Below are 57,671 nucleotides of genomic sequence, written 5' to 3'. Positions count from 1 at the left end.
CGTCATGTACATAGGAGGTGTCGCAGGTTTCATAACGACATTTTTCATGACCTATCACGAGTCTTTGAAAATCGATGAACCACTCGAACAATTTTGGTATGACGAACACTCTCCAAATGTATTGTTGATGGCTGTTGCTCTTTTCTTGCTGTTTAAGTCAACAAAAATCGGCACACTCAAGCTGCCTTGGATCGGAACGGTCATTAGTCATGCGAGCTTCGGAATCTATCTCATTCATATACTTGTCATGCAAACACTTTACGAAAAATTCGACTTTGTCTGGTTCGATGTACATCCATTAATCGGAATTCCATACAAAGTAGTGTTAGTGGTTACAATTAGCACCATGATTGTGTATGGCATAAAAAAAGTACCCGTTTTGTGCAAGATAATTCCGTAAAAAATGAGAGGTACAGTGAAAAAGAGGTACCTGTGTGCGAAACAAACACGTTTGTTTCGCACACACCGTACCTTTCAATCTAGTTACTCTGTCAGGCGCATGAATTCATTCACATCATCCACACATAATTGAATCGCTTTTTCCCAGAATTACGGCTTAGTTAGATCGGCACCCGGATGTTTCTGAGCAAGGTCTTCCACGGTCATACGGCCGGTATCCTGCAGAAGGGCGATATATTCATCTTCGAAGCCAGTTCCCTGTTCCAGTGCATGTGCATAGATGCCAAGGCTGAACAAATAACTGAACGTGTAGGGGAAGTTGTAGAAAGGAGTCCCTGTTTTGTGAAAGTACAGTTTCGATGCCCGAAACATATGGTCGTATTCGTCAAGCGTGTCACAGTACGCTTCTTTTTAAAAAAAGTTGCCTGTGCACCATACAATTCAGACACTAATTAGACAATTCGAATGTATTCTATCTAGTCAATTGCTTAGAAAGCTTATTTTTCTTTTACGGATACTTGTAATGATTCCTGTTAGTCAAGGTTTGCGAAGTTCCATATTTGAAAGTCCGTTGTCTTCAAATTCCTTTTCATATTCTCCTTCAACTTCAAAGAATTTCATCAAAGCTTCAAAAGCCTTGCCTGTGCACCGTGCAGTTAAAACGCCATTCAGAATTGTTTTAGAGTTGTAGTCGTGCACAGGCAAAGTTTTTCCTTATCTCACGTCACCACTATTTCTGCATTCTACAATTCAAAAAGTACCTGTGCATGAAATTTTTATGAATGTTTGTGTTTGCACATTCACGTATCTTTCGTACACAGGTACTGATAATCAAAGATGAAATTAATCAAATTCTTCGTATTCGTTCGGGTGCTGCCCCTCTACTCTTCCCGCTTCGCCTTTATCCAAGGAATCAATTGTTTGGATATCTTCTTCACTTAATTCAAAGTCAAAGACATCAAGGTTTGCTTTTTGATGTTCGTATGACAATGATTTTACGATCGGTAAGACACCGTTTTGCAAGTTCCAGCGAATAATAATTTGCGCTGGCTCTCTGTTATATTTCTCAGCAATCGCTACAATGGTATCATTTGTTAACACATCATTTATTTCGCGCCCTAAAGGACTCCAGGCTTCTGTTAGGATACCCCGGCTTTTATTGTACTCAACCAGTTCGTTATTGTTGAAATACGGATGGCGCTCAATTTGATTCGTTGCCGGCGTAACACCTGTTTTCTCAATGATTCGTTCTAGGTGTTCCGGTAAGAAATTCGATACGCCAATCGTCTTGATCAGTCCGAATTTCTGCGCATCGACTAAAGCCTGCCACGCATCTTCATATTTACCTTGCTTCGGAAGTGGCCAATGAATCAAATACTTATCAAAGTAGTCAAGTCCGATACGGTACAGTGATTCTTGGATCATGAGAATTGCTTTGTCGTAATCATGTGAATGTCCAGGGAGTTTTGAGCTGATCATCAGTTCTTCTCTCGGGTCAGATGACCGCCGAACTGCTTCTCCTACCATTCCTTCGTTGTTATAATTCGTCGAGGTGTCAATGAGTCTATATCCAGCTTCGATGGCTGATAAAACGGACGTTACTCCTTGTGCACCATTGATGTTCACCGTTCCGAAGCCAATTGATGGAAGGCTCGTACCGTCGTTTAATCGATGTGATTGTATAGTATTCATCTTTATCATACTCCTTTTTACAATGAATTTATCTGATGTCTAGCACTCATTTTCCCTTTAAGAGAGCTGCTAAACTTAAAAAGCCATGCCTGTGCACCACACAACTAGAACACTATTCAGAATTGTTCTGGAGTTGTGTCGTGCACAGGAAACCTATTCAATTGCCGACTCGGAAGGAACAGATACGATTTCAGATCAGGCGATGCAAGAAGCGGTTCATTGGAAACGGTTAGCTTCGCTGCATCGGGAGGAACAGCGCAGCCACAACTAAGCAGGAAGGAGGGGAGTGCATATCGCCCGAGCAATCCGCAGACGGGATTGGCGTCCGAATGTCTACTTTCATGTCATCATGCGAGGCAACAACCGTGCGAATGTCTACAACGATGAGCAGGACAAGTATCATCTGATGCGCTTTATCGGCGAAGCCCACCAGCGTTTTAAATTTACGATGGTAGCGTTCTGCATCATGTCCAACCATTTTCACCTGCTGATTCGGTCAGAAGAGGAATTGAGTAAAATCATGGCAGTATCAACCGCCGCTATAGTGATTATTATTCCAAACGGTATCGGCATGTGGGCCGTATTTATCAACGAAGGTATTACGCCAAAGCGATAGAGGATCCGCACGTGCTGCTCATTGTCAGCCGGTACATCCACCGTAATCCGATTGAGACCGTAGTGCCGATGGTCACCGATTTATTCCAATTTCCCTACAGCTCCTATCCGAATTACCAGCAGTCGACCCGTGCCCTGCTTCCATATCTCGATACATCTGTCCTACCGCAACTACTAGCTGCGCCGTTTGCAAAAGACGCCGAAGGGTATTGTCGGTATTGCTTAACGCCCATAGCAATGGATGAAAACATTGTTGATGAGTAGTTACCTGGCAGTGGGTTGGATTGATAATCTGGCTCGTTGGGATTAGGGTTACAGAAAAAACTCTTCAGGTTACTAGGTAGTGGCCCTCCATTCAACGCCCCTCCCTTATGTGCTACAATGTTGTAAATTGTGGGAATAGGGGGATTCGCATGAAACCAAAAATCTTCGTTACAAGAAAAATGGATGATCGCGTGGTGGTACCGCTTCAGGATAAGTTTGATGTCCGGATGTGGGAATCGGAAAGTGAGCCGGTTCCTCGTGCTGTTCTATTGAGAGAAGTGTCGGAAGTGGATGCATTATGGACGGTCGTCTCCGATCGGGTCGACCGGGAGCTGATTGAAACAGGAAAGAAGCTGAGGATCGTTGCAAATATGGCGGTCGGTTATAATAATATTGACCTTGAAGCGGCGAAAGAACACGGAGTTCTGGTGACGAATACACCGAATGTATTGACTGAGACGACGGCGGATCTCACGTTCGCACTGCTTCTTGCGACAGCACGTAAATTGATTTTAGCTGAAAGTGAATTGAGGAAAGGCAGTTGGAAGTCATGGTCCCCGATGCAATTCACCGGAATGGATGTCGGCGGTGCGACGCTCGGTATTGTCGGTATGGGAAGAATCGGCGAAGCGGTTGCGCGCAGGGCAAAGGGGTTCAATATGCACGTCCTGTACCATAATCGAAACCGGAAACACGATGCCGAAGCAGAGCATGGTTTTGAATACCGGGAGTTGGATCGATTATTGGGAGAGGCGGACTTTGTGGTTGTCCTTACACCCTATACGCCAGAAACGGTACGCCTCATCAGTGAAAGGGAATTGGGACTTATGAAACGTACAGCGGTTCTGATCAACGTATCACGAGGCGGAATCGTCGACGAAGCGGCATTGTACAATGCATTGACGGACAATAGTATTTGGGCGGCAGGGCTGGATGTATTCGAAACAGAACCAGTTCCGGTCGACCATCCTCTTCTCTCACTGCCGAATGTCACAGTCCTTCCTCATATCGGCAGTGCAAGTGTTCAAACACGTCTTGCGATGATGGCTATGAATTCCCAGGCAATTACGGACGTTCTGGAGGGGCGCGAACCGGAGAATATTGTTTAAATGACTGTTTATCGTGAGCATCACACAAATCCAACACTAATCAGATAGTCGTAAATTAATACTTATGCACTGAAAAGTTCAGAGAATCCACTACAGCGGCCTCCCATTACCGGGAAAGCCGCTTTTTTGAAGTCTGTTGTTCGATTGTAATCGGCATCTGCTTTGTCGCTTTAAAACTATACCTGTGCACCTAACTATTATTTAATAGAGTGTTAATATATGAAGAGTAGTAGCGATCATAATAACAAACATAATAGGCACTGCCTGTGCATGGTACAAATCGGACACTATTCAGAATTGGACTGGAATTGTGTTGTACACAGGCAGCTCAACTAAGACTGCACAGCGCATTGTCTTATACGGCATTTATGAATTGGTTTGAGATGCCTTCTAACCTCACTATGCTAGAGGATTCCTAATGTATTATCATACAGCGGCCCGCGTTTTCAGTAATCATTTAAGACTACCGCCTGACAAAGTTGAATAATGTGGAATAAGATAGAAGTTATACCATTTAAGAGTATCGTCTGTTACGATTAAAAAATAGAGAATATGACATAAGAAATCAGATGATAACGACAAGTGATTTGAAGATATATGTCTGGTTGGGAAAGAAGAGAGGATAACTAATGGACAAGATTATCGATTTGCATATATCTTTTATGGAACGCCTCGTTGAAGATGGAGATGTGCTGCGGGAGTTGGAACGAGAGAGTATTTCTATATTGCCTGGGTTTACAGACCAGGCGGAGCTTGTCCGCTCTTATTACAAAAAGTACTACTCCAAGCCAGGTCATCGTATCGTCTTTTGTGGAGTTAACCCCGGGCAATATGGTGCGGGGAAAACAGGGGTGCCATTCATCGACTTCCACGGTATTAGTCGGTTGCTGCCCGGACATGACCGACAGGATAAGGAGAGAACTGCCCAATACATGCTGTCCATCATTGAGGAATATGCACCTGGCGAGTTTCAGGATGCTGTGTATTTGACCAATCTTTCCTGGTATGGTTTCCAACGTAACGGCAAAAATTTTAATTACTATATTCTGCCTCGTAACGTTCGTCATCATTTTACCGCGTCTTTTGTTGAAGAGATGAAAATTGTACAGCCTTCTTTAATTGTCCCTCTCAGTGAAGAAGTAGGACGAACTCTCCGTCAAATGGCAAAAGACGGGCAACTGGACTATCCGATTGCAGAGCGTCTTCCTCATCCACTTCATTGCTCGTTTCCAACGAATTTGAAAAAATCTCGGATGAGATATCACAAGTGCATCGAACAGCATACAGGACTGCAACGAAAAGGAATTAGCCATAGTGAATGATGAATTATTACTTTCTCGGAATTTTTCTGTGCAACGCACAATTCAGATGCTAGTCTGACAATTAATCGGTCGGACCTAGATAGAAGTCTCCCAGCAATATAAAACGCTGGGAGGTATTTTTGTTTATTTATAAAGGTAACTGTGCATGAAACTTTAGTGCGTGTTTAAACAATCATGTTTGTTTAAACACACATTTCACTATATTAAATTAACCTATACATTTCGTATGGTAAATGAGCAAGTTTTTGCGTCCAGCGTAATCCAGAAACTTCAGGTAGTAAATCTCTATGATTCCCCCAATTAAGAAGATGCATATCTTGCATTTTTGAATCGGGAAGTGAAGTGATACTTCTAGCATTATAAGCTGGCTTATGGACATAAATTAATAAGCGCTCCGCTAAATCAATCTCAACTGACCATTCTTCTTCACTTTGATTTTCCGGACCATGTAATCTTCCAACATAAATTTTAGTATTATTTGAGTCATTTGTATCGAGCCAATTCTCCTGTGATATTCTTTTTCCTAGCGTTTGAAAATCTGCTTTACCGATATACAATAAAACGTCGCTTCCGTAAACAGGGTGTTTTCCATAAATTTGATAAATTCCATAATCCCATTCTTCATGATTCAAGGAGGGGATGTCTGTTAATTTATACGGCCCCTCCCATTGAAGTTGAACTAAACGGGCTTTAGCCACTTTCATCAAAATCGACATCCTTTATAAGTGTTTTTTATCTAGTAGGTCTAAATAAACTATATAATACTACATAAAAATAGGTAACCATGCACAAAAATTTCACGCTTGTTTATACGTATCTCCACCTTTTGCACACTAGCATCTTCCACCACTCAAGAATAATTTGCTACAGCAAATGAAACAATATAAAAAAACGGTAAAGCACTGATGACTAATCCAATCTTCACCGTCGGTTTCATGAATGAAAGAATGGCTCCAATAACCCAGATTGCAATCGGAATGAGTCAAAGTGGATCCGGGAACGGGTTATCGGTGTAGTTTTCACCAATTGCTCCCGATGCGTAAAAAGTGGAAATCAGAATGACAATGATACCAGTCACTAAGATGTGACAAACTCGATAGATCTGAAAGACCATTTATAGTTCCTCCATTCAAGTGGATGCTGCTTGTAGTGAATCTACACCGTTTTTTCATGCATTAATACTTTTTAAGTCTCCCTGGATATACTGGATAATCGCTTTGCCAATTTGGGCGAGGGTCTGCTGGCCATCGTGGTTATATTCCCAATTTGTCGTCAGTACGGCGATATCGACGTGTTTTTCGCCGTTCTCAAAGTAGGCAATGTCGTGTTCGACACCTGGGAGCGTGCCAGTTTTGTTTCCTATAATGAGAGTTTCCTCGAAAATCGGCTGGAAGGCAGGGAGTTTGTCGATCAGTTGCTGGTCACGCATGATGGTTTTCAATTGTTGTTTGCTTGTCAGTGATAGGATTTCGCTTGAGGGATCCAGACACGCAAGGAAACGGACCATGTCTCTTGCGGTTGCGACATTTTCAAGACCTTGGGCAAGCGCGTCATGGTCCATAAATTTCCGAGTCAGCTGCGAGTGAGTGGCACCAACGTGTTTGAAGAAATTCTGGATGCGCTCAATCCCTACATGTTCAATGACGAGGTTCGCTGCCGTATTATCTGAGACAATGACGGACAAGGTCAGGGCATTCCGCAGTGTCATTTGTTCCATACCGCTTAAGTACGCTAAAACTCCAGATCCTCCGACAGGTTCCTCTATTTTTAACAGGGTATCCAAGTCAATCTCTCCTCGGTCCGCTGCCGCAAGACATGCCATGGCGACCGGTACTTTCAAAATGCTTGCAGATCGCTTCACTTCATCCTCCCGTATAGCAATCACCCCTTCAGGCGTGGTTGCGTATATCGATACGTCTCCCACTGCGTTATTAGCGATTCTGTCTAGTTCTTCTTTTAATTGTATATAATTCATATCATTCACCTGCCCATTAGAGTGTGAAACAGCAAAATTCGAACTCATTTAATTATTGAATTCTGAATTGCGCTTTATCTGTTACGTTAATCGTAGCATCCGGAAGATGAAAAAGCTCTACCTTTTTGGGAAACTATGAGTGTGCAACATGACTACTTACAATTCGTATCTGTGATCATTTATAAATCGTGAGGCATTGTTGTTTTACAGCGCAACAAGGAAGGTATTATAACGGTTTTGATTGAAAATCTCTGAACGTTAATATAATTCACTTATAGCAATATCAGGACTTCACGAGAAGGATGTCACACTGCCTCCATGCTGAATAATATGCTAAACTGAAGATATATTTCTCGGGTGATATAGGAATGAGATAGGTCAGAGAACTGTAACTTTTACAGTGTCTTTTTTTATGTCTGCTCTATACATATGGGTAAGCAGTACTTCGGCATGAGTACCAGAACAGTGTGGATATAACGGTAAAATACATAGTACGCAGACTGATTGAATTTAACTAGAGAAAGGAGGAAAGCCACATGGCGATTATTAGCGTTTCTAAGCTTGTTGTTTCAAGCTATCAAACAATCAATTCGGCAATTCAGACAGCTCTGCCAGGGGATACAGTGGAAATTGATGACGGGATCTACCATGAATATGTGAACGTCGATAAGCCGCTTATTCTTCGTAGTTCAAGCGGGGATGCTCGTTCAGTTTGTATAACAGGCGGTGTTCATGTCGCTGCAACCGAAGAAGTACGATTTGAATCGATCACTGTCGGATGCGGCACTGCGACGATTGAGTGTGGACTTTATATTGAATCGGGGCAGTTAACTCTCCACAGCTGTCTCTTCTCTGAGAATCAAGGAATGGCTATGCGAGTTGCTGCGTCTGCAAAAGTATCAGCAGAGCATACAATTTTCAAGAAGAATATTCAGGGCATCGAAGTGTCAGGGCGTTTGACTCTGTTCGATTGTATAGTAGAAGAAACCATCGAGAACGCACAGATTTCTGTGCGTGATTCAGGAGAACTATCCCTAACAGATTGCGGGATTTTAAGCGGTCAGGAAGAAGGAATTAGCCTGACAGACGGCAGTCGATGCACGATTACGAAGAGTTCCTTCATAGAAAATAGCGGCCCGCAAATTTATTTGGAAAAGGACAGCTTTTTAGACTTGGAACAAACGAATTTCTATTTTGGGAAATCAGACGGGATTTCTTGTGATCAATCAAAAGGTGTAATGAAAAACTGTACCTTTTATATGCAAAATCTAGCTCATGTAGATCTTGCGAATGAATCGCATTTTGAAATAAAATCCAGTAAGTTTGAAAACGGAGAATCCGTAGGGATGACAATCAATGGCTCATCTGTTGAAATCTCAGATTCGCTGTTTAAAGGACAAAAAGCTGACCAGCTGAACTGTATTGAACAAAGCAATGTTTCGATTAAACGAACTCAGTTTCTTTCAGGGGAAGAACGAGGAATCGTTTGTGCGAACTCTTCGTGTACAATCATCGAATCCGCGGTGAAGTACAATCAGATGACGCAGCTGTCTGCATCTGAAAAAAGTAAATTAATAATCCTAGGTTGCGAAATTGAAAATGGGAAAAGCATAGGAATTTATTCAGCAGGCAGCCAAGTGAAGATCTCTGATTCGCAAGTCAGCCATCACGGTGACATACAGATTTTTGCTGCCGAACAATCAGAATTAATCCTTTCGGCAACTGAAGTGAAGAGTGGAAAAAGTGCGGGCGTGTCAGCTAAGCAATCGACAATTGAAGTCGCTAACTGTGTTCTCATGGGGCATAAAGGGTCGAACATCTTACTGAGTTCCGATGCGAAGGCGGAAATTACAGATTGCAGGATTTCAAGTGGAGAAAAGAATGGAGTGCTTGCTGGACCGGGGACAACCATTTCACTGGAACGGACGGTATTGTTTAATCATAAAAGAGCACAAGTGAGCGCAACGAAATCTGCTGAAGTTTTGCTGACGGAGTGTGAACTATATGATGGCAGCTCGTCTGGATTGTCGTTGAGTAAGGTGGTACATGTTGAAATAACGGATACTAGAGTCCGTGGTCATCGCGCGGACCAAATCATTTTGCAAGATTGCTCTACTTCACTCTTCAAATCGATGCAAGTGATGAACGGAATGAAGGCGGGATTACAGCTGGAGAAATCGACTCCTGTACTTGAAGACTGCCACTTCGACAACAATCGTGCGGGAGATTTGAAACGGCTGGATAACAGCGAACCAGTATTGAAAAATACGGAATTGTCAATCCCTCAGGTGGCTGACGGACCTAGTGTAAGAGTACTAAAGGGACAGAGTGAAGCAAACGTAGCCTTTAGTAATCCAGAGATGCTTAACCTCTTAATGAGTGAACTGGATGAATTCATTGGTCTTGAAGACGTGAAAGACAAACTACGCGATATGATGAATCTAGTGGAGATCAACCACTTCAAATCGGAACGCGGGTTGAAAACTATTGAGCTGGCAGCACCTCATATGATCTTTCAAGGGAATCCAGGCACTGGGAAAACAACCATTGCACGACTTATGGGAGGTTTTTTTAAGTGGCTTGGCCTCTTGCCGAAAGGGCATCTTGTTGAAGTGAAACGGGAGGATCTGGTTGGAACTCACGTAGGGAGTTCTGAGGAATTAACAAAGTTGAAAATCAAAGAAGCGATGGGTGGGGTTCTCTTTATTGACGAGGCCTATTCTCTTACAACAGGAAAGAACTCAAACAACGATTACGGAAAAAAGGTCATCGACACATTACTTCCCGCAATGGAAAACCATCGTGGTGAATTGGTTGTCATTGCAGCGGGCTATACGGAGGACATGGATCAGTTCTTAACCTCGAATCCAGGATTGAAAGACCGATTTACTGAAAAGATTCACTTCCAAGACTATACACCTGATGAGCTAATGCAAATCTTCTTATCTAAATGTGAAGGAAGCTATTCGGTAACAGACGCTGCCAAACAGGCCATACAGGATGAGTTCATTGAAAGATATCGCAAGCGAGACCAGACGTGTAGTAATGCCCGAATGGTACGCACGCTTTACGATCAAATCGGATTAGCCCAGTCCCTAAGAATTGCGAAGTTCCCGCGAAATCAATGGACTGAAGAGTTATTGACGACTTTTGAACAAGAAGACGTTCTTCAAGTAGTGAAAGAGCGTGATGTAAAGAGTTACGAAGTTCCGATTGACGAGGAACTACTGGAAAAGAAAAGAGCGGAACTCCATCGATTTATCGGTCTTGAGACAGTGAAAGCTGAAATCGATGAAATGATTGAACTGATGAGGTATTACAAAAGAGAAAACCATTCAGCCGATAAGTTGATGAACCATACACTGCTGATTGGAAAACCTGGGACAGGCAAAACCGAGATTGCTCGGGTGCTGGCGGGCATTTACCAAGCGCTTGGATTACTTGAAAGAGGCGAACTGATTGAAGTGGATCGCAGCGATTTAGTCGGTTCGCATATTGGTGAAACGGAAAAGCGTACAGCAGACCAGATTGAGCGGTCAATGGGAAGTGCGCTGTTCATCGACGAAGCGTACACATTAGCGAGCGGCGGAGAGAATGACTACGGAAAAAAAGCAGTGGAAGTACTGCTGAAACAGATGTCCGATCGACAAGGAGAATTCTTGCTGATTGCGGCTGGCTATGAAAAAGAAATGAACAGCTTCCTGGACAGTAACGCAGGACTGCGCCGCCGTTTCGGACTCACCTTACATTTTGAAGACTATACTCCAGAAGAACTGATGAAGATTACGGAGCTCTATATTCAAGGATATGGCATAACGGTCGAAGCGAAGGATGCGCTAGTTCGACATTACCAGGACATCTATGAAAGAAGGGACGAAACCTTTGGGAATGCAGGTCTCGCTAAGAAGATAGCGAAAGAGATGACCCGAAAAGTCGACTACCGCCTGGCAGTAGCGAGTAGCAACCAGTTGAGTAACGTGTTGGAAAAGGAAATTACAAGAGACGATTTGGTTTTGTTGGAGAGCTGATTTGCCTAGGTGGAAAAATCACACCTGTGTATGAAACTTGCGTGTTTGTTTTAACATTCACGTTTGTTTCTCTCACAGCGTACTTTTCAAGTATTGTAATTATCAAGTTGAATTCAACAGTGTTGATAACTAACACTCAAAGTTTTCATTAATAAAATTTAACTGCCTACTCTGTAAGTAGGGCTTGCCTCTCATTCATCCTAATTCTGTCTTACTCATCATTACAGGTGTTAATTTTAAAAAAGCGGGTCTTGTCAAATGGATGCTCGAATCAGAACGTTTTTTAGATGTTTAGTGGAGATTATCTACAAGAATTTTTTCGGAAGACAGAATAATTAGGAGATGAACTAGTTGGTAAAGAAGAAACGTAGTAAATTAAAGTGGTTATGGATCTCGCTTCTCATCGTATTTGTATTGGTTGCTAGTATCGGAATTTACTTATTTACGGTTTATAGCTCGATCAAATCTACAGTTAATGACACGAGTCATGAACCTGTAGAAGCGATTGATACCGAAGTAACAAAGAAGAAACTGGAGAATCGGGAATCGTTGAATGTATTGTTGCTTGGAGTTGACGAACGCGAAGGCGACCGTGGACGATCTGATACGATGATTGTCATGACATTGGATCCTACGCATTCCAGAATGCAATTGGTTAGTATTCCGAGAGACAGTCGTACTGAAATTATCGGTAAAGGCAAAGAGGATAAAATTAACCATGCTTATGCTTTTGGAGGTAGTGAGATGTCTGTCGCTACGGTAGAAAACTTTTTAGATGTTGACTTGGATTACTACGTAAGAGTGAATATGGAAGGCTTGGAACAGTTAGTCGATGCAGTTGGTGGGATCACAGTGAATAACGCATTAGAGTTTAGTCAGGACGGACATACATTCACTAAAGGTACGAATACGCTAGATGGAAAACAAGCGCTCTCCTATGTTCGGATGCGTAAAGAGGACCCGGAAGGTGATGTGGGGCGTAATGAAAGACAACGCCAAGTCATTCAAGGTGTGCTTGAGAGTGGCGCAAGTTTGACGTCAGTGACGAAAATCCATAAATTGATAGATATTCTTGGGGAAAACATGGTCACTAATATGCAGTTTGCCGATATGCAGAATTTAATGACGAACTATAGAAATGTGAGCGCTAACTCGACATCTTACCAAATGACAGGTCAGGGGAAATTCATTAATGATATTTGGTATTTGATGGTACCCGATGATGAGTTATCAAAAACGAAAGATATGATTACCGAATATGGTGGATAAAATATGCATTAAGAACATTTTGCGACGTATCATTCAGGAACTAAACTGACAACTTGTAATTCGTGAAAAAAGTAGCCTTCTAGTCAATCAACTGACTAGAAGGCTATATTTATTCCTTTTATTTTATAATTTTGATTGATTTTGCTAAAAAGTACTCAAAGTGTTTACTAGTCATCAAGCTTTTCATCGCCTGCTTTTTTTAATAAGTAGGTGAGAGTGGGGGCTTTCAAATTCATAACCTGGACAAATGACGTGGCACTAGAGAGTTCCAATCGCATTTTGGCTAATAGCGTCCTGTCCACGTCTGGAAATGAAATTTCAAAGGTACGCTCCTGATCCAACGAAAACAAATCTGAAGTGATCGTTGTATGCATTTTAGGGGATTTTTTCTCATTCGTAGTGGCATGAGTTAAAAATGAATCTAGATTTCTTAATACTTGTAATTTGGGTGCTTATTTTTTAATTGGTAATCTTTCCGTGTTTACCCAAGAACCAATTGGGCATACTTTAGGATACAAATTGTATATGCGAGGGGTAGCATTATGAACTTTTTTGAAAAATGGGCATCAAATGCGCTGAAAGAGTCTGTTGAAAAAGACTCGAACCCACAGCAAGCTGAATCCGAGATAACCCTACATACATGTCTTCAAGAAAATATTAAACAAATTAAAGAGACGCTTGGAAATAGTACGGACATTTTAATTAGGGAAGTGGGTATTGGGAGATCGGGTGATTTGTTAATCGGAATTATTTATACCGATGGCTTGTCAGATCAAAAGACCATCATGGACTTCGTCACGGAGTCGTTGATGGTCGATATGAAAGGAAACCATTTAGATAAAGAGATTCAGTCATCTTCGGACGTTGTTCAGGTTATTAAAGACTATGCCTTAACGATTGCGGGTGTTAGTGATGTTAAAGACTATAAAACATTGTACCACTCCGTCTTATCTGGTGATACGGTTATTCTAGTAGACGGACATGCTGAAGGGATTGCGGCAAGTACCAAAGGCTGGAAGGATCGCGGGGTTACCGAAGCCTCAGCAGAAACAGTCGTTCGTGGTCCGCGTGAAGCATTCTCAGAAAGTTTACGTACGAACACCGCACTCATTCGGCGCAAAATAAAGGATTCGAATCTCTGGCTCGAAACAATGCAAATTGGACGGATCACCCAAACGGACGTTGCAATTATGTATATCAATGGAATCGTCAGTGAAGAAATTGTCAATGAAGTTCGCACTAGGCTAAGGCAGATTGATATCGATGGCATTCTGGAAAGCGGATATATAGAAGAGCTAATCCAAGAGGATACGTTTACCCCCTTCCCTACGGTGTACAATACAGAACGCCCGGATGTCATCGCCGCGGAACTCTTAGAAGGAAAGGTGGCTATCCTTATAGATGGAACACCCTTTGTTCTTATCGTCCCAGCTCTGTTCATCTCGTTCATTCATTCGGCTGAGGATTACTACCAGCGGTCAGATATTAGCAGCCTTGTGCGGATTATTCGTTATATTGGGATCTTTTTTTCTTTGCTTGGACCATCCTTATATGTCGCCATTACAACGTTCCATGCCCATATGCTACCCACATCGATGTTTATAAGTATTGCTGCACAACGGGAAGGTGTTCCGTTCCCTGCCTTTGCGGAAGCGTTACTAATGGAATTGGCATTTGAGATTTTGCGGGAAGCAGGGCTTCGCATGCCAAGAACGATTGGAACTGCGTTATCCGTCGTTGGAACACTGGTTATTGGACAGGCGGCAGTTGAGGCAGGATTCGTTTCTGCTGTAATGGTTATAGTTGTTTCCTTAACAGCGATTAGCAGTTTTGTTTTCCCAGCTTATGGTATGTCTAGTGCATTTCGTATTCTTCGATTCCCTATGATTGTACTAGCCGCCACATTCGGTTTATTCGGAATTATGATTGGACTATTCGCACTAATTCTACACTTATGCAGCCTTAGAACGTTCGGAGTTCCGTATATGAGTCCTTTTGGGCCTTTTATTCCTGCGGATCAGAAGGATGCAATTCTCAGATTTCCTAGATGGGCTTTACTATCACGTCCACATCTCATCAATAAGAAAAACACGATTCGGATAAAAGATGAGCATACTCAGAAACTGAAGTCAGAGGAATAAGAAATGAACGAACATTTGAAAGGAGGTAGTAAATGTGAAACGGGTGATGCTCTATTCAAGTGTACTCATTGTCATAACTCTTTTAATGACCGGTTGCTGGAGCAAGAATGAACTTAATGAATTTGCAATTGTCGTCGCTGTCGGAATCGATAAAGTCGATGATGAATACGAAGTCACGGTCCAAATCGTGGATCCAAGCGAAATAGCTTCTAGTAGATCGAATGGAGGGCGTACACCAGTTGTTCTTTATCATGCAAAAGGTGGGACCGTGTTTGAAGCAATCCGAAAGTTGTCAACAGTAACTCCAAGAAAGCCTTACTTTGCTCATCTTGGGATGATGATTCTAGGCGAGGAATTAGCAAAGGAAGGAATTGTGCAAGCATTAGACGTATTCAATAGAGACCAAGAAATAAGGGGAAACTTTCTCGTCGTTGTGTCTGATCAAGCACCGGCAAAAGACATACTCAGTATCTTATCGCCTCTTGAGAAAATCCCGGCAAATAAAATGTACAACTCCCTTAAAAATTCATCAGAAGTATTTGCAACCTCTTCACCAACCCGATTTGATGAATTACTCAAAGATCTTGGGGGAAAAGGAAAGAATACCGTGTTAACAACGATTCGTATTAGAGGAAACCTCGAAGAAGGTTCAAGCAATGACAATGTGGAAAAGACTCATCCTGTAGCTAATGTGCACTACACAGGTATGGTGGTATTCAAAAACGGAAAAATGGTTGGCTTATTGAACGAAGAGGAAAGTAAGGGCTATAGCTACATTAAAGACATGGTTAAAAGCACGGTAAACATTATTGTATGTCCTGAAGAAGGAACTATAACTACAGAAGTGACGGATTCTAAAACGAAAGTGAACGGGAAAATGGTGAAAGGAGAGCCTCGTATTGAGCTAGAAGTCCGTTCAAGTCAAAATGTAGAAGAAATGGATTGCCCAATTAATTTAGGGGAGGAAAAAACAATTGCCGAGTTAGATAAAATATCAAGCGAAACACTTAAAGAAATTGTTACAAATACGCTTGATACCATTCAAAACCGATATGAAGCCGATGTGTTTGGGTTCGGTGAAGCAATCCATCGTGCAGATCCAAAAGCTTGGAAGAAATTAGAGAAGGATTGGGAGCAGCTTTTTCCGGATCTTGAAGTGCATGTAAAAGTAGATGTGAGAACAAAAGGGGTGGGTACCATTATTAACACCATACCAAAAAAGCAGAAGGAGTAAACACTATGTGGATAACATTAGGGATAGTCGTCGCAGTCGCAGGAATCTTCATAATCGAAGCTCCTGCGTTATTAAAGAAGGAAAGTATGAAGGATTTTCGGGTGTTTTCGATTCTCCTCTTTTGCGGGACGGGCCTTAGTATTGCACTGAGTTTTAAAGTAGCTGTTCCAAATCCAATTCAGTGGATTGAATTCGTTTATAAACCCATTACAGTCTGGTTACAAACAACTTTAAAATAAAATAATATTTCACAAAGTACAGTAGCCTAAAAGGGGGGGAGACAATGGAAACCATAAAAATAAGTGTTCGCCAATTCACAATTCTAGTCATATTATTCTTAACAGGCTCTTCTATTTTACTTGTACCAGGAATTATAGCTCAAGTATCAAAACAAGATGCTTGGATTACCGCTATACTTGGTGTAGGTATCAGCCTATTGCTGGTAGTATTATACAATGCTGTAGGAAGTATTGAACCGTCAATGACTCTTGTCGGAATGATTGAGAAAGTATTTGGTAAATGGGTTGGGAAAATTGTTACAACTGTTTTTCTTTTCTTTACATTAATCATTTCCTCAGAACTGCTCTATTTTGTTGGATCTTTCATGCAAGTACAAATTATGCCAGAGACACCCCTTATAGCTTTCAATCTGCTATTTGTCAGTGTCGTCATTATTGGTGTCCGTTACGGGTTGGAAACGATTGCTCGTTTTGCGGAAATCATTTTCCCCTTTTTTATTTTACTATTCATTTTAACTGTCCTTCTCCTTTCTCCGAATATCGAGGTTCAAAATGTTCAACCCATTTTAGAAACAAAGCCGAAACAGATGATATACAGTATCCTCCTGTTTGTAAGTATTTTTTCATTTTCTCCAATTGTACTATTAATGTTTTTCCCCAATACTGTGAATAACCCACAACTTGCAAAGAAAGCTTTTTTAAAAGGAACGTTGATAGCTGGAATCATTTTAATTATCGTTACTTTACTAACTATCTTGGTTTTAGGTGAGAAGGAAACTTCACAGTCAATTTATCCTACCTTTTCTTTAGCAAAAAGAATCGAAATCGGAAACTTTATACAAAGACTAGAAATGATTGTGGCATTCATATGGATCGTCACACTATACTTCAAGATAGCTCTCTATTTCTATGCAACTGTAGTAGGATGTGCCCAACTAGTGAATATAAAAGATTATCGATCGCTTACGCTACCATTAGGACTGATTGTGGTTGCACTTTCTGTAATTGTACATCCAAACATTGTTCGCGCAATGGAATTTAATAAAGGTACTTGGATCCTTTTTGGTGCTACTTTAGGTGTTTTACTTCCTCTGTTACTGTTGGGAGTAGCAAAATTCAAAAAGAATTAATAATAATTTGGGTGCCCACTAGCTTTGCATAGAATCTATAACAACTAATATATTTCCACCCATTACAAAGTTGAAAATAATAAAAGGAATAGAGTCTTTATAAACTACCCTATTGGACTAGCCTAAATTAGTGAGACAATATAAAACACCATCGAAGTCCCACACTTGTAAAAAGGGCTAGATGGCTTTTTTCTTTTTGTTCCTTGAATGAGTCAGTATTCAAAATAAGGTACTTCAATGATAACTTTAATCATGATTTCAAAGAGGGAGTTTTTATCGAAAATATGACATTTGATAACACTTTATGGTACATAAAACAACTCATTTTGTGATATCATATGTTGATTAATAAATTTGCAGATAAGGTGAAAGCCTTTTTGAATTAATGTAGGTTTGGATAATTTGATGATATTAACACGATACATATAAGTGGGGATTATGGATAATAGAGATTGAAAAAGGTGAGTGTAATGCTAGTACTGTTCACGCAAATAAAGGACCTGAATCGGCTCTTTAACTTATCCAGAAGTATCTAGCTATACATCCCCTGCGAAATTTGTCATATTATATTTTTACTTACAAATCTACTAATAATAGGAGGGGAGAATATGAATAAGCGATTAAACAATAAAGGGAAAGCTCTGTCGGTTATTCTAATGGTCGCGGTAGTTTTTTTATTAACAGGATTAGTTATCGATAATAAGAAAGATGAGGTTAAATCTACCCTACATACTACTTCGTTGGAGACACTGTCAGTTTCTTTTGATCCAATGGAGGATTTTGCCGAATCTACATTAAGGCAATCAATTATTTTAAAAGAGAGACAAGAAAAAGAGGTTACCAGAAAGCAAGCAGTTGCCAAGCAAAATGAAATTGATCAACGAGAGAAAGCAATTTATTTAACATTTGACGACGGTCCATCTGCTGTTACGGATCAGTTGCTAGACATCTTGGATGACTTTCAAATGAAAGCCACGTTCTTTATGATCGGACCAAATATAAAGGTGCACTCCAAGTCAGTAGTCCGCATGAAGAAGGAAGGCTTTGGCCTTGGCTTACATGGGATTACTCATGAAGCAGGAAAAATCTACAGCAGTCCATCTGCTCCAGTAGATGAAATGTCCGAGGATCGGGACATCCTCGAGAAAGTGACTGGAGTCCGATCCAATCTTATTAGACTTCCTTACGGGAGCATCCCGTATTTAACCGAAGATATGCGGTATTTATTGGACAAAAGCGATTTCAATGTGTGGGATTGGAATGTGGATAGTCGTGACTGGGAACTAAAAGATAGAAGGTATGTACAACATACAAAGCAGGAAATCAATCGGTATATGCAAGCGGGTGTTACACCTGTCGTGCTGCTGCATGATAAACCCCATACTATTGAATACTTGCCCGAGCTACTATCTTACATTAAGAATAAAGGGTATCAAACGAAAGTACTGACCAATGAACAGCCACCCGTAACATTTCAATGTGAAGATCGCTGTTATTCAATCAGCTAATGCACTGATTGAATCGAGGAGGGATTTAAGTTGAAACGAGTAGTTTTTCTTGTCATGATCTTAGGTTTATTTACTTTTCTGTCTGGTTGTCAATCTGATCATAAGCAAGCATCAGAAATACATGGAAAAATGGAGGAGTCGGCATCCTTCGAAGAGAAATTCGTGGAGAACCAAAAGGACTTAGATGTAAATAGAAAAAGGGTACAAGAGATTTACCATGATGTACTAAGCCTTGATAGCAAAGACACTGACGCTATCAAACAAAGGGTGGGGGATCATGAAATATCCATGGAAAAACAGCAGTTGAACGAGGCTGAAGAAAACTTCCAAACCGCTTATAGTAAACTGATGTCCATTGATGAAAACATTGAGCTGATTAAAGATGGTGACCAAAAGAAGCAAGCAACGAAGCTCATGACACTCATGAACAATCGGAAAAAGTTGATGGAGAACTTTTTTGATACCTATCGAGATCAATTGAACTCACAAACTACATTCTTTGGAAATCTTGAACAAGGCAAATTTGAGCTGAATACACTTGAAGATGAGATCGATGCTATAAACGAAGATAGTATACATATGTCTGAGGTTGTTGAACAATTTAACCAGGTTACCGAGCAGTATAATAAGGTAATGAATGATTATTTTAAGATGGCTGATATAAGTTAGGCTGATTATCAAATAACCTGATGTCGATCACTGAATTCGCTCGCTAATTTAATAACAAAAATCACTTGCGTCGCAGTAATATAAACCCATAGTAACAAAACACTCAAAAATAAAATCAAGACAAAAAGCCCTTTATAATGGTAGGTACAGATAGTTCATATTCAAAATCAAAGCAAAGGACCTTATAAAGGATAAGATCACACGAAAAACTTTGTTTGAAGAAGAGGTGAACATTCATCCTCTAAAATACTATACAAAGATACTGAACATGGCTCCATTTGACAATCGCTAGTCTTCTGATAATATATTACATGCTGTAAAAAAATGCCCATAGCTATATTGTTAACCTGATATTATTACTGAAGGAGTAGATCTGATATGACATGGGCTTTGGCTAGTTCGATATTGATTGGATTTGTTTTCAAAATGTTAATGAGTCCTCCCAGTGCGGTTGTGGCATGGGGGCTAAGCAAATTCGCACTACATCCACATCTTGATACAAAAGATGTTAAGATAACTTTTAACGGAAAGCATTTAGAAGAAGAAGAAAAAAATAGGTTTACGGACTATTTTAATAAATCTAACTTCTTGAAAAAACACGATATATTTCCAGGCAATGAAAAGTTATTTCTCCATCCAGTGACTAATGTTACTCCATTTGTCATCAACGTAAAAAATAGAAAAAAAGAGATTAATTTCTTTGTTTATAGTTCCGATAATCACGTTGATGTAGTCAAGCAGTACAAGGAGAAAGTTTTTTCTTATAGTCTTAGTTCTGATTATCTACAAAAATTCACTATGTAAACTAAGGGTTCCAATTAGCATAAATTCAATAAAAGAAAAAGCATGATATACAATTATCTATTGAAGGATCCTTTGTTTTGGAGTTGGATAGGTTACTACCGCCAACCGATAATAAAGGATTTTTTGTGTAAACTAATAGTTATAGAAATTTTAGTTTTTGGAAATTAAACGTCTTATTTTATTCGACGCTAGCGACTAAAAATGTATAAAAGAGTACCACTGTCTGATAATAATCCTTCAGGCAGTGGTACTCTTTTATTTTCCAATTATATGCTGAATGAGCGACTAGTCGTAACTTATTAGTGATTAACGCTCATAACGGTTTGCAGGAATCCGACTGTGTAAACAGGTTTCCAAAAAAAATTCAGTCCTAGAAGAGAGAAAGAAAACCAAAATCGAACAACTATATCCTTTGTCTACAAGCCACCAACTGCTTGTCTAAAAACGATCAGTGCCCAGGTAATTTGAAATGAGCTTGCAAAGTTCCGTATCTCACAATGGTAAACCAGTGAAGTTATAGGAACTAATACCAAGGGTACTTGCGGCAAACCTAAAAAGTAATGACCAAGTGGGGTGATTACACGACAATAGTTCAGATGGTTTAAACAACAAAGACTTTGCAAGAGTGTAACAAGTCACTTGATATCAACCATTCTAAAGAATCCATTGACTATTCTAATATATTTCAATTATACTGAATTTAAGTGCCACTTCAATAATATGCTGATTTTAAGAGGGAGATGGAAAAATGATTATTAACAAGATGATTTCAACGGTGGATATGCATGTGTCTGGTGAGCCTTTACGAATTATTACGGATGGTTTTCCGGAGATTAAAGGAAACACGCAGTTAGAACGTAGAGAGTATTGTATGGAGCATTTAGATGAGTTTAGAAAAGTGCTAATGTATGAACCAAGAGGCCATCATGGAATGTATGGATGTATTATTACGCCACCTGCAAAAGAAGATTCGGACTTTGGAGTACTGTTTATGCATAACGAGGGTTGGAGTACGATGTGTGGTCATGGAATTATCGCAGTTGTCACGATGGGAATCGAAACCGGACGATTTGAGGTTACTGAAGAGCGACCTAGATTTGTAATTGATAGTCCAGCTGGTGAAGTAATCGCGTATGCCAATGTGGAAGGGAATCGAGTGAAATCTGTTTCGTTTGAAAACGTACCTTCATTCGTTTTAGAAAAGTCAATTGAAATGACAATTGAGGGCAAGGATTTAGTCGCAGATATTGGATTTGGTGGCGCATTTTACGTGGTACTGGATTCAAATCAATTGGGCTTCAAAGTGTCTAAGAAAGACCTTCCACAATTACAAAAGTGGGGTACGAAAATCAAGCATTATGTCGAGGCGAACTATAATGTTGTTCACCCAGATGAGCCAGGTCTAAAAGGAATCTATGGAGTGATCTATTCTGACTCACCTGTAAAAGAAGATTCTGATTTACGTAACGTAACAATCTTTGCCGATGAACAAATTGATCGTTCGCCTTGTGGAACAGGTACATCTGCTAGGCTCGCAACTTTATATACTCATGGAAAAATGAAGAATGGGGATTCCTTTATTCACGAGTGTATTACAGATGGTCAATTTAAAGGGGAAATTATTGGAGAAGAGACGATTGCGGGCATACCAGGTGTTGTACCACAAGTTGAAGGAACAGCGTATATTACTGGTTTCCATCAGTTCATAACAGATCCTCTTGATGAATTACCTACTGGTTTTTTATTAGAAGATAAGTAGGGAACAAAGGGGGGGAAGAAATGGGATGGTGGAGGAAACAACATCTATTCGTTCAGGTTGCAATTGGGGCAGTTTTAGGAATTGTGCTAGGGCTGATTTTGAAAGAGAATGTAGTTTATATTGCGCCAATAGGTGATATTTTCATTAGTTTGCTTCAATGGCTAATCGTTCCTTTAACATTTCTGGTGCTAATAGATGGGATAACGAACTTACCTAGTGTTAAGTCGTTACGATCTATAGGTGGGGTAACGATTATGTATTATATGGCTACCACTGTTATAGCTGCATCTATTGGAATAGCAGTTGCCTTAATTATGAACCCGGGAAAAAACTCTGTAGGAATGCTAACAGATGGCGAAACGATTTCACCGGAAGAATTCAACTTTATAGATAATCTGGTTTCTTGGACGCCTAATAATCTATTTGGTAGTTTCGTTGAAATGAATATGTTGCAGATTATTATTGGGGCCATCATTATCGGAGTTGCCCTTTTGAGTATGGGAGATAAGGCTAAAACCGTACGATTGCTCTTTCAAGAAGGTGCAGCTTTAATGCTGAAAATCACGGACATGATTATGTATCTTGCACCTCTTGGAGTAATGGCGCTCATTGCAAAACTAGTGGGCACGACAGATATGTCTATTATATCTTCTGCGTTGCACTACGTGCTTAGCGCACTTATAGGTTTGGCGATATTGTTGTTTGTTGTTTATCCGACGCTTATCGCTTTATTTACAAAGTATAAACCATTCACATTTTTACGTGCCATAAGTCCGGCTTTGATGTTGGCAGCAGCAACGTCTTCTAGTAACGCTACTCTGCCAGCTTCCATGAATGTCTCTAAGAAATTAGGTGTGTCCGATAAGATTTACGGTTTCACATTGCCCTTAGGCGCAACGATAAATATGGACGGTTTAGCGGTAACATTTGGAGTCACTTCAATTTTTGCAGCGAATTTATATGACATCCCAATAACGTTTGGGTTGTTAGCTCAGTTTGTTTTTCTCGGACTGGCTCTTTCGATGGGGACAGCTGGGGCTAGAGGGGCGGACATAGTGATGATGGCTATATTAATGACATCCCTAGGATTACCTATGGACATTGTGGCTATTTATGCAGCTGTTTCACCATTAGTGGACGCAGGGAACACGACGAATAATATTGCAGGTGATTTAACAGGAACTGCTATTGTGCACTCTAGGTTTGGAGATAAAGTAGAAGAATTATAAAGAAATAGCCGATGAGATCACTTGGTCTCTTCGGCTATTATTGAAAATCATAAGAAACGCACAGGAAGACGACTTCTTCGTCTGTATAGTTATACCAGTAATGTGTTTGGTTAGAATCGAACATGATCGATTCATGTTCTTTTAGTTCGATTTTTTCATTATTAAGTAAGACGGTAAGTAGACCTTTTAATACAAAGAGGAATTCTTGGCCGTTGTGTGTAAAGGCATTCCCTTCATTTTGCCCGGGCTTCAAGTTAACAAGTAGGGGTTGGAAAGCATAGTCTTTCAATGGATGATGCAAACTTTTATACATGATATTATGATGGCTCAATTTTTCTGTTTCTGATGATGTGTCGTAATTACTTGTATTGTTTCCTTCATCGAAGAATATGGCGGGACTTACATTTAAAGCTAAAGAGAGCTTTTTTAAAGACTCTAACGTGGCATTACTTTTACCTCTTTCCAATTGCGAAAGAAAGCTGATTGAAAAACCTGTTCTCTCTGCCACTTCTTTCAAGGTCATTTTGTTTTCTTTACGTATGTCACGAATTCTTTCACCAATGGGTTGATCCATCACAAACACACTCCTTTGAAATTCTTTAACTATATAAGGTATATCACATAATCAAATACGATAAAAGAAAGGGTTGAACGTTTTGATCGTACTCGATGAAAAAACAATTCAAAGCATGTATAAAATGGATAAAGCAGTTCAAGATTTAAAACATCTCTTAAAAGCGAAAGTGGAGGAGCAAGTGGAAAATCCGCTTAGGACAGTTATAGAATTTAAAAAACATGAGGCAAGTGTTTTATATATGCCGAGTGCAGACTTGGATAAGGAATTGATGGCGATGAAGGCAGTCACGATTTTTCCACACAACAGGGAATCAGGAGGCAAAACTACTCAAGGCGTTACACTCGTGTCTGATGCGAAAACTGGGGAGCATGTCTCACTCGTTAACGCATCCTATTTAACACGTTTAAGGACAGGTGCATTAAGTGCGATTGCAACTGATCTATATGCGTTGGAAAGCGCAGAGGTTTTAACCTGTATTGGAACTGGCGGAATGGCTTTTGAACAAGTGCTCGGCGTATTGGAAGTACGAGATATAAAGACCATCAATCTAGTGAATCGAACAAAATCGAATGCCGAGAAGTTTAAAGAGAAATTACTTGAATTCGGCATCGCTACTTCGATAAACATCGAAGTAATACCAGAAGAACAAAAATCCGAAGTCGTTCGAAAATCACATATCATCAATTGCTGTACAAGATCGGAGACACCTGTATTTGATGGTGATGATATTCAACCAGGAACCCATGTAAACGGTGTAGGCTCGTACTTGCCCCATATGAGAGAAGTGGATCATACGTTCATATGTCGTGCAGACAAAGTCATTGTGGATGATTTCCACGGTGCCACTGAAGAAGCGGGAGAGCTAATTCACGCAAACGCTCAAAGCGACTGGTCATATGACGAAATTCATGGGGAATTGAAAGATGCTTATGTTGGTACACTAGCAGCCCGCGAAAACGAACACGAAATCACATTCTTCAAATGCGTCGGCGCCGCTTACTTTGACTTAGCGGTAGCAATTGGCGTGTATGAAACTGCAAGAGAGCAAAAATTAGGGCAGTACGTAACGATTTAAAAGATACGATGATGGTTTTTTTAGAGAGGTTATGTAGGAACTTGTACCCGTTAACGTGTGCTTAAAATTATCCAAGGGAATTTGAGCTATCCCATTATTAAATATGATGCTACTCCTAGTAGTCACGTTGATTGAAGTGGAAGATGACGACTCCGGAGGGATCAGCGAAGTCCGAAGACCCCGCAGCAAGCCCCTCGGAAAGCGTTCATCTGAAACGTAAATCAACACTTTTAATATTACTATTCAAAGAAGGGGCTATCCCGAGAAGTCATTTACACGACTCTTCGAGACAGCCCCTTCTGTTATGAAAACGTTAACTAGTAGCGCCAACCTTTACTTCCTGCCCATACTCTGCCCAATACCGTTGAAGTTTCTCCTTACCTTCTTTCACAGCGGGATGAAATTGAATAAATGCATTATCTCGAGTATGTTCAATTCTCTTAATCGCTTCTTTGATTTTAATTTCCTGCTCACCGCCACTGAGATTATTCGCAATTGCAAGCCCAGCAGTAACCCCTTGGCTTATTGCAACTTTAGCCCCTTCAACACCCGTAATGTTTCCAGCAACATAAAGTCCATCCAATACTGTCTCCATTCTCTCATTATGAAGAGGGACATACCCACCCAATTCTTCAATGTAATAGAACGGACAGCCAGCAACTGCCGCCAACTCCGCCAAAGGATACAACCCGCCAGCGATACAAACAAAATCTGCACTAATATTTTCTTCAGTTCCTTCAATCACTTCTCCCGATGCATTAATTGTAGCAATCGTCACACCTTCTACAGCATTCTCACCATAAATATTAATGACCGCTTTTCGAAGCATAATGGGAATATCCCACATTTTCACACCTTTTTTCGGGAAGAACGTAATTCCCATCTTTTTCATGAATTCATTTTTCATAAATTTACTTCCGAATTTAACGAACGCAGAAGGAGCCATATGCGAAACGTGTAGTAGTGAATTTATAACATCCATTGGATTACCCGATTCTTTCGTCACCTGATTCATCTTTGGTAACGTGATGCAGGCAACATCGATATCAGCAAGTTTCAATTCCATGGCGATGGCGGATGACAGCACATTCACACCGATAATAACTCCACGATTTCCGGGTTTGACTCTATGTACATTCGTCATCACTTGGGCGGCACCTACGGACATTACACCCGGTAGCGTCCAGCCAGGTATCGGTAGTGGTACTTCAGCTGCACCGGTTGCAAGCAAGAGGTGCTGTGTATAGTGCGTTTCTTCATCCGTATAAATCACCCAGGATCCATCCAGCTTTTCAATGTTGGAAACAGGCGTGCCTAACCGAATTTCAATGCCGAGCGCAACGGCTTTGTCATGCAGACTTTTCGATTCCTTAATGCCATTCCACCATTTCCCGTTTTCTTCTTCATAAAGCTGACCTAACAAACGTCCACCGGCTAGCATATATTCATCAAGAATTAGAACTTCGCTTCCGTTTTCTGCGATAGTGATGGCGGCAGATAATCCTGAAGGCCCTGCACCGATAACAATGACTCTATTCATTATTCGACCTCCAATCTTTCACAGATGTCAGAAACTTTTCCCCGCTTGAGACTGTCATGCCTTCTTGAATAGGAGTCAGGCATGCTCTAACTCCTTGCTGTCCGTTCACTGTGACACGACATTCGAAGCAATGTCCGATATTACAATAAATCCCACGAGGTGTGCCGCTTTCTTCATGAACACGCAACGTCCGGATATTGTTCGCAAGTAATGCAGCAGCAAGTGATTCGTTTCTCAACCCGCGTATTTCATCGTTGTTGAATGTAAAAGAAACAAAATCTGTGTCGTCCACTTTATCCAGTACTGGATGGTTAATAATTCTACTTGTCATTTTGTAATCTCCCTCAAACTACCGAAACTTACTGGTCTAATAGGTGGCTGATATTTTAATGTGACTTGCGTAACATCTCTTTCAGTAGAAGCATGTGCAATGCTGTCCACCATGGATCGACACGTTCTTCCTCCGCAATACCCCATGCCTGCACGAGTTCGCAATTTTAGTTCTCGTGCGGAACAATTATACGTTTCAGCTGTATTCTTCAACTCACCATAAGTCACTTCTTCACATCTGCAAATGATCATTTCATTTTCCGCCAAGTCCCTCACCTCATTCTTATACTTTGTGTATACGCATACTTAAAATATATGCAAGAATGTAGCCAAGTTTTGGATTCTATAATTGGATACCTAATTTGTTCATCCGATTATAGAGAGTGGCTCTAGTGATTTCTAAGTTTTTCGCACAAAGAAGTTTGTTTCCATCGACTTTACTTAGTTCCTTTAAGATAATATCTTTCTCGTAGATTTGTAATTGCTCTTGTAAAGACAGATTTTCATTAGGACTCGGCTGATTTGAGGGGAGGACATCCTGTTCATCTGCAGTGGACTGTGGAATTCTTTCCATTTCGTTCGGAAGATCCTCAATCCGAATTTCACCATTCTCGGAAAACGCAACGAGTCGTTCAATGGCATTCTTCAGTTCACGGATATTTCCAGGCCATGCATGTTGAAGCAATGCCTGCATAACGGATTGTGAAATCCCATGGATCGGACGGTTATACTTCACGGATAATTCGTACAGGAAGTAGTGCGTAAGCTCAATAATATCTTCAGGACGCTCCCGTAGAGGAGGAACTTTGAAGTTCACGACATTCAACCGGTAATAGAGATCTTCTCTGAATTTCCCTTCATTAATCAGTTCCTTCAAATCACGATTGGTTGCCGCAACGACACGGAAATCCACTTCAATCTCCTTCGTGCCACCGACTGTGTAAAACTTTTTTTCTTGCAGGAGCCTGAGGATTTTCACTTGCATCTCCAGTGGCATTTCCCCGATTTCATCTAGAAACAAGGTTCCGTTCTTCGCAAGTTCCACTTTCCCTTTTTTCCCTTTTTGATTGGCGCCTGAAAAAGCCCCTTTTTCATAACCGAAGATTTCACTTTCGAACAATCCACTAGGGATAGCTCCGCAATTAATGGCGACAAATGGGGAGTTTTCAGGCTCTCTTAAGTTGTGGATTGCTTTTGCAAACAGTTCTTTCCCAACACCGCTTTCCCCATAAATTAGAACGGCTGCATCTGAAGTGGCAGCCTTTCTAGCAATATCCAAAGTCTGTTTAATGGCCGGACTGTTTCCCTTTATATAGGAAAAGGGATTGACGGATGGCGATGTCTTTCTAACTTCTTCCTCTAGGGTGAATAGTTTTTCAGATGTATTGTATAACTCATTATTTAATAGAATTTGACTCGTGATATCTGTTTCAGAAACGACTGCACCGATGATTTCCTCATTTAAATAAACTGGTTTGGAATTGATCATAACGACAAGATCTTTGCGAGCGTGATGCTGGCTATGGTAAAGGGAAGTTCCATCGTTTAAGGACTTTAAAATTTCCAACCTTTCAGCGCTGAAAAAGTTGGTTATGGGTTGACCGATAATATCCTTTTCTTTTACAGAAAATATTTTTTCAGCGCCTTTTGTCCAGTACAGTACATTAGCATCTTGGTCTATTACTGTGCAGGATTCATCAATGGTTTCCAATATAGTTTTCAAATAGGCTTGTGCCCGTTTGTATTCGATAAGTAAGTGTTTTGAAAACATTTCATGCGTCAAAAATCCTACGTACTCATTGGAATCATTTGAGATGAGCGCTATATCGGCAATCCTGAGATCATTGAAGGCTTCTTCAATTGTGCTGTTCACCGATAGGATTCTGGATGGGGTAAAGAAAACTTCGTTTGAAGATTCAACGATTTCGACACATTGCGGACCGTCAGCGGTTATCAGGAATACTTTCTTCGGCATTTCTTTGGCGATTTGATGCGCTAATGAATCGTTGTTATTTACTGATTCAACAATCGTGAATTCAGTATCTACTATTTTGCTGAGTAGTTTTTGTGAAAACATCATTGGATTAAACACCTCAACTGTCAAAATATTTTAAACGTATAAATAATTTTACACTAGTTATTAGAATTTTCAATAGAGACGGATGATTTGATAGATTTTTCAATTTTGGCATGCTACTTGCAATAGATATTAACAAGCGAGCGAGAGGGGGAGTATTGTGGTGAAAATGATACATCGAGATGTCGTCGTCATTGGCGGTGGGATCATGGGGGCTTCCATTGCCTATTATGGTTCGAAAGCGGGTCTTGATATTACTGTCCTTGAAAAGAAAGAGTTAGCAAGCGGAACCTCTTCTAGATGTGATGGGAATATCCTTGCGATCGATAAAGATCCTGGTTTTGATAGTCAAATGTCTTTGAAAAGTCAGATGCTTGTCCATGAGTTGGATAAAGAACTTGAAGTTTCATTTGAATACCGCAACCCAGGAAGTATTTTAGTGTGTGAAAATGATGCTGAAATGGAAGCAGCGAATCAGTGGGTTACCAAACAGCAAGAAGCAGGACTGGAATTCAAGATGCTGGACCGCGAGGACTTGCGTAATGAGTCCAAGTACTTTGCGGATGATTTGTATGGTGGTTTGGAGTGTAAAACAGATTCTACTGTTAATCCATACATGATGACGTATTCCATGTTTCATAGTGCTGAAAAACAAGGCGCAAAAATACATACGAATACAGAAGTGAAAAACGTATCGAAAAATGAAACAGGACAATTTGTAATTGAAACCAATAATGGTACCTATACTGCCAAAAAAGTCGTCAACGCCGGTGGGGTATGGGCTCCTAGACTTGGCGCGATGGTGGGACTCGACATTCCAATCCTTCCAAGAAAAGGTCAATTGATAGTCGCTTCACGCCAACAGCCTGTGGGCTTGAGAAAAGTGATGGAGTTTGGATATCTGATTTCGAAATTTGGTGGTGAGAGAATCGTTGACGCCGACATGGAAAAATACGGTGTTGCGCTCGTTTTTGAGCCCACTGAAAGCCAAAACTTCCTAATTGGAAGTAGTCGAGAATTCGGTGGATTTGATACGAAAGTGAATCATGAAGTGACGAAACTCATTGCGAAGCGTGCCATCCGGTTTTATCCGAAAATCGCGGATATGACCGTCATCCGAACGTATGCAGGATTGCGTCCATGGACAGAAGATCATTTGCCGATTATTTCACGAGTGGAGCACATTCCAGGATATTTCATAGCTGCAGGCCATGAAGGTGATGGAATTAGTCTTGCAGCTGTGACAGGTAAGCTGATTGAAGAAATGTTGAATGACAAAGAAACGTGCATTCCAATTGAGCCGCTACAGCTGAGCCGTTTTAAAGAAAGGGTGACAACCTAATGAATTACCAGAGACTGTTTACAACAATCGATACACATACGGGTGGAAATCCGACTAGAACACTGATTAGCGGACTGCCTCCCTTGGTTGGCGAAACGATGTCTGAAAAGATGCTGTTTATGGAAGAGAACTATGACTGGATAAGAAAATTTCTAATGAATGAACCACGGGGGCATGACGTGATGTCTGGTGCATTATGGACAGAACCTTGCCATCCGGATGCTGACGTTGGTGTTATTTATATTGAAACGGGCGGTTATTTGCCAATGTGTGGCCACGATACAATTGGTTTCTGTACGGCACTGGTTGAAGCTGGATTAATCGAAGTCTGTGAGCCCTTCACGGAACTCAAAATAGATACACCTGCAGGACTTATCGCAGTTAAAATCAAAGTCAGCAACGGGAAAGCCGAGGAAGTGACATTTAATAATGTGCCTGCATTTTTATTGAAATCCATTGAAATTGACGTTGAAGGTATCGGCCATGTGGAATGTGATATTGCTTATGGTGGTAACTTTTATGGCATTATCGATGCGCGGAAACTGGGGATGCCATTGGTCGAGAACAATGCAACAACGATTATCAATCAAGCTATCGACATTCGTAATGCAATCAATGCTACTGAGGAAGTAATCCATCCTGAGTTTCCATTCATATCAGGGTTGACGCATATCGAATTTTACACAGATCCGGTTCATCCCGAAGCTGATGTGAAAAATACAGTAATCGTTCCGCCTGGCGGGATTGACCGTTCTCCGTGTGGAACAGGGACATCTGCCAAACTGGCGACGTTGTATAAGAACAAAGAAATTGGAATGGATGAACTTTTCGTTCATGAAAGCATCGTCGGCACGTTATTTAAAGCGAGAGTATTAGAAGAAACTAACGTGAAAGAGCTGGATGCAGTCATTACAGAAGTGACAGGTTCCGCTTGGTTGATGGGAAATCATCGCTTTTTCTACAATGAAAAAGATCCGCTAAGAGAAGGTTATTTGCTTATACCACCTATGGAACATGAGTCCGTGAAAGAAGGTGTCTAAATGAATTACGAAAAGATGTACAACACGATTGATACTCATGCGGCGGGCGAAGCATTCAGAATCGTGATCCAATCACCGATTAGGCTTAGCGGAGATGACATACAAACTAAACATGACGAGTTGAAAAACAACTTTTCAAATGAAAAGAATCTATTGCTGAACGAGCCACGCGGACATCGAGGCATGCATGGATGTGTAGTTACTCCGTCTCGAGTTGCTGATTTCTCGTTATTATTCTTCAATCATCAAGATGTGAGTAACTTCAAATATGAAGGGTTACTTGCGACGGTAACGGCATTGATTGAAACCGGGAATTTGAATCATTCTGCAGATGATCTTTATAAAGTAGAGACAGTGAACGGCATCTATACTGTGAAAGCGCTTGTAGAAAACCAAGAAGTAACGTCTGTTTCAATTGAAAGTGAATGGTGTTCCGAAATTGAAACCAATCTGGACTACACGGTAGTGCGCATTGACAATGACCGTAACTACTTCCTTTACACACTACCCGATTCAATTCCCGGCATTGAATTAGAACAATTGGCGAAATTGAATCGATGGGGATTGGAACGTACGACGGAATTGAAGAACGAAAACATCAATTATTCGGGGATAGTCGTTGTCGAATCAGTTCCATTTTCACCGGGAAAAATTCGCTCTGTAACTTTTGAAAAAGATGGCTATATCTTACGTTCTCCTGGAGTCGATAGCACGTTTGCCATTCTGACAGCATTAGGACAAAAAGAAATTAGCGAATCTGAAATTGAAAATCATAGTATCTTCGGTAGTTCACTTACCGCGAAAAGAATAGCGGGTGATGAACATCGATTCTCACTTGAAACAGAAGCATTTATCACCGGCAGTCATGAGTTCATCTTTGACCAAGATGATCCATTAAAGGAGGGGTTTTTATTGGCGTAGAAAGGGAGGCGTAGCCTGAACTAGAATAGTTGCATAGGAATGATGGGGAATGGTCACGGGAAATTAGTGAGGGGGGACGGTATGCAAACTGAAAAAAGATTACCCAGTTTAGGTGAGACCCTGTTTGTATTAATCGGTTTTGGTTTGATCATGATTTTGTTCATTATCAAGTTTGATATCTCAATTCACTTGGCGCTGTTGACAACGTGGTTCTTGATCATTATGGTTGGTTTGAAAATCGGCTATAACTATAGGGAGATGCAAAAAGGTCTTTTGAACGGAATTAGTGACGGACTAGAAGCTGTTCTCGTTTTACTATCAGTTGGCGCATTAATTGGAACTTGGATCGCAGGGGGAGTTGTACCGTCCATTATTTACTATGGTCTTGCGATTATCGATCCGAATATCTTCTTAATGGCAGCATTCATCATCTGTACGGTAACTTCTATTGCTACAGGAACTTCATTTGGCTCAGCAGGAACAGCAGGAATCGCGATGATGGCGATTGGCGCAAGTTTTGGTTTTCCTTTACCTCTTGTTGCGGGGGCTGTTATTTCAGGGTGTTACGTAGGAGATAAGCTATCGCCATTATCAGATACAACAGTTATGACAGCATCGCTATCGAAAGTGGACTTGATAGATCACATCAAATCAATGCTTACGGTTAGTCTCCCTGCGTGGGTGATTGCGGCAGTGTTATTTTTGATAACGGGCTTCTTCTTCAATGGAAACGGCGATTTAAGTGCTGCAACTTCAACGATGGCATCTTTAAATGAGTACTTCAGTATTAGCTGGTATATGTTGATTCCAGCAATTGTTGTTATTGGTTTACTGGCTTTCAAAATGCCTTCCATCCCAGTTATTTTATTTGGCGCGTTTTTAGGGACGATCTGGGCTTACTTATTCCAGGGCGCAACGTTTTTACAAGCATTCAACATTATGTACGCTGGAAATTCAATTGAATCAGGCGTTGCATTCATCGACAATTTGTTGAACCGCGGTGGAATTGTATTCATGCTGGATGTCATCGCTTTAATTATCTTTGCACTTGGTGTCGGAGGTTTAATGGAGAGAATTGGTGTTTTACGAGCGATTGGAAACTACTTATCTAAGTGGGCAAACAATCCTGGGAAAACTACGGTATCTACGCTTCTGGCGGGTTTTCTAGGAAATCTATTTGGGGGAGCATACGTCTCAATTATCACTGCTAGTAAAATCACAGGAGATAACTATGATCGTCAACATATCGATCGTCGAGTTCTTTCAAGAAATACAGAGGCAGGAGGGACGATAACAACTCCGATGGTTCCATGGTCGGATGGTGGAGTATTCATGGCTACGGCCCTCGGAGTCTCGACAATTAGTTATCTACCATTCCTATGGTTCAACTTATTAGTGTTACTTATTTCAGTAATTTATGGATTTACAAACAAATTCATCTGGTATACGGATTCAAATACAAATGTATCAGAGGAAATTGTTGAACTAGAAGAGTCAAACAGGAAGAAGGAACCAGCAACGCCTGTTGGAAGTTAATCAAAATAGAAAAACAAAACTTAGGAGGAATTTATATGGTAAAACTTGAAGGGGTATTCCCAGTACTTATTACACCAATGGTTAATGAACAGGAAATCGATTGGGAAGGGTTTAAAAATAACATTGAACACTTCATTGATTCAGGTGTAGCAGGTCTGGCAATTAACGGAAGTACAGGTGAATTTGTCAGTTTGACGAGAGAAGAACGCTATAAAGCGGTTGAAGTAGCCGTTGCACAAGTCAACGGACGGATTCCACTCATAGTGGGTACGGCAGCTGAAACGACAGCAGATGCGATTGAATTTACACAGCAGGCTGAAAAAGCCGGAGCGGATGCAGCATTGCTCATCAATTCCTATTATGCACATCCGAAAGAGAACGAGATCTATGAACACTTCAAGGCGGTGGCAGAATCCGTTGAAATCCCGGTAATGATTTATAATAACCCATTCACATCGGGGGTTGACATTAGTACGGAAACGATCCTAAAAGTTGGTCGCGATGTGAAGAACATTACACACGTTAAAGAGTCTAGTGGGGGTATCGGTAAAGCGCGTGATATCGCACGTCAAGGCGAAGGATTCATTAAAGTATTCTGTGGTTCTGAAGATCTTGCAATCGAATCATTTCTTGTCGGGGCAACGGGATGGATTTGTGTATCAGGAAACATTGCACCACGCCTTGTGACGGATATGTATAATCATGTCCAAAACAATGAAATGGATGAAGCATGGGCACTTTACGACCGGCTTCTACCGCTTTGTGCATTCCTTGAAGGATCAGGGAAGTACGTTCAAATTGTAAAAAGAGCAATGGATCTCCAAGGCTTAGCAGGTGGACCATGCCGTAGACCAAGACTTCCACTTAATGATGAGGAAGAAGCAACATTAAAAGAACTTCTACAAAGCTTGGAAATCGTTACTAACTGAGAGAGGGAGGCGATTGAGGAATGAAAGTAACTGACTATAAACTGAAACCGAGAGTTGAAGAATTCTTGCAAGGGGTTAAAGGACTTTATATTGACGGGGATTACCAACCCGCTATTAGCGGAAAGACATTCAATGTCATTAATCCGGCGACGGAAGATGTAATTGCGCAAGTGAGTGAAGCGCAACCCGAAGATATCGATGTTGCAGTAGCTGCTGCCAGAAAAGCGTTTGATGAAGGCGAATGGACGAAGATGGATACTGCTGAGCGTTCTCACCTCATCTATAAGTTTGCAAATCTCCTTGAAGAAAATCGTGAAGAGCTTGCACAACTTGAAGCGTTAGATAACGGTAAACCCTATGAAGTTGCGCTGGCAGACGATGTAGATGGTACAGTTCAGCATTTCAGATATTACTCGGGCTGGGCGACAAAAATGGTAGGGCAAACAATCCCAGTTTCCAATGATTATTTGAATTACACTGTCCACGAAGCTGTCGGCGTAGTCGGCCAAATTATTCCTTGGAATTTCCCGCTAGCAATGGCTGCGTGGAAGTTAGGCTCCGCACTTGCGGTAGGCTGTACTGTTGTTATTAAGCCTGCGAGCGAAACACCACTATCTCTTCTTTATGTGGCAAAATTATTCAAAGATGCTGGATTCCCTGACGGAGTCGTCAATGTTGTACCGGGAGCAGGAAGAGTAGCAGGAGATGCCATTGTCACTCATAAAGATGTAGATAAAGTTGCGTTTACTGGTTCAACAGCTGTCGGAAAAGGGATTATGCAAAAAGCTGCAGATCAGCTTAAAGGTGTCACACTTGAACTTGGTGGGAAGTCACCAAGTATCATTTTGGAAGATGCCAATCTTGAGGAAGCAATTGTAGGTGCATTCAATGGAACGATGTATAACCACGGACAAAACTGTAGCGCCTGTACGCGCGTCTACGTCCATCGCTCCCTTCATGAAGAAGTAGTAAATGGATTGGTAGAACGTGCAAATGCATTGAAACTAGGGCCAGGCATGGATCCGGAAACTGAAATGGGACCACTCGTTTCAGCAAAACAGCAACAAACGGTTCTAGATTTCATCGAAAAAGGGAAAAGTGAAGGTGCTCGTCTTGTCGCGGGAGGTAGCAAAGCATTCGATCAAGGCTACTATGTGCAACCAACAATATTTGTGGATGTGGAAGATAACATGACGATCGCACGTGAGGAAATCTTCGGACCTGTTCTATCCGTATTTGTTTTTGACACAGTAGAAGAAGTAATCCAACGTGCAAATGACAGTATCTACGGCTTAGCTGCAAGTGTATGGACTGAAAATATCAAAACAGGACATTACGTAGCCAAAAAATTAAAAGCAGGAACTGTCTGGATCAACGACTTCGGCATCGAGATTGAAACGATGCCGTTCGGAGGTTACAAACAATCCGGAATAGGTCGAGAAATGGGTGGAGAGTATGGATTGGCAAACTATACTGAAGTGAAGAGTGTATTTGTAAATATTAAACAATGATTTCATGCAAATCTAAATGGTCTGGGTTTAATATCCGAGACCATTTTTTTATATGAAATATTAATTTGTTTTTTCTGAATTGAACGGAAACAGAGTCGGTGTTTAGTATATAATAAGAGAAATGAATGTCTTTCCAAAAAGGAGCTAAACTATGGGGTTAACTTATTTTTTGGTACTAATGGTAAGCGCTATCATGGCGACATCACTACTAATGTGGATCGGTGAAAAAGTAATCTCTATAACTTTTAGACAAACTGTATCACCGATTCTCAAAATCTTAAGTTCTCTTGTTTTTGCGACTGTCATTCTTTCAGCATTGTTCTATGCTCTAGAAAAGCCCTCTGGAATGTATATGATCTTATTAAGTGGGGCAATTATCGGTTATAACAGATACTGGTTTGGTCACTTTTTAGTAGAAAAACTAAAGTAGGTTAAAAAATAGGAGGAAGGGGATATCTACATTCCCCTTCTTCCTATTTTTCATAGTTATAATACTTGAATTTCCTTGCGCCTGTTGGAAGAGGGGATTCGTAGCTCTTCCCGATACTTACTAATAGTTCTCCTAGAAATCGTAATGCCTTTTTCAGTACTGAAATACTCCGCTATTTTTTGATCAGAATACGGTTTGAACTTATTCTCTTGTGCGATGAAACTCTCCAACAGTTTTTTTACCTTTGTTTGGGAGACGGAATTTCCGTCTGACGTTTCCAGTTTTGAAGTAAAAAGTAATCGAAGGTCAAAGGAGCCGAAGGGCGTTTGGATCACTTTGTTCGTAGTTGCCCGACTAACGGTGGACTCATGCATCTCAATAACATCGGCGACTTCTTTGAGTGTAAGTGGTTTCAGGGATTGGAATCCATTTTTAAAGAAATCCTCCTGTTTCTCCAAGAGGACATGCACGATTTTAATGATTGTATTTCGACGTTGCTCAATGCTACTAAGGAGCCACTGATAATTCTTATATTGTGTTTGGATATATTTAGATGCATCATTTTTCGCGTGAAGATACTGTGAATAGTTGCTATTCATATGAATTCCTGGTAAATAGCCATCATTCAAGTGGAATGTGAATCCCTCTACGCTCACCTCGACGATGATGTCAGGCGTTAAGTACTTCGTCGAATCATCTGACATAAATGAGCACGGTCTTGGATTGAGAGTTTGGATGAAATCGAAAAGATTTTTCACTTCGTTCATGCTGATGTTCATCTTTGAAGCGATTTCGTTCCATTTACGATCGGCAATCAGGTTTAAATGATGCTCCACTAAATAGGCAGCTGATCTGTTTTCTGGATAATTGTATATGATTTGCAGGAGTAGACACTCTTTTAAATCTCTGGCACCTATCCCGATCGGACCTAATTCCTGAAGGAGATGGATTCCTTTTTCGATACAATCTTCGTTGAACGCTAAACCGGCAGTCGAAGTGTGTTCGTTAAGTTGTAAAAATCCATTATCGTCCAGATTGTAGACTAGATACTTTAACAAACTTTGCGTTGGGGCGTCAGGATACATTAGCTTTGCCTGTTTCAGTAATTCCTCCCGCTTGTTTTCCTCCACGCATTGTACTGCATCCAATGGCATTTCCGAACTCCCAAATGAGGCAGATCGACGATGCAAACGTTCCTCATAGACAGGTCTCTCTTCTTTTTCCTTCAATTGAATCAGTGGGTTTTCCAATTCTTGCTCACGGATATACTGTTCGAGTTCATAGGTGGAGTATTGTAGTAGTTCTATAGCTTTCCTTAACTCGACAGTCATCAATAAATTAAGTTCCTGCCGTTGTTGAAGTCCTAGCTCCATGTCTATTCCCCCTTGTGTAAAACTTTTTAGAGTGATTACCTTGTTTACAATAATCTTTTTAAAAGTATAGATATGTAGGCAATGTTAGTTGCGTCTTAAATTCAATGTTATGAAAGAATGTACTAATAAATTCTTATTGTCATCATGTAAGTGGTCTATTAAAGCTAAAAAACATTGTATGAACTCTTTTGAATATAGAGTTTATTATAACATGGGCGTATTTAAACTTCGACCATAAATTTGAATATTTAGATTGGATGATAGTGAATTGGCATAGAAATTGCAATACTACTTATGTACTCAGAGAAGTGATAACGAATTTTATGAAAAGAGGGGAAGTGAAAAGTTAACTAGTCATAATTTGTAGAGATATTACCGTAGTTCATTTTTAATCAATATGATTAGTAATCAAGTTTTAAAGGTAGAATACCAAAATTAAAAGATAGAATAATTAGAACTAGAAGCCGTTCATTTAGTCTACAAAGAAAATAAGTGTAAATAAGATTTGCTATTAAATTTTTCGGTCTTGAATATTCAAAATAATTGGACAGTAAACTGATTTCTATTCAGTTACCTGTAAAGTAATTTAAACATGCATGAAAGTATAGACACCATTATTAGGAGGAGAAAAAGATGAGAAAGAAATCCCTATGGTTCTTCATGATGATTTTCACAAGTCTAGTATTATTGGCTGGGTGTTATGGGGGAGAAAACGTTCAAGAAACCGAGAAAGATGGCGACTCTATTACCGATGAAAAAGTAGGGAAGAGTGTACTTCATTTGGCGGTTGCGGGAGAAATTCCAACATTGAAAACGAATGGCGCTATGGATGGACTATCTCAAACAATGATACAGAACGTTTTCGAAGGCCTCTTCAGAATAGATGCGGATGATAAAGTTACTGAAGGTCTCGTAGATACCTATGACGTAAGTGAGGATGGATTGACATATACGTTTCACTTAAAAGAAAACGCGTTATGGAGCAATGGTGACCCAACTAAAGCAACAGACTTTATCTATGCTTGGAAAAAAGCATTACATCCAGATTCAATCTCTCCTCACGCTTACCTGATGGAATCAGTGAAAGGCGCTGCGAACATTCAAGATCCTGACCATGAACTGTATGGCAGAGTTGATGAACTTGGTGTAACGGCTACGGGCGATTTCACATTAGAAGTAGAACTGGAAAATGACGTACCTTACTTCACTGAACTTCTTGCAAATCCAGTTTTCTATCCACAAAACGAAAAGTTCTCTGAAGAGCAACAAGATAAATACGCGCTCGAACCAGAAAATCTCGTATTCAATGGCCCATTTACATTAGATTCATGGGATCATGACCAAAAGTGGACGTTAAAAAAGAACTCAGACTATTGGGATGCCGAGAATGTGAAAGTTGATGAAATCAATTTCAAAGTGGCAAAAGACACTTCGACTGAAGTTAATCTATATGAAACAGACACAATCGATGTTGCGAATCTTTCATCGGAATTTGTAGATGTATACAAAGATCACGAGGAATATACGACTTCACTAAAATCTGAAGTTTACTTCTTAAGGATGAATCAGAAAAATGAATTCTTAAGTAATACGAATATCCGGAAGGCCATCGATATGGGATGGGATAAAGAGCAAGCTGCAGAATCTATCTTGAAGAATGGATCAAAAGCTGCTTACTGGTTAGTATTCCCCGGATTTGTACAATCACCGGAGGGTGAAAAGTTCAGAGATCGCTATGGTGATTTGAACAAAGGAACTCCTGAAGAAGCAAAAGAACTTTGGAATAAAGGTCTCAAAGAACTTGGTGTGAAAGAAATTAACCTGGATCTACTAAGCTATGATGACGGTCAAAGGAAGTCTGTAGCAGAGTATATGAAAAACCAATTGGAGAAAAATCTGCCGGGCTTAAGCATTACAATCAATCAGCAGCCGAACAAACAGAAGTTAGCATTGGAAGATGATTTGAATTATGACTTGTCTTATTCAGGTTGGAGAAATGATATCGCGGATCCGGTAGAGTTCCTCTCGGTATTCCTTTCAGACGGTGCGTATAATTGGCAGGAATTTAAAAATGATCAATTTGACAAAAACGTGAAAAAGGCAATGGTCGACTTTACGGATATTGACAAACGTTTTGCTGAACTACAGGAAGCCGAAAAAATTCTAATCGGAGATGAAGCGGCAATCTCTCCTATGTACCAAGCAGGATCTGCACGACTCATTAAGCCTAACGTAAAAGGATTCACTGCACATGCGAATTCTACGTATTCTTACCAATGGGTAACAATAGGCAACTAATTGTTTTATACAATCTGCACATCGTATCTCTTCAAAAAGAAGGTTGATTTGAAGAGATACGGCAGGTTAGTTCATAAAGTTATAGGTGGTGACTTGTATGAAAAAATATATTGCTAGCAGAGTTGGGTATATGTTGTTCACCTTTCTAATCATTGCGACGTTTACATTTTTCTTAATGCAGACGCTACCGGGATCTCCCTTTAATGACGAACGATTATCATCAACTCAAAAAGAGGTATTAAATGAACGATACGGATTAAATGAACCATTGTCTGTTCAATATTTTAAATACCTCGGGAATATTACGAAAGGCGATTTTGGAGTGTCTTTTCAATTTGATGGTAGATCTGTCAGTAGTATTATTGGTGAGCGAATAGGTGTCTCGGCAATATTAGGTGCACAATCCTTAATAGCAGGGATGATTATAGGTCTTTTCTTAGGAATTATAGCTGCTTTGAGGCACAACACATTCATTGATTATGGAGCCATGGTTGTAGCTGTCCTTGGATTATCGATACCGAACTTTGTATTGGCAGGTCTTCTCCAATACTGGGTAGGTGTAAGACTCGGATGGTTACCAGTTGCGTTCTGGGAAGGTTTTGAATACTCGATCCTCCCAACGATTGCGCTTGCAGCATTTGTAGTTGCTACTATGGCTCGATTTATGAGAACAGAAATGCTGGATGTACTGGGCAATGAATACATTACAACTGCAAGAGCAAAAGGAATTAAGGAATATACGGTAATTCTGAAACATGGTTTACGTAATGCGATGATCCCGATAATAACGATTTTAGGGCCTTTAACCGTGTCATTAATGACTGGAACATTAGTAGTTGAAAAGATATTTAGTGTACCTGGCCTAGGGGAACAATTCGTCAAATCTATTTTAACAAATGACTATCCGGTTATTATGGGCGTGACATTATTTTATAGCTTGTTATTTATCATTGTCATATTAATTGTGGATCTTTTGTATGGCGTGGTAGATCCGAGAATTCGTCTTTCAGGAGGTGGGCGTCGTGAAGGTAAATGAATTTGAATTAACAGATGACCTATTTGAAGAGTCAGGGAAAGAGTTCGAAGAGAAGAAAATTATGAATCGCCCATCATCCACTTTTTTGAAAGATTCTTGGATTCGTTTAAGAAAGAATAAAGGCGCATTTACGGGATTGATCCTCATTGTTTTGATTATGTTTCTTGCGGCTTTCGGACCGTATATGAATTCACACGGCTTTGATGAACAAGACCTAACGAGAACGAATTTACCGCCGAAGGTACCTGTATTGGAGAATTTACCTTTACTAGGATTAAGTGGTGTTGATATCCGCGGGACCGATCAATACGCTGCAAAAGAAGTGACTGAATACTATTGGTTCGGTACGGATGATCTAGGAAGAGATTTATGGACTCGGATATGGCAAGGTACAAGAATTTCACTATACATCGCGTTTTTAGCGGCTACATTAGATTTGGTGATTGGTGTAGCTTACGGTAGTATTTCTGCATATTATGGAGGTCGTATTGACAATGTAATGCAGCGGATTATCGAAGTGCTGATGGGGATTCCAAACCTAATTGTCGTCATCCTCTTGATTTTGATATTAAAGCCGGGAATTCTTTCGATCACTTTGGCAATGGTAATTACAGGGTGGGTAAGTATGGCTAGAATCGTACGAGGTCAGGTCTTGAAATTGAAGGGCCAGGAATTCGTTTTAGCTTCACTAACATTGGGTGCTAAAGATAAAAACCTCATTTGGGGCCATCTTATACCTAACTCATTGGGACCAATTATTATTACAACAATGTTTACAATTCCGTCTGCGATTTTCACTGAAGCTTTTCTAAGTTTTATCGGGTTGGGACTTCAACCACCAATCGCTTCACTTGGAATGATTGTAAATGATGGTTTTAAAATGTTGAAGATATATCCCCATATGCTCATGTTTTCTTCTGTCATTATCAGTTTAATTATGATCAGTTTCAACTTGCTTGGTGATGGTCTTCGGGATTCGTTTGATCCGAAAATGAAGAAATAGAGGTGAATAAAGATGGAAAGAATCTTATCCGTTGATGATTTACATATCTCTTTTGACACGTACGATGGGGAAGTGCGTGCTGTCAGAGGAGTTACATTCGATTTATACAAAGGTGAAACGTTAGCCATTGTTGGTGAATCAGGATCAGGAAAGTCGGTTATGTCAAAAAGTATCATGGGTTTAATACCAAAACCTTCAGGACGGGTTGTCAAAGGGACAATTAAGTACCAAAATCGTGACATCACTAAAATTTCGAACAAAGAATTAAGAGAACTCAGAGGATCTGAAATATCAATAATATTTCAAGATCCCATGACCTCACTGAACCCGACAATGACGATTAACAATCAAATTATGGAGGGCATTCTCGTCCACCAAAAAATAACGAAAAAAGAAGCGGAGAAAAAAGTAGTTTCTTTGTTGGAATTAGTAGGAATTACAAATGCTGCGGACCGCGTGAAACAGTATCCTCATCAATTTTCTGGTGGAATGCAACAGCGTGTAGTCATTGCTATGGCATTAGCCTGCAACCCTGCCATATTAATAGCGGACGAACCGACAACAGCTCTTGATGTAACAGTTCAGGCTCAGGTTCTTGAACTGTTAAAAGATATCCAAAAGAAAATGGATACATCTATTATTTTTATTACGCATGATTTAGGTGTTGTTGCAAATATAGCTGATCGGGTAGCGGTTATGTATGCAGGGAAAGTAGTAGAAATCGGGAAGACGGACGAGGTTTTCTATAATCCACAACATCCGTATACAAAAGGATTATTGGCTGCGATGCCTGACTTAACGATTGATCAAGAAGAATTGAAAACTATTCCAGGATCTCCACCTAATTTGTTATATCCACCGCCCGGTGATGCGTTTTCTTTACGAAACGAACATGCACTTAAAATAGATTTTTTACATGATCCACCGATGTTTAAAGTAACTGAAACGCATTCTGCCGCGACTTGGCTATTGCATGAAAAAGCATCCAAAGTTACAAAAGAAATAAAAGGAAAGCAACGAGTGAAAATAGCTATCAGCGATCAAATGCCAAAAAAAGAAATCGGAAAAGAAAAGTTACTGGAAGTTAAAGAGCTGAAGCAGCACTTTAAGAGTGGTAAAAATTCAGTTATTAAAGCTGTCGATGGTGTTTCTTTTGATATATACGAAGGAGAGACATTTGGTCTTGTGGGAGAGTCAGGATGTGGAAAGTCAACAACGGGAAGGACTTTAGTTCGTTTATATGATGCGACATCTGGTGAGGTCTATTTCAAAGGTGTTGATATTCATAAAAAAAATGTGTTGAACTTAAACAAAGATATTCAAATGATTTTTCAAGACCCCTATTCCTCACTAAATCCACGGTGGACGGTAGCTGACATTATAGCTGAGGGAATGGATATCCACGGTTTATATACATCAAAAGCCAATCGAATGGAAAAGGTGTATGAATTATTAAAAACAGTCGGCCTTGCTGAAGAACATGCCAATCGATACCCACATGAGTTTAGTGGAGGTCAAAGACAGCGTATAGGTATCGCACGAGCACTTGCTGTAGATCCGAAATTTATCATTGCGGATGAGCCAATCTCAGCACTAGATGTTTCAATTCAAGCTCAAATTACAAACTTACTGAAGAAACTTCAGAAAGAGAAGAACTTGACGTATTTATTTATCGCCCATGATTTATCAATGGTGAAGTATATTAGTGATCGGGTTGGTGTTATGTATCAGGGGAAACTTGTTGAAGTGGCTGATAGTGATGAGTTATATGACAATCCGTTACATCCATACACTAAATCATTGTTGTCAGCCATACCTGTTCCGGACCCTGAAGTTGAGAAGAAAAGAATTAGAATACCTAAAGGTGAATGGGCCATCGAATCTGAAGATTGTAAACTCAGGGAAATAACTGATGGGCACTGGGTTGCGTGTACTGAAGACGAGCTCGATTCGTATAGAAGTAAATCAGAAGATACATCTCTTTTGGTTTAATAATTTTTCAATAAGGACTGTATATGATGGGGAAAAAATCGGTCATTACTATTAGTATTATTTGTTTGATAGCGCTGGCATTCTTATTACTAGATGTAAGTACTGCATTTTGGGATGTCTTTTTTCTCCTGGGATTAGTGGTATTCATGGTGGGTGGGGTACTTTTATTGCTGGAAAAAGGAATATTCGACTTCTTCTTTTATAGCTTTAAAAAGTTCTTGAAGACCTCTTCGAAAGTAGAGAAGTACGTATCCGAAGTGAATGATGAAAATGAGTTTGCAACATCTACAGCCGAAAATGCTACAATTTCACGAGCTATCCTATTCGTTGGAATCTCAATTATCATTGTTACGACAGTTTTTCCAGTATATCTCTTGTAATGAGTGAAAATGAAACACAACAGTATTTATCCTGACAATGGAGGGGAAAGAATGAGTAGAATTGCGAAACTTCAAAACCAACTTGAGGAATTAAAGATTGATGGGTTAATGATTAATGGCGACTGGAACCGAAGATATGTAACAGGTTTTACAGGAAGTAACGGAGTTTTACTTATCACGAAAGACGAAGTTATTCTCATAACTGATTATCGCTATTTTGAACAAGCAAAAAATCAGACGGGTTTACACGTGGTTTTACATTCAGAGCACACAGGCCATAAGCATAAAATTTACGATGAAGTAGCAAAGCAAATTAATAGAATGGGTATAAACCGACTTGGGATTGAACAACAGCATCTAAACTTCGGGAACTACTCCAAATTGGATGCACTAACCAATTGTGAAATGATTTCAACTTATGACGTGGTAGAAAACCTAAGGATGGTTAAGTCTCAAGAAGAAATCGAAAACATTCGCACATCTACCAAAATTACAGATGGAGCCTTCGTGCATGTATTAGACTTCATCCGTCCAGGTATGACGGAGTTGGAAGTCGCCGGGGAATTAGAAAGCTTTATTAAGAATCAAGGTGGAGTTACTTCAACTTTTAGTCCGATTGTAGCATCCGGAAAACGAGCATCCCTTCCACATGGGCGTGCAAGTGACAAAGTCATTGAAAAAGGTGATATGATTACAATCGATTTCGGGACAAACTACAATGGCTATTGGTCCGATATTTCCCGAGTTGTATCTATTGGTCAGCCGAGCGACAAAATGCTGGAAGTACAGCAAGTCGTTCTTCGATCATTCACTAACTGTGCAATGAATATTAAACCAGGATTGACAGATCGGGAAGTCGACAAATATATGCGGGATGTCTTAATTGAAACCGGCTATAATCAACTTTCAGGAACAGGTACGGGTCACGGTATCGGACTTGAAGTACACGAGAAGCCACTATTCTCCGTGGACTCTGAAAAAATTCTGTTGCCAGGCATGGTTATTACGATTGAACCGGGTATCTATCTACCCGAAGTAGGTGGAGCCCGTATTGAAGACATGCTGCTGATCACAGAAGAAGGCTGTGAAGTATTGTCACCGTCTACGAAGGAATTAGTTATTCTGTAAAACTTTTTACTGGAACCTAGGTTATTCATCAACCCATACAAAATCCCACGGAAAAGCTGAGATATCATCTTTTTTGTGGGATTCTCTTTTTTTATAAATATATGAAAAAAGAATCCAATTCGGTTAAGGTTATTGCGACTAAACAACAACCATAGAAAGGATTATTCAAACGGCTACTTTATTGCAAAATACCCTGCATTTCAATCGTCAAGTAAATTTTTTACGGATGAAGGTGCCCTTTCTTCCCATTCAGGTAAATTGCTAATCCGTGAGTTTAATAAAAAAACGGTTTAGCGGATAAAATCACTGAGCGCCTGCAGTTACACGATGAAGGTTTCATCGCCTTAACTAGAATACCAACTTATTCTTAGAGAGAGTGGCCTTGAGGTGCCTGGATTGTACGATTTACGTGAGGTAGAATCGGAGTTTTACATCATTCGCTTAACATCAAACGCCAAAATGAAAGCACTCTGGGAAGAACTGCACCTAACTGAACATGACCAAGAGAGAAGTCTTCCTCAAAACGTACTTTTCTTCTATTTATATTCAACATTTCTTCTGTAATTACATAAAAGAACAAGGCGCACATCGAAAACTCCAATATGTACAGCTAGTTTTCAAGAAACGTAATTTGTAGTTTGGATATGAATAAATCATGAATTAGATTTCTTTCTCCAGTTTGAAGTGACAAACAATTAAATTTGAATTATTGGCATAAATGTTGCAAGATATTTTTAGAAGGGGAGGAATATTACTATGTCAAAATTGGATCATTTACGCACCACCTTACGAACAAAACAATTGGATGCAATCATCGTAACGAACGATCAAAATCGTCGCTACTTAACAGGCTTTACAGGTAGTGCGGGTACAGTGGTTGTAACACAAACGAACGCTTTTTTGCTTGTGGATTTCCGATATACTCAACAAGCAGTGGATCAAAGTGAAGACTTTGAAGTTAGGGAAATTGATCGGAAATATTTATATGAAACAATCCAACAGTTACTTGATGCGGAATCCATCCAAGCAGTAGGTTTTGAGCAACATCATGTTACATATTATGTGTATCAACAAATGACAAACAAGATATCCGCAAAATTACATCCATTAGCAAATTCTGTAGAGGATTTGCGCATGATTAAGACGGCGAAAGAGATTGAACTTATTAAAAAAGCGGCTGTGATTTCAGACAACGCATTTACACATATCTTAAATTTCATTAAACCTGGTGTAAAAGAAATTGAGATTGCAAATGAATTGGACTTCCATATGCGGAAAAATGGAGCTTCAGGGGCGGCTTTCGATATGATTATCGCCTCTGGTCAACGTTCGGCCTTACCACATGGTGTAGCGTCTGAAAAAGTTATTGAAGCGGGGGACATGATCACACTCGATTTCGGCGCCTATTATATGGGCTATCGTTCAGACATGACAAGAACAGTTGCAGTGGGTGAGCCTCCTGAAAAGCTGAAAGAAGTCTATCAAATTGTTCATGAATCCCTTCAAAGAGCACTGGACAATATGAAAGCGGGCATTATGGGAAAAGAAGTAGATGGCTATACGCGAGACTTTATCAAGGAAAAAGGCTATGGAGATAACTACGGACATGGCGTTGGACATGGAATTGGTTTGGATATTCATGAAAATATTTTCATGTCAACAGTTAGTGAGGACATATTAGAAGAAAATATGGTGTTAACTGTAGAGCCAGGAATATATATTCCAGGACTTGGCGGTGTACGGATTGAAGATGATGTCATCATAACGACAGACGGCGTTGAAATCATCACTCATTCACCTAAAGAATTAATTATTTTGTAACATGCTATTCATAGTTGAGTAGGAAAATTTGTAATTCATTCGTATGGCATATTAAATTGTGTCTGAACCTTTAGTTTACAAGTGTATGTATCATCTTCCCATCTAGATAAAGAGTTAAAATGTGACGGATTTCCTTTTTAGGGAAATCTGTTTTTTAAATTTTTTATACACTTTCCTTTCTGGTGTCCATTTTTTTTACATGAATCAGCCGTTTTTAGTTGGATGCGTAAGAGTTTCAGCACATTTTGAAAGGCACAGCTATTTAGCGAGTCGGAATTTTAAATGCACGCAAATCCTTTCACTTTAACATTTCGAATTTTGTTCGTCAGTTTGTTACACATGCAAGAACCCATCCAGTTAGGTATTATTAACTGACAGACAGGCAAATCGAAAAAGGGGTGTAATATTGGAAGACAAACTATCGGTCTATCTAAATGTTGTAAGTGGTTATAGTCCTGCCGTAATTCCTGATACAGATAAATTTACTTTTATCAGCAAAAAAACGGGAGCTCCTCAAGCATATCTATGGACAGGTGCTGATGATGACGTACAATTACTCGGTCAGTTTGAGGATCGGGTCATGTCGGTCTATCATTCTCCTTCTGGGAAACAAATGATTGTGGGAATGGACAATAGAGGGAATGAAAAGCAGCAGTTTTATTTAATGAAGGAAGATGGAGGTTATGAAGCTCTTGTTCTTTCACCGGAGCATTTTCATAATTTTGGTGGCTGGAAATCCGATGAGCGTAAGATTATGTATGCCAGTAATAGACGGAATATTGGTTACTTTGATATTTATGTATTGGATTTATCAACAAGGAAAGAAGAACTCGTTTTGCGATTTAATGGAAAGTGCACACCTGTTTGTTGGCTGAAAGATGACGAAAATAAAATAGTCATTTCCATTCAAGAAACAAATATCTTTAAATCATTGATGATTGTCGATTTGGAAACTAAAATGATGACCAAAATTGGTTCAAGTGAAAGTCAGGCAAGATATCAATCGCTGGTAATTTCGGCTGATGGTAATACAGGTTATGTGCTCTCTGATATGAATGGAGATAAGTTAGCTCTTTACCGTTTTCAAGTGAGTAATCCCAGTGAATTAGAGCAACTGTCTATGGATCTGGAGTGGGATCTAGAAGAAATTTCGCTATCCCTTACAGATGATAAATTGATTGTTAATGTGAATTCAGGAGGAACGTCGATTCTTAAGGGGATTGATTTACTAACAAATGAGGTTATCGTCTTGGAAAATATTCCGGAAGGGGTCATTGATTCGATTTCATGGATGGATGATCAGCGGCTACTATTCGCTGTTAAGAGCCCATTGATGCCTGGTGATATCTGGAGTTATGATTTACATGAAAAGAAAGGTGAACGTTTAACATATTTCGGAAAGTGTGAAGAAATCGAGCATTTACTAACACAGCCTGAAGTGTGTAAGTTCAGCTCTTTTGATGGCTTGAAAGTTCCGTATTTTTACTATGCGAGAGAACAGAAGCCGAAAGCAACAGTTATTTACGTACACGGTGGGCCCGAGAGCCAGATTCGGGCTGATTTTAATCCGGTTATCCAATACTTAGTTTCCAAAGGTTTTGCCGTAGTCGCTCCGAACGTAAGGGGAAGTTCTGGATACGGTAGAAACTATATTCAATTGGATGATGCGCGTAAACGAATGGATGCTGTTGCGGATCTAGCAAGTCTAGTAGAAAATCTGGTTCAAACGAAATCAATCGAGCGAGATCGAATCGGGATTATGGGTCGAAGCTATGGTGGTTTCATGGTACTTGCTGCGCTGACGCATTATCCTGAAATTTGGGCAGCAGGGGTAGACATTGTAGGGATTTCACACTTTAAAACGTTCTTAGAAAATACTGGGCCATGGAGAAGGAAAATCAGGGAATATGAGTATGGAAGACTTGGTGTTGATGATGACTACTTTGAAGAAATTGCACCACTTAATCATTTGGATAAGATCCAAGCACCTTTACTGGTCTTTCATGGAAAGAATGACACAAGAGTCCCAGTTAGCGAAGCAGAGCAACTGACTAAGCAAATGTTAGAAATGGGAAAAGACGTGGAGCTAGTTGTTTTTGAAGATGAAGGACATCAGACAGAAAAAATAGGAAATCATATTTCGATGAATAGCCGTATTGTTGAGTTTTTTGAGGAGACGTTGAAAGCTGGCGTTGGTCTTTGACGTTTGATATGCATTCACACTTTAACAATCGACGCTAGTTGAAAAAGCCACGACCTCAAGAGAAATTCTCCTTGAGGTCGTGGCGCTTTTTAATATTGCTCAAACTTGGTACTTACACTTTAGTGTTTTTCAACTCATAATTCTTAAAAATCTCCCCAGCGATCCCCATAGCTTGAATGGCTTTCGGGAATCCGACATAACCAGTGCAGTGGATGATGATTTCAATGATTTCTTCTTGAGTCAACCCAATGTTTAGGGCGGCTTGGATGTGAACCCCGAGCTGGTCAAATGCGCCTTGAGTAATAAGTGTTGTAAGTGTGATGTATTCGCGTTGTTCCATTGTGAGTGTATTTCGAGCATACAGATCTCCGAAACCTGATGATACAATCATGTCCCAGAAATCAGGTGAGATTTTTTGAATGTTTCTCATACCTGTTTGTACCTCTTCAGAAAATAGTTCGTTCATTACGTACGATCCTTTTTCGTAGCGCTCATTGTTATCCATATTATTGTCTCCCCATCGTTGGTGGTATTTCGTGTTCATCGACTAATGCTTCTATGACGAAAGGTTTATTCGTTTCTTGAATACGTGCGAGTGCTTCTTGAATCGAAGTGGAAACTTCTACTGGGTTATGGCAAGTAATCGCCTCTAGCCCCATCGATTCTGCGAATTTAGTGACGTCAAGAGGGGTTTCATAAATACCTCCAATGGATGTCCCAATCATTTTCCTCATTCCTTTTTCTACCATATCCAATCGACCGTTATTAACGACGATGAATAGCACCGGGGCATCGTAGTTATATGCAGTGGACAATTCCGTTCCGTGCATGAACATACAACCGTCTCCGACTAAGCAGACAATTAGCTTTTCAGGGGCTGCAAGTTTTGCGCCAATAGCATAGCCGATTCCATTGCCCATGGCACCAAAGATATCATCAAAGAAGAAAGTGCCAGGTTTGTAGATGTCAAAGTGTTGGATGCCATAGAAAGAATGGCTGCCATCATCCCCGAAAACAATTGCCTCCTCTGATAGTGTATTCCGCATCGCTTTCAGTACTTGGACAGCCGACATGCGCTTTCCAGTAGTGTTTTCTTCGAGTGGCTTCTTCTCGATTTTCGATAGAAAAGAATCGTGATCTGTTTGGGGAATATCTTTCAAGATCGCAGTCAAGTTCGATTTGATATCCCCCAGTATTGGAGTGGTAGGTACTGGAATTGATTTGCCTATGAATGTTGGATTGTAGTCGAAGTGAAGAATGCGTTCTGGATACATTGCTTCTGATAGTCCGGCTATTGACATGTCGCTGAGTTGTGAACCGATAACGATAAGCAAATCGACTCCTTCACTGAGATAAGACGAAGCTTCAGGCGTTCCACCTAATCCGAAAGCGCCTAGAGAAAGCGAGTGATTAGAAGGGAACGTTCCTTTTCCACCTGGCGTCGTAATCACAGGGATCTTCCAATGCTCTGCGAGATGCTGGACTTCTTCGTAGGATTTGCTGGAATGAACGCCTTTTCCAAGGAAAAGGAGTGGTCGTTTCGCATTACTCAGTTGTTCCGCTACCTCACTTGTTTTCGGCGAAATCAGCTCATAGGACGTGGGGAATTCAAGTAGAAATGGTTCGATCTCTTCCAGCAAAATGTCAAACGGAATGGACAAGTGCACTGGTCCTTTAACACCAGAGACCGCTTTCTCTAGTGCATGCTCCAAGAAAGGCTTCAGCATATCCCCGCATTCCACCCGGGCACTGAATTTTGTCACCGATTGAAACATATCTGTCAGATCGGTTCCGAAAATGCTTGAGTCTTGTCCCATCGCTTTCCCCGTATCTTTCATCGAAGGATGTCCTGTTATGAGTAAAAGAGGGATATTGGATGCTTTTGCTTGTCCAGCAGCGGAAAGTAAATTAGTGCCGCCAGGGCCAGATGTCCCTACTGCAACACCAATCGTTTCAATCATTAACGAATACCCTGACGCTTCATATCCTGCTGCACCTTCATGTTTACTAAGTACGAATTCCATTTCATAACTTATGAGTTCAAAAAGAATGGGGGAAACGGCCTTCCCTGGAATGCCGAAAACATGATGGATCCCCCAATGTTTAAAATTTTCAACTAAGACTGATGCAACCTTCTTCATACTCCACTCTCTCCCTATACCAATTAATGTAACAAATAGACTTTCTCGATTTCAGAAGCAGGCAGTGGCTTGCTATAGAAATAGCCTTGTATGATATCGCAGTTGTGTTTTTTGAGAAAATCTAACTGTTCTTGTGTTTCAACACCCTCAGCAATCACTTCTTTATGAAGATTGTGCGCAAGTGTTATCGTAGCAATCACAATAATCGCATCACTTTCGTCATTCGTCAGTTCACTGACGAACGATTTGTCGATTTTAATGTAATCGATCGGAAAATTCTTAAGATAGTTTAGCGAACTATATCCTGTACCGAAATCATCGATACTAATACCGATTCCTAATTTCTTTAGCTCTTTCAAAACGTAAATGGAATATTCGTATTCCATCGCCATATTCTCAGTGATTTCTACAACGAGATACTTAGGATTAAGCTCTGTACGCTCCAGTACTTCCTCTACATAGGAAATTAGATTACGGGTCAAAAATTGCTGAGTCGACAAGTTTACGGAAATTTTAACAGGTGTCATTCCTGAATCTTGCCACTTTTTGTTTTGCAAACAGGCTTCGTTGATGACCCACTCACCAATTTGAGTGATGAGACCATTTTCTTCAGCTAGTCTGATGAAACGTCCAGGTTCAAGCATTCCTAATCGGGGATGGTGCCAGCGGATCAGCGCTTCAAATCCTATTAAATCTCCTGTGATGTTATGAATTTGTGGTTGATAATGCAACACGAATTCATCATTCTCAAGCGCATTGCGTAATTCGATTTCAAGGACGGATTCTGCAATCATTTCATCCGATAAGTCGCTAGTATGGATGACGAATTGATTTTTACCTTGAGCTTTTGCCTGATACATAGCGTTATCCGCATATACCAAAAACTTTTCCATGGAAAGGGGATGGTCAGGATAAATTGCAACCCCGATGCTGACAGTCGTGTGTAATTCTTTTTTGTTCACAAGAAAAGGATCATTGAAAAGATTAAGAATCTCTTCTGCTTTTTGTATCACGTAACTCGGGTTGTCAAAGTCAGTTAGTAGAAAAATGAATTCATCCCCGCCCATTCGTGCGAGCGTATCGTTTTCTCCGAGGGAACTCGTCAAACGTTCACTAACCTTGTGAAGTAGCTCATCTCCGTATGAATGACCAAAGTTGTCGTTAATGACTTTAAAGCGATCCAAATCGATAAAAAGGAGAGCAAGTTGGCGGTTTTGACCTGAATTGATTTCATCAATGACTGCTTCCATTTCATTCTGAATATATCTTCTGTTCGGAAGGAGAGTTAAATCATCGTGGTAAGCTAAGTAATTATATCTTTCTTGCGTGTTATATCGATTTGAGATATCTCTGAACTGGCCGAAAGCCCCTACCATTTTGTCTTCTTCAAAAATAGGCTGAGCATCAAATAAGCAGACTACCTGTATCCCGTTATCATCTTTAAATTTGATTTCTTCATTGTTAAAGGTTTTTCCATCATGCAAAACCTTTTTGAAATACTCTCCTGTGATCGAGGAATCACAAATATTTCTACCTATGACAGATTCTCTACTATTATTCGATATTTTTTCGGCGAACTCATTAAATTCCGTTGTAATACCGTTTTCATCAGTAATGACAATTCCATTCCTCGTTTTCTTAAGCATGATCTGGTTTAAGATATTTAGTTTACGATTTTGCTTACGAAGAAGTAGTTCACGTTCAATCGAATCTACCACTTGGACAAGCATTGAAAGATAGAGCGGATTTTGAAATTCAATAGGCATCATGATTGAAATACTACCCAATAAATTATTCTCTTCTTTATTGTGAAAAGCTGTCCCATAACAAGCGATTCCATAGAGAGGTGAATGATAATGTTGCTTTCCAATGATGCTGATAGGATGCATTTGTTGCAAGGACAGACTCACCACATTTGTACCTGTATCCTCCAGTGTGAATTGTGCCCCAAGCTTAATACCAAATTGGTCACTCATCGCTTTGATTGTTTCATCACCTTCAGACGAAAGTAGATATCCATTTTCATCTGAAACGACGACTAGAATGGGTGTCCCTTTTAAGGAGTTCAGCAATTTATTTGAAAAGAAACTGACGACAGATAAGATTTCACTATACGTCATTCTCTTCTCTTCAAATTCTGACTCGCTTAAGAAATGTTTTGGGGCGGACATTTCATTTGAATTCATTCCTGCCTCTTCACACATTTTATTGGCCGCTATAATGTATTGAGGGTCTGACATCCTTTGAATCTCCTCCTAACCTTCTTCGAGATGAATTGTGTAGCTATAGTAATTAGATACTATTATTAGTTCTAATAAATTATATTGAATACTCCGTTATTAAGCATTTTAACACGTACATTAAGACTAGTATAGGTGTTAAGTACTCGATTTGATTATATATAGAAGAGTAAGCATTACTAGTATATTCAGTAAGTATGAATATACTTAGTATCGTACGTCTCTTATTTCAATATATAGGTAAATAGAACTGAATGTAATGGGTTTTGTTGAAAATAGTTCAGGTTTTCAAGAGGGAATAATCCGTTCAGGAAAATAGTCACAGCGAATTATAAGTTCAGATTCACTAAACTCAAGATTGAACCATCGCCTTCTTCTAGAAAATCAAGTTTGTTAAATGAGAGAATAACTTGTAGATTCGATCTTAAATGGCAGCGATTTTGTGGTATAGTCAACACATTATGCATATTCAAGAGAAGTAATGAGAGGAGTGAAATCGATGACTGCATCAGAAACCTTATTTACAAAATTGACTGCTGGATATGATCAATCCCTTTCACGTGGTGGCGTCGATGGCAGGAGAGTTGCAGAACGACTGAGCGAGTTATCGAAGATCGGTGCATCATTAGAAGGTGGAGTGACTCGACCTGGGTTCTCTTCTGAGGAAAAGCAGGCAAAACAGGTTGTGAAGTCTTGGATGGAACAATCGGGTTTGCGAGTCATTGAAGATGGAGCAGGAAATGTCATTGGTCGATTAGAAGGAACCGAAAATGGGAAGGCGATTATGTCCGGTTCGCATGTGGATAGTGTACCGAATGGCGGAAACTTTGACGGACCTCTCGGAGTAATTGCTGCGTTAGAAGTTGTTGAAGCGTGGAAAGAAACAGGTTATCTGCCCCGAAAACCATATGAAGTTGTTATTTTTTCGGACGAAGAAGGTACAAGATTTGGTTCCGGTCTAACTGGAAGTCATGCGATGGTCGGACAATTGACTGAACAAGAGACGGAATTGAAAATAGACAAAGATGGCAAGTCATTTGAAACCGTAATCGAAGAGTATGGTAGTTCACTTTCAGCTGTCTGGCATGCAAAGCGAAAGATGAGTGATATCGAATTGTTTGTAGAATTACATATAGAACAAGGTAAGATTTTGGAAAAAAATGATCTATCTGTCGGAGTTGTCAAAGGGATTGCTGGGCCGGTATGGATGAATGTAACGTTCGAAGGGGAAGCAGGGCATGCAGGCAACACACCGATGAATGATCGAAGGGATTCAATGGTAGCAGCGAGTCACTTCATTCATAGTGTTTCTTCTTTACCTAGCCGATTCAGTGAAACAGCAGTAGCAACGATTGGTAAACTGAATGTCTTTCCGAATGGCATCAATGTGATTCCTCAAAAAGTCGAGCTGACTGTAGATATACGTGATGTCCACGAAGACAAACGTGACGCTTTAGTGGAAGCTATTATAGAGGCAGCTGAACAGTCAGGAGTAGCACACAATGTTGACGTCACTTGCCAAAAGACATTAACCGTTCAACCACTGTTGATAAACGAAGAGTTATTATCGGATATGAAAGAATCCATCACTAAATTCGGGATTGAACCGATGGAGCTGATCAGTGGTGCAGGACATGACGCCATGGTGTTGGGAAGAGAAATTCCTTCTGCTATGCTGTTTGTTCAAAGTAAAAAAGGAATCAGCCACAATCCGGAAGAGTGGACGGACTTGAGTGATTGTGTAAACGGAGTGCAAGTATTAAAAGATTTCATTGAACAGCAAATGGTACGGTCTTAAAACAGTGTGAAAATAATTAGAAAGTGAAGTGAGTGCTTTGGAGAATATCGCCATGTTTGGTACAGTCAATTGGTTGAATATCTTATCTGCTGTATTCGTTATCGCATGTTTGTATTTCACACTATCCTTTTTCCAACATCTCAAAATGGAGGATCAGCGACTTGCGCAACAATCAAAAATTGCGGCTGTCGTTAGTCTCGCAGTTGCCCTACTCATTCCGGCAATCTATGGTGTCTATGTGTATTCGAAAATGAATATGTAATCCAAACTTCCTCACACATTGCCCAACTATGAATACACTGTCATAGAGAACGGGAACTGGAGGAGATGGATTGACAAATCAGAATTGGGTAGAACCGAATCCATATTGGGCAAATCATTGGCAAAATCCTCAATATCGTATGATTTCTATCGAGGAGGCAATGATGATCGCCTTGCAACAAGTACCCGGGCATGTAGTGAAAGCAGAATTGGAATACGATGGCGGATCCGTAATCTATGAAATCGAAATCCGCTCACGTGATGGTCAGAAGTATGAAGTGAAAGTGGATGCGAATAGTGGGAAGGTATTAAAAGTGAAGCTCGATTAATGAGAAGTATGGAATAGCTAGCTACAGGAAAGAAATCCTGTAGCTAGCTATTTTTGTTTCCAACAAGCTCCACTCCAAGTTTTTCAAATATATGGAATTAAAAAACCTAAAAGAACGTGTTGGAACATATATTTTAAATAAACAGTTTTTATTTCCAAAATAATGTTGTAATGAGATCTAATATGATGTAAAGTATTAGAAAATATTGAATAGTGGGAGAGTGGTAATGTGATAGCTGAACGATTAGTAGAAGCGTCGCGGGGTGGATATATAGAAAGCGGACATACCGGACACATTGCAGTGGTCGATACGAATGGGAAGTTGGTCTTCAGTTGTGGGGATCCGAATCGCCAAACGTTTGCACGATCATCCATGAAACCACTTCAAGCTATTCCAATTATTGAAACAGGAGCTGCAGATCACTACGATTTGCAAGCTGCCGATATTTCACTTGCTTGTGCTTCTCATAACGGTGAAGAACAGCATACATTCAGAGTGAAAGACATATTGAATCGTCTGGAACTCGAAGACTCCGATCTGAAATGTGGCACACATCCACCAAGATGGGCTAAAGCATATGAAAACGTTATTAAAACGAATACCCCGATTACACCCGTTTACAATAACTGCTCAGGTAAACACAGCGGGATGTTGACAACTGCCAAGTATATGAATGAATCGACAGAGGATTATTACCAATTAGAACATCCAGTACAGCAACGTATTCTTGAAGTAATCAGTGACTTGTCAGAAGTCCCAGTTGAAGAGATTGAAATTGGTATCGATGGATGTGGGGTTCCTGTACACGGAATCCCGCTTGTAAGATTGGCACTCAGCTTTGCAAAAATGGCGAACCCAGAAAACTTCCCTGAAAAACGGAAGCAAGCGATTGAAAGGGTGACTTCCTCCATGATGGCTGAGCCTGAAATGGTAGGTGGTACGGATCGTTTTTGTACCGACTTCATGAAAGTCAT

Annotated in this window: 49 protein-coding genes and 1 pseudogene (2 of these 50 cut by a window edge); 35 read left to right on the top strand and 15 right to left on the bottom strand. The window is 40.2% G+C overall.

The features are described 5' to 3' along the window. Positions 1–400 carry the end of an acyltransferase gene (locus ACR65F_RS02495; protein ID WP_440503120.1) on the top strand. The gene continues 626 nt to the left of window position 1, outside the view, so the window shows 400 of its 1,026 coding nt (coding positions 627–1,026); the start codon falls outside the window, past its left edge; its stop codon occupies positions 398–400. Positions 401–483: 83 nt separating this feature from the next. Here ACR65F_RS02495 and ACR65F_RS02490 read toward each other — a convergent pair. Further along, positions 484–810 (bottom strand): annotated as a pseudogene (locus tag ACR65F_RS02490) (M3 family oligoendopeptidase); the annotation flags it as partial. Between the two features lie 432 nt (positions 811–1,242). Next, on the bottom strand, positions 1,243–2,091 hold the full coding sequence (locus ACR65F_RS02485) for an aldo/keto reductase (RefSeq protein ID WP_440503119.1): 849 nt from the start codon (positions 2,089–2,091) through the stop codon (positions 1,243–1,245). A gap of 286 nt (positions 2,092–2,377) precedes the next feature. Here ACR65F_RS02485 and ACR65F_RS02480 point away from each other — a divergent pair, with 286 nt between their 5' ends. The 3 genes from ACR65F_RS02480 (at position 2,378) to ACR65F_RS02470 (ending at position 5,401) form a co-directional block, all read left to right on the top strand. Continuing rightward, positions 2,378–2,707, top strand: coding sequence for a transposase (locus ACR65F_RS02480; RefSeq protein ID WP_440503118.1), 330 nt, complete (start codon positions 2,378–2,380; stop codon positions 2,705–2,707). A 412-nt stretch (positions 2,708–3,119) separates the two neighbouring features. Then, the gene (locus ACR65F_RS02475) at positions 3,120–4,079 is read left to right on the top strand and encodes a 2-hydroxyacid dehydrogenase (RefSeq protein ID WP_440503117.1); all 960 of its coding nucleotides are present in this window, start codon (positions 3,120–3,122) and stop codon (positions 4,077–4,079) included. 629 nt (positions 4,080–4,708) lie between these two features. After that, positions 4,709–5,401: a uracil-DNA glycosylase family protein gene (locus ACR65F_RS02470; RefSeq protein WP_440503116.1), complete on the top strand. Its 693-nt coding sequence runs from the start codon at positions 4,709–4,711 to the stop codon at positions 5,399–5,401. 203 nt (positions 5,402–5,604) lie between these two features. Here the strand turns inward: ACR65F_RS02470 and ACR65F_RS02465 are convergent, their stop codons facing one another. The 3 genes from ACR65F_RS02465 to ACR65F_RS02455 all read right to left on the bottom strand — a co-directional run bounded on the left by ACR65F_RS02465 (position 5,605) and on the right by ACR65F_RS02455 (position 7,376). Continuing rightward, positions 5,605–6,105, bottom strand: coding sequence for a hypothetical protein (locus ACR65F_RS02465; protein ID WP_440503115.1), 501 nt, complete (start codon positions 6,103–6,105; stop codon positions 5,605–5,607). A gap of 278 nt (positions 6,106–6,383) precedes the next feature. Continuing rightward, a complete protein-coding gene (locus ACR65F_RS02460) occupies positions 6,384–6,515 on the bottom strand; it encodes a hypothetical protein (protein ID WP_440503114.1) in 132 nt (43 codons plus the stop codon). Between the two features lie 54 nt (positions 6,516–6,569). Next, positions 6,570–7,376, bottom strand: coding sequence for a serine hydrolase (locus ACR65F_RS02455; protein WP_440503113.1), 807 nt, complete (start codon positions 7,374–7,376; stop codon positions 6,570–6,572). Between the two features lie 536 nt (positions 7,377–7,912). Here ACR65F_RS02455 and ACR65F_RS02450 point away from each other — a divergent pair. Continuing rightward, entirely contained in the window at positions 7,913–11,404 is a 3,492-nt protein-coding gene (locus ACR65F_RS02450) for a right-handed parallel beta-helix repeat-containing protein (RefSeq protein WP_440503112.1), read from the top strand. Positions 11,405–11,755: 351 nt separating this feature from the next. After that, on the top strand, positions 11,756–12,673 hold the full coding sequence (locus ACR65F_RS02445) for an LCP family glycopolymer transferase (protein ID WP_440503111.1): 918 nt from the start codon (positions 11,756–11,758) through the stop codon (positions 12,671–12,673). A gap of 167 nt (positions 12,674–12,840) precedes the next feature. Here ACR65F_RS02445 and ACR65F_RS02440 read toward each other — a convergent pair whose 3' ends face one another. Further along, positions 12,841–13,047 (bottom strand): hypothetical protein, encoded by a 207-nt coding sequence (locus tag ACR65F_RS02440; protein ID WP_440503110.1) that lies wholly within the window; start codon positions 13,045–13,047, stop codon positions 12,841–12,843. Positions 13,048–13,215: 168 nt separating this feature from the next. On the opposite strand from ACR65F_RS02440, the gene ACR65F_RS02435 reads away from it, so the two are divergent. The 9 genes from ACR65F_RS02435 to ACR65F_RS02395 all read left to right on the top strand — a co-directional run bounded on the left by ACR65F_RS02435 (position 13,216) and on the right by ACR65F_RS02395 (position 23,386). After that, complete coding sequence (locus tag ACR65F_RS02435; RefSeq protein ID WP_440503109.1) at positions 13,216–14,814, top strand: spore germination protein; 1,599 nt, start codon at positions 13,216–13,218, stop codon at positions 14,812–14,814. A gap of 34 nt (positions 14,815–14,848) precedes the next feature. Further along, complete coding sequence (locus ACR65F_RS02430; protein WP_440503108.1) at positions 14,849–16,048, top strand: Ger(x)C family spore germination protein; 1,200 nt, start codon at positions 14,849–14,851, stop codon at positions 16,046–16,048. Positions 16,049–16,053: 5 nt separating this feature from the next. After that, positions 16,054–16,287, top strand: coding sequence for a hypothetical protein (locus ACR65F_RS02425; RefSeq protein ID WP_440503107.1), 234 nt, complete (start codon positions 16,054–16,056; stop codon positions 16,285–16,287). A 44-nt stretch (positions 16,288–16,331) separates the two neighbouring features. Next, positions 16,332–17,417, top strand: a complete 1,086-nt coding sequence (locus ACR65F_RS02420) for a GerAB/ArcD/ProY family transporter (RefSeq protein ID WP_440503106.1) — start codon at positions 16,332–16,334, stop codon at positions 17,415–17,417. Positions 17,418–18,025: 608 nt separating this feature from the next. After that, the gene (locus tag ACR65F_RS02415) at positions 18,026–18,925 is read left to right on the top strand and encodes a polysaccharide deacetylase family protein (RefSeq protein ID WP_440503105.1); all 900 of its coding nucleotides are present in this window, start codon (positions 18,026–18,028) and stop codon (positions 18,923–18,925) included. A gap of 30 nt (positions 18,926–18,955) precedes the next feature. Then, entirely contained in the window at positions 18,956–19,594 is a 639-nt protein-coding gene (locus ACR65F_RS02410) for a YkyA family protein (RefSeq protein WP_440503104.1), read from the top strand. Between the two features lie 378 nt (positions 19,595–19,972). After that, positions 19,973–20,398 (top strand): YfmQ family protein, encoded by a 426-nt coding sequence (locus ACR65F_RS02405; protein WP_440503103.1) that lies wholly within the window; start codon positions 19,973–19,975, stop codon positions 20,396–20,398. 748 nt (positions 20,399–21,146) lie between these two features. Next, positions 21,147–22,157 carry a proline racemase family protein gene (locus ACR65F_RS02400; protein ID WP_440503102.1) on the top strand — a complete coding sequence of 337 codons (1,011 nt, stop codon included), beginning with the start codon at positions 21,147–21,149 and terminating at the stop codon, positions 22,155–22,157. Positions 22,158–22,177: 20 nt separating this feature from the next. Then, positions 22,178–23,386: a dicarboxylate/amino acid:cation symporter gene (locus tag ACR65F_RS02395; RefSeq protein WP_440503101.1), complete on the top strand. Its 1,209-nt coding sequence runs from the start codon at positions 22,178–22,180 to the stop codon at positions 23,384–23,386. Between the two features lie 37 nt (positions 23,387–23,423). Here ACR65F_RS02395 and ACR65F_RS02390 read toward each other — a convergent pair whose 3' ends face one another. Beyond that, a complete protein-coding gene (locus tag ACR65F_RS02390) occupies positions 23,424–23,960 on the bottom strand; it encodes a helix-turn-helix domain-containing protein (RefSeq protein ID WP_440503100.1) in 537 nt (178 codons plus the stop codon). A gap of 82 nt (positions 23,961–24,042) precedes the next feature. Here ACR65F_RS02390 and ACR65F_RS02385 point away from each other — a divergent pair, with 82 nt between their 5' ends. Next, on the top strand, positions 24,043–25,038 hold the full coding sequence (locus tag ACR65F_RS02385) for an ornithine cyclodeaminase family protein (RefSeq protein ID WP_440503099.1): 996 nt from the start codon (positions 24,043–24,045) through the stop codon (positions 25,036–25,038). 313 nt (positions 25,039–25,351) lie between these two features. On the opposite strand, the gene ACR65F_RS02380 is transcribed toward ACR65F_RS02385, so the two are convergent. The 4 genes from ACR65F_RS02380 to ACR65F_RS02365 form a co-directional block, all read right to left on the bottom strand. Then, a complete protein-coding gene (locus ACR65F_RS02380) occupies positions 25,352–26,578 on the bottom strand; it encodes an NAD(P)/FAD-dependent oxidoreductase (RefSeq protein ID WP_440503098.1) in 1,227 nt (408 codons plus the stop codon). Then, on the bottom strand, positions 26,571–26,909 hold the full coding sequence (locus ACR65F_RS02375; RefSeq protein WP_039042215.1) for a (2Fe-2S)-binding protein: 339 nt from the start codon (positions 26,907–26,909) through the stop codon (positions 26,571–26,573). Before ACR65F_RS02375 ends, ACR65F_RS02380 begins: the two co-directional genes overlap by 8 nt. After that, positions 26,906–27,160, bottom strand: a complete 255-nt coding sequence (locus ACR65F_RS02370; RefSeq protein WP_440503212.1) for a (2Fe-2S)-binding protein — start codon at positions 27,158–27,160, stop codon at positions 26,906–26,908. Before ACR65F_RS02370 ends, ACR65F_RS02375 begins: the two co-directional genes overlap by 4 nt. Positions 27,161–27,251: 91 nt before the next feature. Then, complete coding sequence (locus tag ACR65F_RS02365; protein WP_440503097.1) at positions 27,252–28,988, bottom strand: sigma-54 interaction domain-containing protein; 1,737 nt, start codon at positions 28,986–28,988, stop codon at positions 27,252–27,254. 166 nt (positions 28,989–29,154) lie between these two features. On the opposite strand from ACR65F_RS02365, the gene ACR65F_RS02360 reads away from it, so the two are divergent. From ACR65F_RS02360 to ACR65F_RS02330, 7 genes are all read left to right on the top strand, one after another. Further along, positions 29,155–30,327 (top strand): NAD(P)/FAD-dependent oxidoreductase, encoded by a 1,173-nt coding sequence (locus ACR65F_RS02360; protein ID WP_440503211.1) that lies wholly within the window; start codon positions 29,155–29,157, stop codon positions 30,325–30,327. Next, positions 30,327–31,367 (top strand): proline racemase family protein, encoded by a 1,041-nt coding sequence (locus ACR65F_RS02355; protein WP_039042214.1) that lies wholly within the window; start codon positions 30,327–30,329, stop codon positions 31,365–31,367. Before ACR65F_RS02360 ends, ACR65F_RS02355 begins: the two co-directional genes overlap by 1 nt. After that, positions 31,368–32,288, top strand: a complete 921-nt coding sequence (locus ACR65F_RS02350; RefSeq protein WP_039042213.1) for a proline racemase family protein — start codon at positions 31,368–31,370, stop codon at positions 32,286–32,288. An 81-nt stretch (positions 32,289–32,369) separates the two neighbouring features. Next, entirely contained in the window at positions 32,370–33,824 is a 1,455-nt protein-coding gene (gene nhaC, locus ACR65F_RS02345) for a Na+/H+ antiporter NhaC (RefSeq protein ID WP_440503096.1), read from the top strand. A 35-nt stretch (positions 33,825–33,859) separates the two neighbouring features. Next, positions 33,860–34,753, top strand: a complete 894-nt coding sequence (gene dapA, locus ACR65F_RS02340; RefSeq protein WP_440503094.1) for a 4-hydroxy-tetrahydrodipicolinate synthase — start codon at positions 33,860–33,862, stop codon at positions 34,751–34,753. Between the two features lie 20 nt (positions 34,754–34,773). Continuing rightward, the gene (locus ACR65F_RS02335; RefSeq protein ID WP_440503092.1) at positions 34,774–36,264 is read left to right on the top strand and encodes an aldehyde dehydrogenase family protein; all 1,491 of its coding nucleotides are present in this window, start codon (positions 34,774–34,776) and stop codon (positions 36,262–36,264) included. A gap of 193 nt (positions 36,265–36,457) precedes the next feature. Continuing rightward, on the top strand, positions 36,458–36,694 hold the full coding sequence (locus ACR65F_RS02330; protein WP_156137893.1) for a hypothetical protein: 237 nt from the start codon (positions 36,458–36,460) through the stop codon (positions 36,692–36,694). 56 nt (positions 36,695–36,750) lie between these two features. Here the strand turns inward: ACR65F_RS02330 and rpoN are convergent, their stop codons facing one another. Then, entirely contained in the window at positions 36,751–38,067 is a 1,317-nt protein-coding gene (rpoN, locus tag ACR65F_RS02325; RefSeq protein ID WP_440503090.1) for an RNA polymerase factor sigma-54, read from the bottom strand. Positions 38,068–38,700: 633 nt separating this feature from the next. On the opposite strand from rpoN, the gene ACR65F_RS02320 reads away from it, so the two are divergent. The 8 genes from ACR65F_RS02320 (at position 38,701) to ACR65F_RS02285 (ending at position 49,928) form a co-directional block, all read left to right on the top strand. After that, a complete protein-coding gene (locus ACR65F_RS02320; protein ID WP_440503089.1) occupies positions 38,701–40,365 on the top strand; it encodes a peptide ABC transporter substrate-binding protein in 1,665 nt (554 codons plus the stop codon). Between the two features lie 97 nt (positions 40,366–40,462). Continuing rightward, the gene (gene opp3b / locus ACR65F_RS02315; protein ID WP_039042207.1) at positions 40,463–41,401 is read left to right on the top strand and encodes an oligopeptide ABC transporter permease; all 939 of its coding nucleotides are present in this window, start codon (positions 40,463–40,465) and stop codon (positions 41,399–41,401) included. After that, positions 41,388–42,404, top strand: coding sequence for an oligopeptide ABC transporter permease (gene opp3C, locus ACR65F_RS02310; protein ID WP_440503087.1), 1,017 nt, complete (start codon positions 41,388–41,390; stop codon positions 42,402–42,404). The genes opp3b and opp3C overlap by 14 nt, the downstream gene beginning before the upstream one ends. A 12-nt stretch (positions 42,405–42,416) precedes the next feature. Further along, entirely contained in the window at positions 42,417–44,396 is a 1,980-nt protein-coding gene (locus tag ACR65F_RS02305; protein ID WP_440503085.1) for an ABC transporter ATP-binding protein, read from the top strand. A gap of 23 nt (positions 44,397–44,419) precedes the next feature. Further along, positions 44,420–44,776: a DUF3899 domain-containing protein gene (locus ACR65F_RS02300; protein ID WP_082003307.1), complete on the top strand. Its 357-nt coding sequence runs from the start codon at positions 44,420–44,422 to the stop codon at positions 44,774–44,776. A gap of 51 nt (positions 44,777–44,827) precedes the next feature. Then, positions 44,828–45,904, top strand: a complete 1,077-nt coding sequence (locus ACR65F_RS02295) for a M24 family metallopeptidase (protein WP_440503084.1) — start codon at positions 44,828–44,830, stop codon at positions 45,902–45,904. 756 nt (positions 45,905–46,660) lie between these two features. Continuing rightward, positions 46,661–47,725 carry a M24 family metallopeptidase gene (locus ACR65F_RS02290; protein ID WP_440503082.1) on the top strand — a complete coding sequence of 355 codons (1,065 nt, stop codon included), beginning with the start codon at positions 46,661–46,663 and terminating at the stop codon, positions 47,723–47,725. Between the two features lie 406 nt (positions 47,726–48,131). Next, a complete protein-coding gene (locus ACR65F_RS02285; protein ID WP_440503080.1) occupies positions 48,132–49,928 on the top strand; it encodes a S9 family peptidase in 1,797 nt (598 codons plus the stop codon). 112 nt (positions 49,929–50,040) lie between these two features. Here ACR65F_RS02285 and ACR65F_RS02280 read toward each other — a convergent pair whose 3' ends face one another. The 3 genes from ACR65F_RS02280 to ACR65F_RS02270 are packed head-to-tail and all read right to left on the bottom strand — an operon-like array spanning position 50,041 to position 54,309. Further along, positions 50,041–50,433 (bottom strand): carboxymuconolactone decarboxylase family protein, encoded by a 393-nt coding sequence (locus tag ACR65F_RS02280; protein ID WP_440503079.1) that lies wholly within the window; start codon positions 50,431–50,433, stop codon positions 50,041–50,043. Position 50,434: 1 nt separating this feature from the next. After that, on the bottom strand, positions 50,435–52,069 hold the full coding sequence (locus ACR65F_RS02275) for a thiamine pyrophosphate-binding protein (protein ID WP_440503077.1): 1,635 nt from the start codon (positions 52,067–52,069) through the stop codon (positions 50,435–50,437). Positions 52,070–52,092: 23 nt separating this feature from the next. After that, positions 52,093–54,309 carry an EAL domain-containing protein gene (locus tag ACR65F_RS02270; RefSeq protein WP_440503075.1) on the bottom strand — a complete coding sequence of 739 codons (2,217 nt, stop codon included), beginning with the start codon at positions 54,307–54,309 and terminating at the stop codon, positions 52,093–52,095. Between the two features lie 499 nt (positions 54,310–54,808). On the opposite strand from ACR65F_RS02270, the gene ACR65F_RS02265 reads away from it, so the two are divergent. The 4 genes from ACR65F_RS02265 to ACR65F_RS02250 form a co-directional block, all read left to right on the top strand. Then, positions 54,809–56,107, top strand: coding sequence for a M20 family metallo-hydrolase (locus tag ACR65F_RS02265; protein WP_440503074.1), 1,299 nt, complete (start codon positions 54,809–54,811; stop codon positions 56,105–56,107). Between the two features lie 52 nt (positions 56,108–56,159). Beyond that, entirely contained in the window at positions 56,160–56,369 is a 210-nt protein-coding gene (locus ACR65F_RS02260; protein WP_440503073.1) for a hypothetical protein, read from the top strand. Between the two features lie 70 nt (positions 56,370–56,439). After that, positions 56,440–56,697 carry a PepSY domain-containing protein gene (locus tag ACR65F_RS02255; protein WP_440503071.1) on the top strand — a complete coding sequence of 86 codons (258 nt, stop codon included), beginning with the start codon at positions 56,440–56,442 and terminating at the stop codon, positions 56,695–56,697. Positions 56,698–56,925: 228 nt separating this feature from the next. Then, positions 56,926–57,671, top strand: partial view of an asparaginase gene (locus ACR65F_RS02250; RefSeq protein WP_440503070.1) — the 5' portion only. It continues 280 nt past the right edge of the window; 746 of the gene's 1,026 nt are visible here — the first part of the coding sequence; it begins with the start codon at positions 56,926–56,928; its stop codon lies off the right edge, out of view.

It is taken from the genome of Sporosarcina sp. SAFN-010, from assembly GCF_059415065.1.
The sequence above is the reverse complement of the archived record's forward strand: the minus strand, read 5'-3'. Positions and strand labels throughout refer to the sequence as shown.

Coding starts and splice junctions, on each gene's coding strand:
- ACR65F_RS02485 (WP_440503119.1), bottom strand. CDS start 2,091: ATGAATACTATACAATCACATCGATTAAACGACGGTACGAGCCTTCCA.
- ACR65F_RS02475 (WP_440503117.1), top strand. CDS start 3,120: ATGAAACCAAAAATCTTCGTTACAAGAAAAATGGATGATCGCGTGGTG.
- ACR65F_RS02470 (WP_440503116.1), top strand. CDS start 4,709: ATGGACAAGATTATCGATTTGCATATATCTTTTATGGAACGCCTCGTT.
- ACR65F_RS02465 (WP_440503115.1), bottom strand. CDS start 6,105: ATGAAAGTGGCTAAAGCCCGTTTAGTTCAACTTCAATGGGAGGGGCCG.
- ACR65F_RS02460 (WP_440503114.1), bottom strand. CDS start 6,515: ATGGTCTTTCAGATCTATCGAGTTTGTCACATCTTAGTGACTGGTATC.
- ACR65F_RS02455 (WP_440503113.1), bottom strand. CDS start 7,376: ATGAATTATATACAATTAAAAGAAGAACTAGACAGAATCGCTAATAAC.
- ACR65F_RS02450 (WP_440503112.1), top strand. CDS start 7,913: ATGGCGATTATTAGCGTTTCTAAGCTTGTTGTTTCAAGCTATCAAACA.
- ACR65F_RS02440 (WP_440503110.1), bottom strand. CDS start 13,047: ATGCATACAACGATCACTTCAGATTTGTTTTCGTTGGATCAGGAGCGT.
- ACR65F_RS02435 (WP_440503109.1), top strand. CDS start 13,216: ATGAACTTTTTTGAAAAATGGGCATCAAATGCGCTGAAAGAGTCTGTT.
- ACR65F_RS02425 (WP_440503107.1), top strand. CDS start 16,054: ATGTGGATAACATTAGGGATAGTCGTCGCAGTCGCAGGAATCTTCATA.
- ACR65F_RS02420 (WP_440503106.1), top strand. CDS start 16,332: ATGGAAACCATAAAAATAAGTGTTCGCCAATTCACAATTCTAGTCATA.
- ACR65F_RS02415 (WP_440503105.1), top strand. CDS start 18,026: ATGAATAAGCGATTAAACAATAAAGGGAAAGCTCTGTCGGTTATTCTA.
- ACR65F_RS02405 (WP_440503103.1), top strand. CDS start 19,973: ATGACATGGGCTTTGGCTAGTTCGATATTGATTGGATTTGTTTTCAAA.
- ACR65F_RS02400 (WP_440503102.1), top strand. CDS start 21,147: ATGATTATTAACAAGATGATTTCAACGGTGGATATGCATGTGTCTGGT.
- ACR65F_RS02395 (WP_440503101.1), top strand. CDS start 22,178: ATGGGATGGTGGAGGAAACAACATCTATTCGTTCAGGTTGCAATTGGG.
- ACR65F_RS02390 (WP_440503100.1), bottom strand. CDS start 23,960: ATGGATCAACCCATTGGTGAAAGAATTCGTGACATACGTAAAGAAAAC.
- ACR65F_RS02380 (WP_440503098.1), bottom strand. CDS start 26,578: ATGAATAGAGTCATTGTTATCGGTGCAGGGCCTTCAGGATTATCTGCC.
- ACR65F_RS02375 (WP_039042215.1), bottom strand. CDS start 26,909: ATGACAAGTAGAATTATTAACCATCCAGTACTGGATAAAGTGGACGAC.
- ACR65F_RS02370 (WP_440503212.1), bottom strand. CDS start 27,160: ATGATCATTTGCAGATGTGAAGAAGTGACTTATGGTGAGTTGAAGAAT.
- ACR65F_RS02365 (WP_440503097.1), bottom strand. CDS start 28,988: ATGATGTTTTCACAAAAACTACTCAGCAAAATAGTAGATACTGAATTC.
- ACR65F_RS02360 (WP_440503211.1), top strand. CDS start 29,155: ATGATACATCGAGATGTCGTCGTCATTGGCGGTGGGATCATGGGGGCT.
- ACR65F_RS02355 (WP_039042214.1), top strand. CDS start 30,327: ATGAATTACCAGAGACTGTTTACAACAATCGATACACATACGGGTGGA.
- ACR65F_RS02350 (WP_039042213.1), top strand. CDS start 31,368: ATGAATTACGAAAAGATGTACAACACGATTGATACTCATGCGGCGGGC.
- nhaC (WP_440503096.1), top strand. CDS start 32,370: ATGCAAACTGAAAAAAGATTACCCAGTTTAGGTGAGACCCTGTTTGTA.
- dapA (WP_440503094.1), top strand. CDS start 33,860: ATGGTAAAACTTGAAGGGGTATTCCCAGTACTTATTACACCAATGGTT.
- ACR65F_RS02335 (WP_440503092.1), top strand. CDS start 34,774: ATGAAAGTAACTGACTATAAACTGAAACCGAGAGTTGAAGAATTCTTG.
- ACR65F_RS02330 (WP_156137893.1), top strand. CDS start 36,458: ATGGCGACATCACTACTAATGTGGATCGGTGAAAAAGTAATCTCTATA.
- rpoN (WP_440503090.1), bottom strand. CDS start 38,067: ATGGAGCTAGGACTTCAACAACGGCAGGAACTTAATTTATTGATGACT.
- ACR65F_RS02320 (WP_440503089.1), top strand. CDS start 38,701: ATGAGAAAGAAATCCCTATGGTTCTTCATGATGATTTTCACAAGTCTA.
- opp3b (WP_039042207.1), top strand. CDS start 40,463: ATGAAAAAATATATTGCTAGCAGAGTTGGGTATATGTTGTTCACCTTT.
- ACR65F_RS02305 (WP_440503085.1), top strand. CDS start 42,417: ATGGAAAGAATCTTATCCGTTGATGATTTACATATCTCTTTTGACACG.
- ACR65F_RS02300 (WP_082003307.1), top strand. CDS start 44,420: ATGATGGGGAAAAAATCGGTCATTACTATTAGTATTATTTGTTTGATA.
- ACR65F_RS02295 (WP_440503084.1), top strand. CDS start 44,828: ATGAGTAGAATTGCGAAACTTCAAAACCAACTTGAGGAATTAAAGATT.
- ACR65F_RS02290 (WP_440503082.1), top strand. CDS start 46,661: ATGTCAAAATTGGATCATTTACGCACCACCTTACGAACAAAACAATTG.
- ACR65F_RS02280 (WP_440503079.1), bottom strand. CDS start 50,433: ATGGATAACAATGAGCGCTACGAAAAAGGATCGTACGTAATGAACGAA.
- ACR65F_RS02275 (WP_440503077.1), bottom strand. CDS start 52,069: ATGAAGAAGGTTGCATCAGTCTTAGTTGAAAATTTTAAACATTGGGGG.
- ACR65F_RS02270 (WP_440503075.1), bottom strand. CDS start 54,309: ATGTCAGACCCTCAATACATTATAGCGGCCAATAAAATGTGTGAAGAG.
- ACR65F_RS02265 (WP_440503074.1), top strand. CDS start 54,809: ATGACTGCATCAGAAACCTTATTTACAAAATTGACTGCTGGATATGAT.
- ACR65F_RS02260 (WP_440503073.1), top strand. CDS start 56,160: ATGTTTGGTACAGTCAATTGGTTGAATATCTTATCTGCTGTATTCGTT.